Origin of the sequence: Paracraurococcus ruber (genome assembly GCF_004353985.1) — a bacterium.
Lineage (GTDB): Bacteria > Pseudomonadota > Alphaproteobacteria > Acetobacterales > Acetobacteraceae > Paracraurococcus > Paracraurococcus ruber.
Window position 1 is genome coordinate 1 of record NZ_SMOA01000031.1, and the last position, 42,576, is coordinate 42,576.

The 42,576-nt window shown below is 69.9% G+C and carries 26 protein-coding genes, 1 tRNA gene and 1 pseudogene; 21 read left to right on the forward strand and 7 right to left on the reverse strand.

The window, feature by feature from the left end:
* Nucleotides 1-114: pseudogene (locus tag E2C05_RS08585) on the forward strand (IS5/IS1182 family transposase); the annotation flags it as partial.
* Between the two features lie 20 nt (nt 115-134).
* Here E2C05_RS08585 and E2C05_RS08590 read toward each other — a convergent pair.
* The 4 genes from E2C05_RS08590 to E2C05_RS08605 all read right to left on the reverse strand — a co-directional run bounded on the left by E2C05_RS08590 (nt 135) and on the right by E2C05_RS08605 (nt 11,318).
* Complete coding sequence (locus tag E2C05_RS08590; protein ID WP_133219202.1) at nt 135-7,718, reverse strand: SdrD B-like domain-containing protein; 7,584 nt, start codon at nt 7,716-7,718, stop codon at nt 135-137.
* A 164-nt stretch (nt 7,719-7,882) separates the two neighbouring features.
* Nucleotides 7,883-8,536 carry a PEP-CTERM sorting domain-containing protein gene (locus tag E2C05_RS08595; RefSeq protein WP_200305327.1) on the reverse strand — a complete coding sequence of 218 codons (654 nt, stop codon included), beginning with the start codon at nt 8,534-8,536 and terminating at the stop codon, nt 7,883-7,885.
* A 475-nt stretch (nt 8,537-9,011) separates the two neighbouring features.
* Complete coding sequence (locus tag E2C05_RS08600) at nt 9,012-9,971, reverse strand: glycosyltransferase family A protein (RefSeq protein ID WP_158292019.1); 960 nt, start codon at nt 9,969-9,971, stop codon at nt 9,012-9,014.
* 138 nt (nt 9,972-10,109) lie between these two features.
* The gene (locus tag E2C05_RS08605; RefSeq protein ID WP_133219205.1) at nt 10,110-11,318 is read right to left on the reverse strand and encodes a glycosyltransferase family 4 protein; all 1,209 of its coding nucleotides are present in this window, start codon (nt 11,316-11,318) and stop codon (nt 10,110-10,112) included.
* A gap of 212 nt (nt 11,319-11,530) precedes the next feature.
* Between E2C05_RS08605 and E2C05_RS08610 the strand changes: the two genes are divergently transcribed.
* The 3 genes from E2C05_RS08610 to E2C05_RS08620 all read left to right on the forward strand — a co-directional run bounded on the left by E2C05_RS08610 (nt 11,531) and on the right by E2C05_RS08620 (nt 15,204).
* Entirely contained in the window at nt 11,531-13,381 is a 1,851-nt protein-coding gene (locus E2C05_RS08610; protein WP_133219206.1) for a hypothetical protein, read from the forward strand.
* A 132-nt stretch (nt 13,382-13,513) separates the two neighbouring features.
* On the forward strand, nt 13,514-13,981 hold the full coding sequence (locus E2C05_RS08615; protein WP_133219207.1) for a hypothetical protein: 468 nt from the start codon (nt 13,514-13,516) through the stop codon (nt 13,979-13,981).
* A 152-nt stretch (nt 13,982-14,133) separates the two neighbouring features.
* The gene (locus E2C05_RS08620; RefSeq protein WP_133219208.1) at nt 14,134-15,204 is read left to right on the forward strand and encodes a GNAT family N-acetyltransferase; all 1,071 of its coding nucleotides are present in this window, start codon (nt 14,134-14,136) and stop codon (nt 15,202-15,204) included.
* A 216-nt stretch (nt 15,205-15,420) separates the two neighbouring features.
* On the opposite strand, the gene E2C05_RS32890 is transcribed toward E2C05_RS08620, so the two are convergent.
* A complete protein-coding gene (locus E2C05_RS32890; protein WP_158292020.1) occupies nt 15,421-15,594 on the reverse strand; it encodes a hypothetical protein in 174 nt (57 codons plus the stop codon).
* 289 nt (nt 15,595-15,883) lie between these two features.
* On the opposite strand from E2C05_RS32890, the gene E2C05_RS08625 reads away from it, so the two are divergent.
* Nucleotides 15,884-16,795 carry a glycosyltransferase gene (locus E2C05_RS08625; protein ID WP_158292021.1) on the forward strand — a complete coding sequence of 304 codons (912 nt, stop codon included), beginning with the start codon at nt 15,884-15,886 and terminating at the stop codon, nt 16,793-16,795.
* A gap of 175 nt (nt 16,796-16,970) precedes the next feature.
* On the opposite strand, the gene E2C05_RS08630 is transcribed toward E2C05_RS08625, so the two are convergent.
* Nucleotides 16,971-19,235 (reverse strand): glycosyltransferase, encoded by a 2,265-nt coding sequence (locus E2C05_RS08630; protein ID WP_133219210.1) that lies wholly within the window; start codon nt 19,233-19,235, stop codon nt 16,971-16,973.
* Nucleotides 19,236-19,611: 376 nt separating this feature from the next.
* Here E2C05_RS08630 and E2C05_RS08635 point away from each other — a divergent pair, with 376 nt between their 5' ends.
* The 16 genes from E2C05_RS08635 to E2C05_RS08710 all read left to right on the forward strand — a co-directional run bounded on the left by E2C05_RS08635 (nt 19,612) and on the right by E2C05_RS08710 (nt 42,299).
* Nucleotides 19,612-20,388: a PEP-CTERM sorting domain-containing protein gene (locus E2C05_RS08635; RefSeq protein WP_133219211.1), complete on the forward strand. Its 777-nt coding sequence runs from the start codon at nt 19,612-19,614 to the stop codon at nt 20,386-20,388.
* 269 nt (nt 20,389-20,657) lie between these two features.
* Nucleotides 20,658-21,839: a glycosyltransferase family 4 protein gene (locus E2C05_RS08640; RefSeq protein ID WP_133219212.1), complete on the forward strand. Its 1,182-nt coding sequence runs from the start codon at nt 20,658-20,660 to the stop codon at nt 21,837-21,839.
* Between the two features lie 7 nt (nt 21,840-21,846).
* On the forward strand, nt 21,847-23,025 hold the full coding sequence (locus E2C05_RS08645) for a glycosyltransferase (protein WP_133219213.1): 1,179 nt from the start codon (nt 21,847-21,849) through the stop codon (nt 23,023-23,025).
* Between the two features lie 140 nt (nt 23,026-23,165).
* On the forward strand, nt 23,166-27,794 hold the full coding sequence (locus tag E2C05_RS08650) for a beta strand repeat-containing protein (RefSeq protein ID WP_158292022.1): 4,629 nt from the start codon (nt 23,166-23,168) through the stop codon (nt 27,792-27,794).
* 398 nt (nt 27,795-28,192) lie between these two features.
* Nucleotides 28,193-28,822 carry an XrtA/PEP-CTERM system exopolysaccharide export protein gene (locus E2C05_RS08655; RefSeq protein ID WP_133219215.1) on the forward strand — a complete coding sequence of 210 codons (630 nt, stop codon included), beginning with the start codon at nt 28,193-28,195 and terminating at the stop codon, nt 28,820-28,822.
* A 4-nt stretch (nt 28,823-28,826) separates the two neighbouring features.
* Nucleotides 28,827-30,368, forward strand: a complete 1,542-nt coding sequence (locus E2C05_RS08660; protein WP_133219216.1) for an XrtA system polysaccharide chain length determinant — start codon at nt 28,827-28,829, stop codon at nt 30,366-30,368.
* Entirely contained in the window at nt 30,365-31,366 is a 1,002-nt protein-coding gene (locus E2C05_RS08665; RefSeq protein ID WP_133219217.1) for a P-loop NTPase family protein, read from the forward strand. The genes E2C05_RS08660 and E2C05_RS08665 overlap by 4 nt, the downstream gene beginning before the upstream one ends.
* A complete protein-coding gene (locus E2C05_RS08670; RefSeq protein ID WP_158292023.1) occupies nt 31,359-33,107 on the forward strand; it encodes a TIGR03016 family PEP-CTERM system-associated outer membrane protein in 1,749 nt (582 codons plus the stop codon). The genes E2C05_RS08665 and E2C05_RS08670 overlap by 8 nt, the downstream gene beginning before the upstream one ends.
* Nucleotides 33,108-33,120: 13 nt before the next feature.
* The gene (locus E2C05_RS08675) at nt 33,121-34,113 is read left to right on the forward strand and encodes an AAA family ATPase (protein WP_133219219.1); all 993 of its coding nucleotides are present in this window, start codon (nt 33,121-33,123) and stop codon (nt 34,111-34,113) included.
* Nucleotides 34,110-35,003 carry an XrtA system polysaccharide deacetylase gene (locus E2C05_RS08680; RefSeq protein ID WP_240046655.1) on the forward strand — a complete coding sequence of 298 codons (894 nt, stop codon included), beginning with the start codon at nt 34,110-34,112 and terminating at the stop codon, nt 35,001-35,003. Before E2C05_RS08675 ends, E2C05_RS08680 begins: the two co-directional genes overlap by 4 nt.
* A gap of 117 nt (nt 35,004-35,120) precedes the next feature.
* Complete coding sequence (locus E2C05_RS08685) at nt 35,121-36,167, forward strand: FemAB family XrtA/PEP-CTERM system-associated protein (protein WP_133219220.1); 1,047 nt, start codon at nt 35,121-35,123, stop codon at nt 36,165-36,167.
* Complete coding sequence (locus E2C05_RS08690) at nt 36,167-37,480, forward strand: TIGR03087 family PEP-CTERM/XrtA system glycosyltransferase (RefSeq protein WP_133219221.1); 1,314 nt, start codon at nt 36,167-36,169, stop codon at nt 37,478-37,480. The genes E2C05_RS08685 and E2C05_RS08690 overlap by 1 nt, the downstream gene beginning before the upstream one ends.
* Before the next feature lie 233 nt (nt 37,481-37,713).
* The gene (locus tag E2C05_RS08695) at nt 37,714-39,159 is read left to right on the forward strand and encodes a B12-binding domain-containing radical SAM protein (RefSeq protein ID WP_133219222.1); all 1,446 of its coding nucleotides are present in this window, start codon (nt 37,714-37,716) and stop codon (nt 39,157-39,159) included.
* Nucleotides 39,156-40,277 (forward strand): glycosyltransferase family 4 protein, encoded by a 1,122-nt coding sequence (locus E2C05_RS08700; protein ID WP_133219223.1) that lies wholly within the window; start codon nt 39,156-39,158, stop codon nt 40,275-40,277. The genes E2C05_RS08695 and E2C05_RS08700 overlap by 4 nt, the downstream gene beginning before the upstream one ends.
* The gene (locus E2C05_RS08705) at nt 40,274-41,176 is read left to right on the forward strand and encodes a glycosyltransferase family 2 protein (protein ID WP_133219224.1); all 903 of its coding nucleotides are present in this window, start codon (nt 40,274-40,276) and stop codon (nt 41,174-41,176) included. The genes E2C05_RS08700 and E2C05_RS08705 overlap by 4 nt, the downstream gene beginning before the upstream one ends.
* Before the next feature lie 13 nt (nt 41,177-41,189).
* Nucleotides 41,190-42,299 carry an acyltransferase family protein gene (locus E2C05_RS08710; RefSeq protein ID WP_133219225.1) on the forward strand — a complete coding sequence of 370 codons (1,110 nt, stop codon included), beginning with the start codon at nt 41,190-41,192 and terminating at the stop codon, nt 42,297-42,299.
* Between the two features lie 162 nt (nt 42,300-42,461).
* Here the strand turns inward: E2C05_RS08710 and E2C05_RS08715 are convergent.
* Nucleotides 42,462-42,538, reverse strand: a tRNA-Met gene (locus E2C05_RS08715).
* Nucleotides 42,539-42,576 lie beyond the last annotated feature (38 nt).

The window sequence follows — 42,576 nt, forward strand, 5'->3', positions numbered from 1 at the left end:
CGCTGCCGTCGGCTCGCCAAGGACTGGGAGTGCCTGAACCGGTCAGGCCTGTGCTTCCTGCGCTGGGCCTCCGTCCGCCTCATGCTGCGAAGGCTCTGCCAAACCAGAACATGATCCCGGACGGACTCTAAGCCTCACATCAGGTCGCCGTCCCAAGCGATGGTCGTCTTGACCCCATTATAGGTGATGGTCCCGCCGTTGTTGTACTCGTCCAGCCAGTTCTTGATGGTGTTGCCGGCGGTGAGGCCGCTCACGGTGCTGGTCCAGGCGGTGGCGCTGGACGGCACCTTGAAGGTGTTGGCGTTGAGCGTGACGCTGCCGTCGCCGAAGCCGTCGCCGGTCTCGTCCGGCGTGTAGCGGCGCAGCCAGTCGATGCCCTGGTCCACCGCGTCGCGGGCATCGAACACCGCAGCGTTGTTCGCCTGGTCACGCACCGGGTTGCCGGCCAGGAAGTTCAGCCAAGTGGCCACCAGCGCGCGGTCGAGGATCAGCCGGGCATCCTGCCCGCCAGCGTTGTCGGAGGAACTGAGGATCGAGAGCGCCTCCGACACCGAGTAGAAGAAGGTCTTCTCCCCGCCATCGGTGATGCCGTTCTTGTTCCAGTCGCCGACCAGCAGGCCGGTCTTCTTGGCCCCGCCGACCGGGTCGGTCACCCCGCCGCCGCCATAGGTGGTGAACAGGATGTCGCCGCTGGCGAAGCCCTTGGTGCCGGCCTGCGACGGGGCGCCGGCGTCGCCATCCCAGAAGTCCTGCCACTTGCTGTTGATCCAGAAGCCCGGCGTGCGCACGCCGGGGCCGCCGATCGGCGTCATGCCAGTGTAGTTGGCCGCATCGCTGTCGGTGACCACCTGGGTGTTGCCGAAGCTGTCGCCATAGACCGCCCGCACCGTCCCGATATTGGTCTGCAGGCCGGAGCCCCAGGTGCCGGTGACGTTGAAGGCGTAGGTCTTGCCGGCGGCGAGGCTGCTGATCGCGATCGTCGTGCCGTCCTCGGACCCGTTCAGGTCCAGCCGGTCGTCCGAGACGATCAGGTTGTAGAGCGTGACGTCGCCGGTGTTGGTGACCACGAAGCGGAAGATCGGGTCGGTGCCCTGGTTCAGGCTGGGGCCCGGCGCGCTGTCAGCATCGGCGAAGGTGACGCCGCAATCGACCGAGACCAGCTTCTCGATATCCACCTTCGGGGCCGCGACCGGCGCACTGGTCTTGTAGAAACTGGCATCGCTGTCGCTGGTGGCGTTGGGCGCCGAGACGGTGGCGATGTTGCCGTAGAGACCGCCCTTCGACAGCGCCTGCACCGTCAGCTGGTCGATCTTGAAGTTGTCCTCCGGCGACATGTCGTCGACCCGGGCGGCGATCACCAGCACATTGCCGGCGATGCCGGCGGCGTTGATGTCGGCCAGGCGGGCCGAGGTCAGCGTGGTGGCGTTCAGCTCGGTGTAGCCGAGGCCGCTGAGCACCGCATCGCTGAGGGTCAGCGTGTCGCTCAGCGCGACATTGGTATTGCCGATCCAGACGGTCAGGTCGCTGTCGTTGACGACGTAGCCGAGATAGGCGCTGTCGACGATCACCTTCTCGCTGAACTGGAACAGCACGTAGTTGTTGCGGCCGATATTGTCGACCGTGTGGGTGTTGCCGCCGCCGTCGCCCTCGCTGCTGTCGGTGACACCGAGGCCGCTGCCATACTGGCCGAGCCACGCGGTGGACCAGGCGCCGCTCGACTTGTCGCGGCTGAAGGCGCTTGCCTCCACGGTCAAGCCGTTGGTGGAGAAGCTCCGCACATTGCCGTCCTGGCCGTCCAGGGCGCTGCTGCCGGAGAAGTCGAAGATGGTGCGGGCACCCGCCACCGTCAGGTCCTTGACGGTGCCGGTGGCCCTGTAGGTCCAGGTCTCCGTCAGGTCGAGGAAGTTGTTGTTGTTCGTGTCGCCGCTGACATGGGTGATCTTGCCGTTGGCGATCGTCATGTCGTCGCCGGGATTGCCCGGCGTGCCATTGTCGTCGACGATGCTGATCTGATTCTTGGCGATGGCGACATTGCCGGTGTTCTTGACCTGATAGGTCCAGGTCACGTCCGAGCCCGGCTTGAGCACCGGCACGCCGGCGCCGCTCGCCGTATCCTCGTTGTCGAAGGTCGGCGCCGTCGTGTTGCTGTTGCTGGAGCCGTTTGTGGTCTTCTCAATATCGAGCTTGGCGACCGTCGGCGGCGCCACCGGGTTGCGGTAGAAGCTGGCATCGCTGTCGCCGATGACGTTGGGCGCCGAGACGGTGGCGATGTTGCCGTAGATTCCCGGTCCGGCCGCCTGAACGGTCAGGTTCTGGATCTTGAAATAGTCATTTGGCGTCAGCTCGCCGGTATTGGCGGCAATGACCAGCACGTTGCCGGTGACTTTGCCGGCGTTGAAGTCGGCCGTTCGCGCGCTGCTGGAGGTGGTCTCATTCAGCTCGGTGAAGCCGAGGCTGGTCAGTACCGCATCGGTCAGCTTCGTGGTCGTGCTGAACGCGTTGCCGATGTTGCCGATCCAGATCTTCAGGTCGCTGTCGTTGACCACGTAGCCGAGGGCGGCCTTGTCGACGACAACATTCTGGTCGAAGCGGAACAGCACGTAGTTGTCGCGGCCGACATTGTCCACGGTATGGCTGTTGTTGCCACCCGTGCCCTCGCCGCTGTCGGTGACGCCCACGCCGCCGCCATAGCGGCCGACATAGGCATCCGCCCAGCTGCCGGTGGACTTGTCCCGGCTGAAGCCGGTGACCTTCATCGAAATGCCGCCGCTGGTCAGCAGGTATTCGTTGCCGGCGGTGCCGGAGAGTGCCGTGCTGCCCTGAAGGTCGAAGGTGGTGGCAGTGCCCAGCGCGGTCAGGGTCTGAACCGTGCCGGTGGCCTGATAGGTCCAGGTCTCCGTCAGGTCGAGGAAGTTGTTGTTGTTGGTGTCGCCGCCGACATAGGTGATCTTGTTGGTCAGCGTCATGTCGTCGCCGGTGTTGCCCGGCGTGCCGTTGTCGTCGACGATGCTGATCTGGTTGCGGGCGATGGCGACATTGCCGGTGTTCCGGACCTGATAGGTCCAGGTCACGTCCGATCCAGGGGTGAGGATCGGCACGCCGGCGCCATTCGCCGTGTCCTCGTTATCGTAGGTCGGCGCGGTCGTGTTGCTGTTGCTCGACCCGGTAGTGATCTTCTCGATGTCGAGCCGGGAAACCGGTGCGGCCGTCAGTGTCAGCGCGTAGTCCTCGACCTCGCCGTCCAGCGCCAGGCCGGTCGGGTTCTGCGCCGCCGTGTCGGTGCTCAGCCGGAAGCGGGCATAGGTGGTGCCGAGGGTGACCGTGGTCGGCACGGTGACGGTGAAGGTGTTGTCGCCGTTGACGACCGCTTGGTTGAAGATGATCCGCTCACCGGCATCGAGGAAGTCGCCGTCGCGATTGTAGTCGATCCAGGCATTCAACCGGCCATCCACCCCGGCCGCCTCGGCGACGCGGACAGTGATCTGGTAAGTCTGGCCGGCCTGCGGCGTGCCCGGCAGGCTGACGCCGTCCTCGTCATCCGGCGAGCCGATGGGATTCAGGTCGTCGCCATTGGCGCCGATGCTGGGCTGGCCGTTCAGCTCGGCATCCACCAGGCTGCCGAGGTACAGGATCGGCGTCGCCACGGTCTGGCCGGTGCTCAGCACATGCCGCGGCCCATTGGCCGCCAGCGTGGTGCCGTAGGTGTCCGGCGCATCGCCGAAGTCGAAGGCGCGGTAGCCGAAATCCTGCGCCAGGTTGCTCTGGCCGGTCGCCAGGGTGACGGTCGAGCGGCTGTTGGCGCCACCATCCGGGTCGGTGGTGTTCTGGTAGCCGGAAGGCGCGACACCGCCATTGACCACCACGCCATAGGTGCCGGCGGCCAGATTGTCGAAGAGGTACTTGCCGGTGCTGTCGGTGAAGACCTCGCGGTCGATGCTGCCGTCATTGCCGATGTCGAGACCGACCTTGACCCCCGCCAGGCCCTCGCCGGCATCCCGCACACCGTTGTTGTTCCGGTCGAAGAAGACCTCGTCGCCGATCGAGCCGAGGGCGCCGATGCTCAGCCGGTAGTCCTCGACCTCGCCATCCAGCGCCAGGCCGGTCGGGTTCTGCGCCGCCGCGTCGGTGCTCAGCCGGAAGCGGGCATAGGTGGTGCCGAGGGTGACCGTATCCGCCGCGGTGAAGCTGAGCGTGTTGAGTCCATTCACCACCGCGGTGTCAAAAAGGATCCGCTCGTTGACGTTGTCGAAGTCGCCATCGCCGTTGAAGTCGATCCAGGCATTCAGCCGGCCATCCACCCCGGATGCCTCGGTGACGCGGACGGTGATCTGGTAGGTCTGGCCGGCCTGGATGACGGTCGGCAAGGTGATGCCGTCCTCGTCATCCGGAGTGCCATTCAGATCGTCGCCATCGGCGCCGATGCTAGGTTGGCCGTTCAGCTCGGCATCCACCAGGCTGCCGAGATAGAGAACGGGCGTCGCCACGGTCTGGCCCGTGCTCAGCAGGTGCCGGGCACCATTGTCAGTCAGCGTGGTGCCGTATGTGTCCGGCGCATCGCCGAAGTCATAGGCGCGGTAGCCGAAGTCCTGTCCCAGGCTGTTCTCGCCAACCGCCAGGGTGACGGTCGAACGGCTGTTGGCGCCGCCATCCGGGTCGGTGGTGTTCTGGTAGCCGGAAGGCGCGACACCGCCATTGACCACCACGCCATAGGTGCCGGCGGCCAGATTGTCGAAGAGGTACTTGCCGGTGCTGTCGGTGAAGACCTCGCGGTCGATGCTGCCGTCATTGCCGATGTCGAGACCGACCTTGACCCCCGCCAGGCCCTCGCCGGCATCCCGCACACCGTTGTTGTTCCGGTCGAAGAAGACCTCGTCGCCGATCGAGCCGAGGGCGCCGATGCTCAGCCGGTAGTCCTCGACCTCGCCATCCAGCGCCAGGCCGGTCGGGTTCTGCGCCGCCGTGTCGGTGCTCAGCCGGAAGCGGGCATAGGTGTCGCCGAGGGTGACCGCGGTCGGCACGGTAATGGTGAAGGTGTTGTCGCCGTTGACGACCGCCTGGTTGAGAAGGATCTGCTCACCGGCATCGAGGAAGTCGCCGTCGTCATTGAAGTCGATCCAGCCGGTGAGGCGGCCATCCACCCCGGCTGCCTCGGCGACACGGACGGTGATCTGGTAGCTCGGGCCGGCCTGGATGACGGTCGGCAGGGTAACGCCGTCCTCGTCATTCGGCACGCCGTTCAGGTCATCGCCATCGGCGCCGATGCTGGGCTGGCCGTTCAGCTCGGCATCCACCAGGCTGCCGAGGTACAGGATCGGTGTCGCCACGGTCTGGCCGGTGCTCAGCACATGGCGCGGCCCATTGGCCGCCAGCGTGGTGCCGTAGGTGTCCGGCGCATCGCCGAAGTCGAAGGCGCGATAGCCGAAATCCTGCGCCAGGTTGCTCTGGCTGAGGCCGAGCGTGACCGTCGAGCGGCTGTTGGCACCGCCATCCGGGTCGGTGGTGTTCTGGTAGCCGGAAGGCGCGACGCCGCCATTGACCACCACGCCGTAGCTGCCGGCGGCCAGATTGTCGAAGAGGTACTTGCCGGTGCTGTCGGTGAAGACCTCGCGGTCGATGCTGCCGTCATTGCCGATGTCGAGACCGACCTTGACCCCCGCCAGGCCCTCGCCGGCATCCCGCACACCGTTGTTGTTCCGGTCGAAGAAGACCTCGTCGCCGATCGAGCCGAGGGTGAAGGTGACGTAGCTGCTGGGGTCCTGGGCGTTGACGGTCTTGGTGTTGTTGAAGCCGTCGGTGGCCTTGGCGCTGACCGAGCCGATATTGCCGTAGCTGGCGGCGGAGGCGATGCCGGCCTTGCTGTAGGTCCAGGTCTCGTCGATATCGAGGGCGCCGTTGCTGTTGGCATCGCCGCCGGTGAAGTTGGTGACCGCGCCTTCCTTGTCGTCGCTCACGGCGACATTGGTCAGGGCGATGCCGCCGGTGTTGCGGACCGCATAGGTCCAGGTCACCGCGCTGCCCTGCAGCAGCACCGCGCCATCGACGCCGTTGGTCAGCTTCTCGATGCTGATCGAGGGCGTGACCGTGCTGTAGCTGCTGGGATCCTGGGCGTTGACGGTCTTGGTGTTGTTGAAGCCGTCGGTGGCCTTGGCGCTGACCGAGCCGATATTGCCGTAGCTGGCGGCGGAGGCGATGCCGGCCTTGCTGTAGGTCCAGGTCTCGCCGATATCGAGGACGCCGTTGCTGTTGGCATCGCCACCGGTGAAGTTGGTGACCGCGCCTTCCTTGTCGTCGCTCACGGCGACATTGGTCAGGGCGATGCCGCCGGTGTTGCGGACCGCATAGGTCCAGGTCACCGCACTGCCCTGCAGCAGCACCGCGCCATCGACGCCGTTGGTCAGCTTCTCGATGCTGATCGAGGGCGTGACCGTGACGTAGCTGCTGGGGTCAGTCGCCGTCGGTGTGCGGGTCTTGCCGAGGCCGTCGATATAGATGCCGCTGGCGGTGGCGATGTTGCTATAGCTGTCGGCGGTCGCCGTGCCGCTGTAGCTGAAGCGCCAGATCTCGCCGACATCGAGCAGGCTGTTGCTGTTGCTGTCGCCGCTGATATAGCTGGCGCTGAAATCGTCGATGGTGTCGACCGGGGTGCCGTTGTCGTCCTTGACCGTGACGTTCGACAGTGGCGTCTCGCCGGTGTTGCGGACGTCATAGGTCCAGGTGACGGCACCGCCCTGCAGGATGGTGACGCCATCGCCGCCATTGGTCTTCTTGTCGACCGAGAGCGAGGTCCGCTGCTCCACCAGGCCGGCATCCACCGTGCTGTTGTACTGCCCGGCCACGAGCGTGTAGGGCCCAGTGCGATTGTTAGCCGCCAGGAAGTCGCTGTCGGTCGCGTCGGAGGTGTTGTTGAGGACGTTCGTCGTTGTCAGCGCATAGCCCGCGGGGGCGCTGATCTGCATCGAATAGGTGCCGGCCGCCAGCTGGCCGAAGACATACTTGCCATCCGCATCGGTCGTCGTCGTGCGGCCCGTCGAAGAACCAGTTGAATCCAGTAGGGTCAGGGTCACGCCCGCGACGCCGGTATTGCCGTCGTCCTGCAAGCCGTTACCGTTGGCGTCCAGCCAAACATAGTCGCCCAGCGCGGCGAAGGTGCTCGGCGCGGTGAAGGCCTGCTGCATGATGCTGAAGCTGACCGGCGTGGTCACGGCGGCCGTGGTGGTCACGTCAATGGTCAGCTTGACGTGAACATTTCCGAGCGCCGGGCTGAAGGTACCGAGATCGCCGGATTCGAAGGTTGGATCACCGATATCGTTGGTCGTCGAAGTCTTGGTCAGCAGGCTGCGCCCAACCAGCGTGCCGGCCGTGTTGAAGACCTCCTCCAGCAGCGTCAGCGTCGCGCCTGCCGGCACAACGGTGTCGGGGGTGAAGGTGTTGAGCAGGATCCCGGTCAGTCCGGTGGTCGGGGTGAGGACGGAAATGTCATACTGGACCACCAGCGACATGCGGGAATTCGCACCGGTGGTGCCGGCGACGAAGCCCATCCAGAGCAGCCCCGGCACCGGCGACGTGACGCCGAACAGCGTCGTGTCCGGCGCCTCGGTGAGCATGATATTGTCGGTGATGAACTGGTTGACCGAGCCGGTATCGGTCTCCGCCACGCGGATGTTTCTGAACAGCAGGCCGTTGTCGGTGATGTCACCGAAAGTCCTGGTGCCGCTCATCGGGGTTCATCCCTGTCGAATGGCCGGTGGCGCGCCCTGGCTGGGGAGACCGGCGTGGCGTTGCAGACGGTTCCGCGCGCAGTCCGGCGGGCTGCGCGTGGGAAGGCGGCATGGGGTGGAGGTGGGGCGTCCCGTCCGCCGGATGCGGACGGGACGCGCGCGGCTCAGCCCTGGCGGGCGCGGCGGCGCAGGCCAGCCAGGCCCAGCAGGCCGGCGCCCAGCAGCGCCAGGCTGGCGGGCTCCGGCACGGCCACGGTGAAGCTCTGAATCACGAAATCCACCTGGCCGCCGGTGCCGTTGATGTCTTTCAGGATCGACAGGAACGGAACGCCGACGGGGAAGATCACGCTGTCCGAGCCAGGGCCGGAGATGCTGAAGCCGGTGGTAAAGACCGGTCCGGGGTTGGGGGCCGTGGGAGGAATCTGGCCGACGATGGTTTCGCCCAGACTTGCACCAGCCGCGCCGGCCAGCGTGCCGGAAGCGCCGAGGATCGGGAAAGCGAAGGGCACGAAGCCCGGACCAGGCGGGCTGTTGATACTCGTCGGGGCCGGACCACGGAAGGTGGCGACAAAGAACGATACCCCGAGATCATCGCCGGCGGCGACGAGCGGGTTGGTACCCAGGCCGGTGATCTTGAAGCCGTTCTTGCCCTCCGGGACGATGTCGAAATCCGGGCCGCTGGCACCGTTCACGACCAGGAGCAGGTTGCCGGAATTCGACACCACGAAAGCGGGGGCGGCCTGGGCGCCCTGGCCGAGGAAGGCGGCGCCCAGCAAGACGGTGCAGCCGGTGAGGCAACGGCGGAGAAAGCGGGTCATCGGAACTCCCATCGGATGGAGGCGGCATGCCGCCCCGCGGCAGTGGCCGCTTCGGTCGTCCCGATCTGCAAGCGTGGTGCCAAAAACCAGACGCGTTTCTGATCAAGCAGTTATCATTAGTAACTCAAGCATTTGATTGAACTCTGTAAAGCATCCCGACAAATTTCATTGGCCCGGGGAGTGTCTCGGCAAATGCGATGGTCCGGCGATGATGGGGCCGCCCCTGCAACAAGACGTTGTTTTCAAAATGAAATCGCGATCGCGTGAGGCCTGGCCGTCTGGCGTGGTGCCAAGTGGGGGCGGCAGGCATGGGCCGCTCCGCCTCGCCCGGACATCCTGGCCGGTCCCAGAACAGGCAGAAGTGTAAAGTTTTCCGACAAAAGGCAGCCCTTCGGCCGGCCCATGCCATCCGGGGCGCGGCCTTCGGCCCGTCGGCGCCGGATGCGCCCCAGGGCTTGGCAAGGATCCGGGTCTGTCAGCCCAGCCGCGGCAGCACCCGGTGCAACGCCGTTCGCAGCAGGTGCCGTGGCCGTGCCGCCATGGCGCCGTGGCCGCTCCGCAGCGCCAGCCTTGCCGCCCGCCAATAGGCAGCCGGCCCGCTGCGGGACGCATGGTAGAGATAGCCGGACAGGGCCTGCGGCAGCATCCGCTGCACCGCCGCGCGCTGGGCCGGCGACAGTACCTCCTCCCCCGCCGCCAGCCGCGCCAGGGTTTCCGATGTGCCGCGGCAGAAGCGCAGCGCGTTGCGCGCCTGCGACAGGTTGGTCTCGTGCACCCGCTTGCGGGTCACCACCGCCGGGCTGAAGACGAAGCGGCCCTGCAGCGCCAGGCGCAGGAAGAAGTCCTGGTCCTCGCTGTACATCATCGCCTCGTCGAACAGCCCCGCCGCCAGCGCCGCGTCGCGCCGGAACAGGCAGGCAGAGGTGCAGAAAACCCCTGTGCGCGTCAGCTCGGCGAACATCCGCTCGCCGAGGGTGAGGCAGCCCGGCGCCAGTTCCTCGGCCGGCAGGGCGGCGACGCCGCTTTCCGCCAGCAGGCTGGGCACCAGCGTCTCCGCGCCGCGGAACAGGGTGTTGTCGCCGAAGGCCAGCACCGCGTCGGGCGCCGCTTCCAGCAGGCCGGCGAGCCGGGCATGGTGGTCCGGCACGAAGAGATCGTCGGAATCGAGCAGCGCGATCCAGGTCGCGCCACTGCTGCGGATAGCGGTGTTGCGGCCGCCGGAAGGGCCCTGCGGGCCAGCATTGCGCAGCACCCGGATGGCGATGCGGTCCCGCAGCGCCGCCGCTGCGGCCTCGGCCACCGCCACCGTGCCATCCGTGCTGCGGTCGTCCACCACCGTCACCAGCGCCGGCGGCCTGGTCTGCGCCGCGACGCTCTCCAGCGTCTCGCGCAGGAAGGGCGCGGCGTTGTGGGCGGGAATGACGACCTCGATCATCGCGCGGTCCGCTGGCGTCGGCCCCGCATAGAGCAAATCGCCGCCCGGCGGAACCGCGGCCGCAGCCGCCCCGGTGCCTGCGCCCGGCCATCGATCCGCCCACCCCATGCCGGGGTCACCGCCTGCCCGCCCTTCTGCTCACCCCCCCTTGCGGGGCGACGCGGCGCAAAGGGCAAGGAAGGCGGCCGTCCGGGCCGGCCAGCCGGCCGTCCGGGCCGCGGCCAGCGCCCCCGTCGCCAGCCGCCCGGCCAGGGCCTGGTCCTGCAACACCCGCAGCACGGAAGCGGCGATCGCCGCCGGATCCTTGCCATCGACCAGCAGGCCGTTCCGGCCATCCTCCACGGCCTCTGCCGTGCCGCCGGCGCGGCCTCCGATGACCGGACGGCCGCAGGCATTGGCCTCGAGGAAGACCAGCGGCGTGCCATCGCTCTCGCCCGGCTCAAAACGGTTTGGAAGAGCTACTAATTCCGTTATCGAATATAAAGTAGACATCTCCTGTGTCGGGACGGCACCGAGAAAAAGTACATCGCTGGCGCTGCCCGTAGCCATCGCCAGCGCCTCCAGCGCCGGGCGCTGCGGACCGTCGCCGGCCACCAGCAGCAGCGCCTCCGGACAGCCGGCACGGATGGCCGGCATGGCTTCGATCAGCCGGTCCACCCCCTTGCGCGGGACGAGGCGGGTCGGCGCCAGGATCACCCGCCGCCCGTCGAGGCCAAGTGCGGCCCGCCGCACCGGGTCCGGCGGCCGCGGTCGGAAGCGGTCGAGATCCACGCCATTCGGCAGCACCGCCACATGCTCCGGCGCCACGCCATAAAGGTCGATGAGCTGTCGTCCGGGGAAGCTGCCGGCGGCGATGACCAGATCGGCCTGATCGAAGCGCCGCCGCCGGCGCTGGCGGGCCGCCGGGTCCGGCTGCACCAGGTCGTCGCCATGACAATAGATGAGGACACGGCGGCGGAGGACGTGGCGGACGAAGGGCACCAGCCAGCCCACCGTCTCATCGTCGCAGAGGCAGACGGCATCGGCCCGGTGGTGCCGCGCCATGGCAGCCACCGCGGCAGCGAGCCGCAGGGCGCGCGCGGCCCAGATGGCGTGGCGCAGCAGCGGGTTGCGGACGGCACCGCCCGGCAGGGGCGGCCGTACCAGGCCAATACGGCGGAGCGGATAGGCAACGGCGGCATCGTGCTCCCGCCAGCCGGGCCGGTCCCGCCCGGTCGCGGGATCGAGGCGGGAGGTGAGCACGGCGACCGCGCCGCCGGCATGCCGAGCCAGGGCCTCGTACACGCCGGCGGAGCCGCCGATCAGCGGCGGGAAGGTGTGGCAGACCAGCAGGCAGCGGGCAGTCATGGCGCCGCAGGAAGACCAAGACGGCCGGTCAAATCAATCATCGAAAATCAAACATAGTCTCATAATATCAATCATTATCATGAAATTGCATTGCATAAAGGGTTGATCAATCTCGGCCGTCTGGTTAAGCTGTCGCAACAGTTATGACCGTATATCGGTCGCCGAGCACAGCCCCGCTTCCTGTGTTGCGACCCATCCTGAGGAGACCCGTCATGCCTGTAGCAACCCCCGTCCAGATCTGGTTCGGCACGCGCGCCGTCGACTTCACCGGTGCGGTGAGCGGCACCGGGCAGCAGGTCGACTCCATCGCCAGCAACGACGATTTCGCCACCCGCCTTCTGTCCGGCGGCACCTATGACTATACCGGCAGCGAATGGCAGCAGTTGCTCGCCTTCTACGGCACCGCCACGCAGCAGGCCGCTCTCGGCATCAACCTGGCGAATGGCGTGGATACCGGCGACCTGAATGCGGTGAACACCACGGGCGACCTGCGGGTCGGCAGCGGCGTGCTGGCGCAGAACCTGGCGGATCTGATCGGCGGCGGCCGCATCGGCGACATCAGCAACCTGAACCAAGCGAACGACATCACGGCGATCAGCGGCTACGGCCGCACCGGCACGACCGCGGTGGGCAACGCGCTGTTCGACAACCTGGTCCCGGGCCAGACGGGCGGCGCCTTCGTCACCTTCTCGAACGACCTCGGCTTCGGGCTGATCAACCGCAGCGGCTGGGACATCGGCGGCAACGCCACCCGGCTGAATGACGGCGACAGCGTGAACTTCAACGTCGCCGGCCCGACCAGCGACAAGATGCTGGTCAGCGCCGCCTTCACCGTGCGGGTGCTGAATGGTGGCAGCGCCGAGGTCTTCCTCGACAGCGACGGCCGGACGATCAAATACGCCTCCGGCGCCTTCTCGCAGGACGGCTCGGCGGGCGAGCTCAGCCTCGGCGTGCTGGCCGACGGCGCCAAGGTGGCGATCGACTACGACCTGCAGACCATCACCATCAATAACATCGCCTTCAACGGCCCCGGCCAGGCGGCCTTCTTCAGCCAGTTCGTGATCAACGGCATGGACGACGTCACCTTCGGCTCGAAGGTGGTGAACGCGTCCGGCACCGGCACCACGGCGACCGTCGGCTGGTCGGTGGACGACCTGGTGCTGGGCACCGTGACGAAGGTGACGCCGCCGCCCACGCCCGGCCTCGGCGTGCTGTCCTTCGACTGGTTCGACAGCAACGCGCCCTTCCTCGACCCGGCGCCGTCGACGCTGCTCGACAAGCGCTTCTATGCGTATTTCGACGCGAACGGGAACAACAAGATCGACGCGCCGACGGAAACCGCGACCGCGCAGAACATGGGCCAGATGCGCACCGGCAACGCCGCGACCGACGATCCGGGCGATCCTGGCGACGACAACCCGATCCAGGGCGCCGGCACGGTGAAGTGGCTGGAGATGTACGCGCTCGGCGCCAAGAACCCGGCGATGGCGAATGGCCAGCCGATTCCGTCCGGCTACCAGTATGGCGAGCATATCGGCGGCGACGTGACGAAGACGATCGCCGACTCGAGCGGCGCGCGCTTCGAGCTTTCGGTGAACAGCGCCCGCAACCCGGCCGAGATCACCCCGGATGGCACGGATGGCGGCCCGCTCGACGTGGATCCAGGCCAGACCGGCACGCTGCGCGACCTCGGCCCCGGCTTCATCAACAACGGTGAGATCCTCGGCTTCTCGCTGGTCAAGAATGCCGTCGGCGCCGCCAGCTTCGCCAGCCAGGCGGTCATCACCTATGGCAAGGGCGTGGACCTGACGCCCGGCAGCGATGCCGACATCATTGTCCGCCTCTACAACAACTCGACGCTGATCGAGACCATCACCAAGAACATCGTCAACACGGTCGATGCCGCTGGCAGCTATGAAAGCGACACCTTCACCGTGGCCGACAATCTCCTGCAGACCTTCAACCGCATCGAGATAGAGGCGGCCGGCAGCATGAACGGCATTGTCGCCGCCGATGCCGGCGCGAAATTCGTCATCACCGATCTCGACTTCTTCCTGGTGTGAGGAACCGGCCGGGCGACGCCCGGCCGGATGCGCAAGGGGGCGGGTCCCGCGGGGCCCGCCCCTTTTGCATGGCAGCATCCCCAAGGCTTCCTTAACCCTCCCCCGCCACCCTGCGGCGATGCGGGGGTCGGGATGCGGCTGAAATACCTGGAACGCCATCCGGCCGCGCGTGAGGCGCTGCGGCTGCTCTCGCCCGCCTTCCGGGCGGAGGAACGGGATGGCCAGCTTGTCCTGGTGGCACGCGCCGGCCAAGCCCTGCTCCGGCCCCGGACGGTCGAGGAGTTGCTGGACCTGGCCAGCATGCATGCTGGTGGCCGGACCAGCCTGTCCTGGCGCCAGCGGGCCAGGCCGGCGCAGCCCATGGGCGGATCCGAGGCGGACCTGCTCCGTGCGCTGGACGCCTGGCGGCGCCGCGCCGTGCTGGCGGAGGCGGCGCTGCGCAGCCGCGCAGCGCCGGCGGATACCGGCGCGATCCGCCGCGTGATCGCCCGCACCCTGCATCCGGACGCCGGCCCCGCCTCGGAGGCCGAGCGGGCCTTGCGCACCGAGCTCTTCCAACGCGTCTGGTCGGCGCTGGATACGGTGGAGGCACAGGCCTGAGGCGTCCCGCCCGGCTCCCTCGATCCGCCCTCTGCGGGCCCGGCACCCCCCTGCGGCCGGCCAGGGCGGCATCCGAAGCGCCCGGGCAGTCACCGGCACCGTCATCGCGGCGCCGGGCTTGACCCGCCTGCCCCGATCGCCGACGCGGCGCCATGCCCGCCCGCCCCAATGCCCGCCTGCTACCCGTCACACCCAATGGCTTGCCCGGCTGGTGCGACCGCTTCCTCGATGACCCCGTGGCGGGCGAGTTCTTCGCCAGCCGCGCCTGGTACGACACGCTGCTGACCGGTGCCCTGCCGGTGGATGCCGCGCCGGTACTCGCCCTGGCGGAGGATACCGCGCTGCTGCCGCTGCTGCGCCAGGGGCGGCGGCTCTCGGCGCTCGTCTCGCCCTACACGCTGGACTGGCGCCCCCTGCCCGCCCCCGGCGCCGATGCGGCGGCGCTGCGCACGGCCGGCCGCGCCCTCGGCGGCAAGCTGCGGCTGCGCCCGCCCACCCGGCTGGACACGCTGGACCCGGAGGCGCCGGGCTTTGCCCGGTTGCTGGAGGGGATCTCGGCCGCCGGGCTGCGGCCGCTCCGCTTCCTGCATACTGGCAACTGGCATGAACCGCTGGTGCCCGGCGCGGGCTGGGACGGCTATCTCGCCACCCGGCCGCCGGCGCTGCGCAACACCATCGGCCGCAAGCTGCGCGCCGCCCGTGGCGCGACCTTCGAATGGCTGGCGGCGCCGGGCCCGGCGCTCGAGGCTGGGATCGCGGCCTATGCCGATGTCCGCGCCCGCAGCTGGAAGCCGCATGAGCCCTTCCCCGACTTCGACGCGGCGCTGATGCGGGTCGCGGCCGGCCTCGGCCTGCTGCGGCTGGGCGTGCTGCGGGATGCCGCCGGCCGGGCGATGGCGGCGCAATACTGGATCCTCGATCGCGGCGGCCGGCGGGCCACGGTGCTCAAGCTCGCGCATGCCGAGGACAGCCGGGCGGCCTCCCCCGGCACGGTGCTGACCGCGCGGATGATCCAGGGATTGCTGGCGGAGGGCGTCGCCGAGCTGGATTTCGGCCGGGGCGACGACGACTACAAGCGGCTCTGGGCCGGGGCGCGGCGGCAGCGGATCGGGTTGCTGCTGGCGGACCCGCTGCACCCGGCGGGTCTGCTGGCCCTGGCGCGGCAGGCCGGCGGGGCGCTGCGCCGGCGGCTGCGGCCAGCGGCGGAGGCCAGGCCGGCCTGACCGGGCGCGCGGCCAACCATCGCCGCAGCGGCCTGCGTTCGAGACTGAACGCTGCGCCACCGGCGCTCATGGATGGTCGAGTGGATCCGGGCGTCGCGGCATTCCCGCCGCTCCGCGCCCTGCCCTGGCCCATGCGGGCGCCGGCGCCGCACCAGACGGCCCCTGCAGGGGAAGGCCTTGGCCTGCGGCCCGGGACCGGGCCGGCCAGCATTCCCTTCAGCGGAACAGCAGCGCGACGCCCCCGCCGATGGCGATCCAGGAGACGAGCGAGAGCAGGGCGATGACCAGGACCGCGCTCGGCCAGGGCAGGCGCTGCCGCGGCTCCATCTCCAGCAGGTCGGGATGCAGGGCCACCCCGTCCAGACGTCCTTCGAGTTGCGGCCCGCTCATCGCTGTCCTCCAGCCCTCATGCCCCGTATCGGCCGGCCTGCCGCCCCCGACTGCCTGGGACGGATTCATGCATCCGGGAGAGGTGGCCGGTACGGGGCAGCCGATCCGGGCTTCGAGCCGGTCGGCGATCGGAGGCCAGGATGGCGCGGCTGGCCTGAAGGATGCCTTAACGAGCCGACGGCACCTCCCGCACTGGTTGTGGTTGGCGGCCACTCCATGAACTTATATGATCGCATCGAACGGCTGCCGGGACATCCCGGCGGCGTCCCCGCCGCCCGAAGGCCCATGCATGAGCCCGCCGCTCGTTTCGGTTGCTGTGTTTGCCTATAACGAGGAGGAAGGGATCACCGCCGCGCTCGAGCGGCTGGATGCCTGCGGGACGGGGGCCGAGCTTCGCATCCATGTCCTGATCAACGGCTGCACCGACCAGACCGAGGCGGTGGTGCGCGCCTTCCAGCCGCGGCAGAGCACGGTGGTGCCGGTCGTCATCGTCAAGGGCGACAAAGCGAATGCCTGGAACCACTACGTGCATGAGGTCGCGCCGGAGGCGGCCGCGATCCATGTCTTCACCGACGGGGACATGCTGATCAGCCCGGGCTCCGTCACCGCCTTCCTCGATGCCTTCGCGGCCGAGCCGCAGGCGGATGGCTGCGCCGGCCTGCCGGTGACCGGCCGCTCGCTGGCGGCCTTCCGGGCCAAGCTGGCCTCGCGGCGGGAGATGGCGGGCAATCTCTATGCGCTGCGCGGCCGCTGCGTGCAGGAATTCCGCCGGCGCGGCGTGCGGCTGCCCTTCGGCATCTTCGGCGAGGACGGGCTGGTGACCGCGCTGGTCAAGTATGGCCTCGACATGCGCGGCAGGCAGGACGACCGCCGCGTGGCGGTGGCCGAGGGCGCCGGTTTCGCCTTCCCGCCGCTCTCGCCCTGGCGGCCGCGGGACTGGCGCATCTACCGCAACCGCAAGATGCGCTACGCGGTGCGCCGGCAGCAGGCCCGCATGCTCTATGGCCTGCTGAAGGAACGCGGGACGGAGGCGATGCCCGCGCATGTCGTGGATCTCTACCGGCTGCGCGGCCCGGCCCTGAAGCTGACCTGGAACGGGACGGACACGCCCTTCGATTGGGTGGCGATCCGCCGCATCCGGCGCGACATCGCGGCGGATGAGAGCGTGAAGCTCGAGGATCGGGCGCACCTGTACAGCTGAGGGCGGCGCGCTCCGCCCGGGACGGGGCGCCGCCAGGCGGATTGCCCGCAGGCAAGGCTGGCCCGCCCTTGCCCGGAGCGGATCGCGGAGCAGCGCGAACGTGGCAGAGCGTGAAGCCGCCCGGCGATCGACGGCCTGGCCGCCCCCAGGCCGCAGCCGGCGCGATGCCTCGGCGTCAGCCTGCCTCGGCTGGCTCCGGCGCCCGCGCGGCGACCGCCTGCGGGCCGAAGCGCACTTCCTGCCAGGTGGCGGGCCGGCCGCCCACCTCCTCGCGGAAGAAGGCGTAGAACTCGTCCAGCCAGTCGAGGAAGCGGCGCACATCCTCGGCCGTGCGGGTATAGGGCGTATTGCCCGGCGCCAGGGACGGTGAGTGGTAGGTCACCACGAAGACCCGGTGGCCCTCGGCCAGCATGGACCGCACCAGGCGCTTCGCCTCCTCGATCGTCATGCCTTCGGGGCTGAGGCGGATGCGCTCCAGCAGGCCGAGATGCGACAGCGCGGCGCTGATCGCGACGCGCTGCGCCAGCGGGTGGAAGACCAGCGGCGCCAGGCGCTGGCCGTGGCGGAAGGCCAGCCTGCCGACCAGCCCGGCCGAGGCCGGCACTTCCAGCAATGTCCGCTCGCGGTCGATCCAGTGCGGCTGGGCGGAGACGGTCCAGCGGCCGCGCTGCCAGTCGGCGCCCTCGGGCGGCCAGCAGACCGAGACGCTGCTGTCGACGAGGTAGCCGAGCCGCTTGAGGATGTCGGCGGTCCGCCGCCCGGCGCCGAAGCGGCCGGTGCGGTAGATGCGCGGCGTCACGCCGAAGGCCTCGCCGATCGCCTCGGTCAGCCGGCGCGCCTTCTCGTATTCCAGCGCCGCCGGCAGGTTGCCGACATAGCTGGCATGGGCGCTGACCTCCTCGAGGAAGGGCGGGTTCACCCAGGGATGCAGCTGCGTGCCGACATCGCACAGCCCGTCGCGCAGCAACTCGCGCAGCGGGGCGCGGCCATTGTCCTGCGACACCACCGGCCAGTCCGCCAGGTAGACCGGCACCACCCCGTGCCGCTCGAACACCCGGTGCGCCAGGTGCTGCGCCGCCATGGCGCGGACATCCACGGCATCGCGCGAGAAGGGGCGGCCCCAGTCGAAGGATTCCTCGGCATCCACCGTGGTCAGCAGCAGCGGCTGGCCGGCGGGCGGCGGGGCCGGGGCATGGAAGCGCGCATCGAGCACCGAGGCGGTGCAGCCGAGGCCGGTCTCCGGCAGCCCGACGAAGGGCGGGCCGAGCATGCGGTCGGCCAGGCCATAGACGCCGAGATAGCGGGCGGCGATGCCGCGCATGCCGAAATTCGCCTGTGCGAAATCGCGCGCCGCGGCGCCGATGCGCCGCCGCAGCTCCGCGTCATCCAGCAGCCGCAGGGCGGCAGCGGCGAAGCTCTCCTCATCCTGGAACAGGAAACCGGTGCGGCCCTCATGCACGAAGCTGTCGTTCACCCCGGGCAGGTGGCGGACGACAACCGGCAGGCCATGCGCCATCCCTTCCGGCACCACCGTCCCGAAGCCTTCGAGCCGGGACGCGAAGACCAGCATGTCGGCGGCGGCGAACCAGGGATGCGGGTTGCGCTGCTCGCCGGCGAAGACCACGGCCTCGGCCAGGCCGAGCCGCGCCGCGGTCTCGCGCAGCCCGTCCGCATAGTCGGGCTCGACCGCCGGGCCGACCAGGACCAGTTTGAGGCGCGGGTGGCGGGCCCGCAGCCGCGGCAGCGCCTCGATCAGGAAGAGCGGGTCCTTGCGCTCGCACAGGCCGCCGACGAAGAGTAGCACCGGATCCTCCGGTGCGGCGCCGATGGCGGCACGGATGCGGGCGCGCTCGGCCGGCGGCTGCGGCGGGGCGGTGATGCCGCAGGGAATGAGGTGGCAGCGCCCGGCCGGCGCCATGCCCCGGGTTTCCGTATCGAGCTTGGGGCTGATGCCGACATAGGCCTGGAACAGGCCGAAGCCACGCCGCGCCAGGCCGCGCAGGCCCGGCCGATAGCGGGAGACGAGGACCGGCAGGCTGTCGTCGAGCGTTGCCGAGAGCACCAGCCGGCGGCCGGAGAGACGGGCCAGCAGGTAGCTCAGGAAATACCAGTCGGCATGGGTACGGACATGCACGGTGCGATAGCGGTGGAGGTTCCGCAGCATCCACCAGACCAGTCGGCCATGCAGCGCGACGGAGCCGAGCGGGCGGGGCGAGAGATAGCTGACCCGGGCCAGGGTGGAGCAGGCGGCCGCCTCCGCCGGGTCGGCCGGTGCGGGCGTATGGGTGACCAGCAGCTCGTGCTCCACGCCTGGAGCGAGTTCCTGCATCACCGCGCTTGAGCGCTCCAGGAAGACGCCCTCCCCGGTGAAGGCGGGGCGGTAGTATTTCAGGATGTGCAGGACCCGGTCGCGCCGCCGTGCCGTTGCTTCGCCACCCATGGCCGGTCCTTCAATTCGGGCCGCCGGTCGCGGCGTCACCTGCGACCGGGCTGTGCCCGATGGCGCATGTCGGGTTTCTTTACAGCGCTGGTCTCAAGGTTTGGTTTAATCGCTTCCACCCAGGATGTCTAATGGTTGCATTGTCTGATGAAGGGTGCACGGCTCCAGTTTCGTCGACCGCCCAGGCGGTCGGATGGCGGCCTGCGGCAGCAGGTTGTTCTGTAATTGGAGCAAATGATCAGAAAATTTTACACTTGCCCTGGAAGTCTGTCCAATTTTTCAAAAAAATCAGTTGGTTTTAGGCTGGTATGGAGCTTGCTGCAGGGGCGGAAACGACGCCCTGCTGTTTTCGGGGTGACATGACCGGAGCGTTACCATGTCCCTTCGCCTGCTTGCCGGCGCAACCCTTCTGACCGTGGCCATCGCCCAGGCCGCCCAGGCCGGCATCGTGACGAGCACGACCTCGCAGACCGTGACCCTGCCCGCCACCTTCCTGGGCAGCGACACCAGGGCCGGCTCGACCTTCAAGATCCCGGCCATGCCGAAGCAGGAGACCGGCACGCTGGGTGGCCTGTCGCTGAATGTCGCCGCCACGACGGCGCCGCAGGGCGCCACGCTGCAGAGCGTCGACATCTCGCTCACCGGCACGGCCATCCTGGACTACGACGTGAAGCATACCGGCTTCGCCCGGCCGAGCCTGGCCGATGCCTATGTCCTGTCCTATGTCGCCACCGTCAGCTTCGGCCTCGGTGGCCTGAGTCTCGCGCCGGCGGCCGTCGCCATCTCCGCCAGCGGCACCACCACGGTCACGCTGAACAGCCGCGAGGCCGCCGCGGCCAGCAGCACGGCCAGCAGCACCCTGTCCATCACGGGGATCACCGGCAGCGCCGCGCTGAACACGATCCTCTCCGGCTTCCTGCTGCCGGTCAGCATCACCTACAGCGCCTCGGTCAGCCAGCAGAAGAACCTGGTGAATACCTCCAGCATCGCCTTGTCCGGCGGGGCCGAAGCGACCCTGACCTATAATTGGGTGACCGTGATCCCCGACCCGACCCCGGTCGGGGTGCCGGAGCCGATGAGCCTCGCTTTGCTCGGCGGCGGCGTGCTGGGCATTGCCGCCGCCGGCAGGCGGCGTCGCGCCAAGCCCTGCTGATCCAGCCAGCCCCATCGATCAACGAATACAATAAGTACGTATTTTCTATGAAAACCCTGGTATTGCCAGGCAACTCCAGGATGCTGCCGGCACCGGGGCGCATTTGATTACTTGCCATTCACTAACCTTTGACGTACCGCGCGCATAGAGGTTAATGCTGACACAAGGCATTCAACCGTGCATTGCAGCAAGGGGCGGCGCGTGGACAGGCAGGGCGGCAGGAACCGCGGGCGTGGCATGGCCCCGCATGCGGGCGGCGGGCTGGGCGCATGAGGATCCTCTACAGCCATCGCATCCAATCGCGCGACGGCCAGGGGGTGCATCTGCAGGCGCTGGTGGATGCGTTGCGCACCCAGGGCCACGAGGTCCGGGTGGTCGGGCCGTCCGGCTTCGAGAAGGCCGAGCTCGGCGGCGAGAGCCGCCTGGTCGCCCTGCTCCGCCGCTGGCTGCCGCCCGCCGCGGCCGAACTCGCGGAACTCGCCTACAGCCTGCCGGCCACGCTCCGCCTTGCCCGCGCCGCCGCCGAGTTCCGGCCGGACGCGGTCTATGAGCGCTACAATCTCTTCTACCTGGCCGGCGCCCTGGTGGCGCGGCGCCGCAAGCTGCCCTTCCTGGTCGAGGTGAACGCCCCGCTGGCCGAGGAGCGGCAGAAGCACGGCAATCTCCGCCTCCGCCGCCTCGCCCGCTGGACCGAAGCCTTCGTCTGGCGCCGCGCCGACCGCGTCCTGCCTGTGACCGAGGTGCTGGCCGACCATGTCGCCGCCGCCGGCGTGGCGCGGGAGCGCATCAGCGTCATCCCGAACGGCATCCACCCCGAGGAATTCGCCACCCCCTCCCCGCCACCGACCGAACCGAAGGCCGAGCTGGTGCTCGGCTTCGTCGGCTTCGTCCGCGACTGGCACGGGCTGGATGCGGTGGTGCGCGCCATCGCCGCCTGGCAGGGCACGCCCCGCCTCTCCCTGCTGGTGGTGGGGGAAGGCCCGGCGCGGCCAGGGCTCGAGGCGCTGGCCGCCGAGCTCGGCATCGCCGACCGGGTGCGCTTCACCGGCCTCGCGCCGCGGGAGGCGGTGCCGGGCCTGGTGGCCGGCTTCGACATCGCGCTGCAGCCGGCCGCCGTCGCCTATGCCTCGCCGCTCAAGGTCTTCGAGTACATGGCGGCCGGCCGCGCCATCGTGGCGCCGGACCAGCCCAACCTGCGGGAGGTGCTGGCGGATGGCCGCACCGCCCTGCTCTTCGATCCCGCCCGTCCTGGCGCGCTGTGGGACGCCATCCTGCGGCTTGCCACCGATTCCGGGCTGCGTGCCCGGCTCGGCGCCGCGGCGCGGGAAGAGGTGCAGCAGCGTGACCTGACCTGGGACGGCAATGCCCGCCGCGTCGTCGCCATGGCGGAAGCCGAGTGCCGCCGCCGCGCCGGGCAAGTCGCGGTGCTCGGCCAGCCCGTGACCGGCTGACGCCGGCATGCCCGAGCCTGACGGTATCGCGGTGCCGCCCGGCACCGCCCCGCTGGTCCTGCACGTTTTCCCGACCTTCGCGGTCGGCGGCGCGCAGGTGCGTTTCTGTGCACTTGCCAATCGCTTCGGGCCGCGCTGGCGGCATGTGATCGCCTCGCTCGACGGCCGGACGGACTGCGCCGAGCGGCTGCGGCCCGGGGTGCCCTTCACCCTGCTGCCGGCGCCGGTGCCGCGCGGGCTCGACCCGTTGCGCGCCGCCTGGCGCATCCGCGGCCTGCTGCGCCGGCTGCGGCCGGCGGTCCTGGTGACCAGCAACTGGGGCAGCATCGAATGGGCGATCGCCAACCTGGCGCCGCCCCGCATCCACCACCTGCACACCGAGGACGGCTTCGGCCCGGACGAGGCGGCCGGGCAGAAGCCGCGGCGGATGCTGGCACGGCGCCTTGCCCTGCGCCGGAGCGAGGTGGCGCTGCCCTCGACCGTGCTGCTGCGGGCGGCGCGGGAAGCCTGGCGGCTGCCGGAGGCGCGGCTGCACCACATCCCGAACGGCCTCGACCTCGACCGCTTCCGGCCGGACGGCCCGCCGGCCGGCATCGCCGTGCCGGGCGAGGGGCCGGTCATCGGCACCGTCGCGGCGCTCCGGGCCGAGAAGAACCTGGCGCGGCTGCTGCGCGCCGCCGCCCTGCTGCGGGCGGAGGGCCTGGCGCTGCGGCTGCTCGTCATCGGCGACGGGCCGGAGCGGCCGATGCTGGAGGCGCTGGCGGCCGAACTCGGCCTCGGCGGCGACACGCTGTTTGCCGGGCATGTGCCGGACCCGGCCGCGGCCTATCGCAGCATGGACCTCTTCGCCCTCTCCTCGGACACCGAGCAGATGCCCTTCTCGGTCATGGAGGCGATGGCGAGCGGCCTCGCGGTCGCCGCCACCGATGTGGGCGATGTGCGGGTGATGCTGGGACCCGCGCATGCCGCGCAGGTCGCGGCGCTCGACCCCGCGGCGCTGGCCGCGGCGCTGCGGCCGCTGCTGGCGGATGCCGGGCTTCGGGCCCGCCAGGGCGCGGCAAACCGGCTGCGGGCGGAACAAGCCTATGACCAGGAAAGAATGTTCCAGGCCTATGCGGCGCTGCTGGACAGCAAATACCCCCCCCTGCCCGCAGGAATGATCCAATCTATTGCCCGAAAAATATAATAACTCAGAATAAATTATCAGTAACACAGGGATACCGAAAAGTAAGAAACGCATTAAGTTTTAGTTCAAATATATGAACTACTAACGGTTGCAGGACATCAGTTCAAAACCGCGCACAGGAGGATCTTTTGTCCGGCACCGTGACCGCGCCTTCCCTGGCACCACTTGGCGCCAGCGACCTCGCCAGCCTGGCCTTCCAGAATGCCGGCGCGGCGACGCTGGCCGGGGGCGTCACCACCTTCGGACAGAGCTTCCTGCAGGGCGAGCTTCCCCCGGGTGCGGGGCTAGTGGCGCGGATCGGCGGCCAGCTGGTTCCCGTGCAGATGGACGTGAAGACCACCTGGCCGGACGGGTCGGCGAAGATGGCGGTGCTGTCGGTGGCGCGGCCCGACATCGCCGCCGCCGATACGCTGGACGTGGTGCTCGCCCGGGCTGGCGCCGATGCGCCGGCGGCCGGGCCGGCGATGGACCTGGCCCAGGCCATCAAGGCGCACAGCTTCAGCGTGGACATCACGCCGGCCGGCAAGCCGACCGTCACGGTGGATGTGCTGGACGCCCTGCAGAAGGCGCTCGATGCCGGCACCGCCTCCTTCTGGCAGCAGGGCGCGCTGGCGACCCAGGCACGGATCGAGATCCCGCTCGAGGGCTCGCAGCGCATGGTCTTCGACGTCACCGTCTTCCAGGGCGGCGGCATCGAGGTGGAGGCGCAGTTCAACAACGACCGCGCCATGGAGCTGGTGGGCGGGCGGGTGAACTACACCGTCGCCGCGCGGCTCGACGGCCAGCAGGTGCTGAGCGAGACGGTGAACCAGGGCCAGTACCAGAACTGGCACCATACCTTCACGAACGGCCTGGATGGCGGCCAGGGCCTCGGCAGCCCGGCCGGCGGCTGGCTGAACATCCAGCAGGACATCGCCCGGCTGGAGAAGACCGGCGCCATCGCCGACTACGACCTGACGATCGGCGCGCCCGAGGCGAAGCTGGACGCCTGGTACGCCACCACCCAGGGCGCCGACTGGGGCACGCCGCTGGCGGCGAACGGCGTGACGCGCGACATGGGCACCGCCGGCTCGCGCCCCGATATCGGCATCGTCACCCAGGCCAACACGGTCTGGCTGACCACCCAGGATGCCCGCGCCGCCGCCTATGCCATGGGCCAGGCCGAGGCAGCCAGCGCCGTCCCGTGGAATTTCTACGACCGCGCCAACGGCACCTGGCTGAACCCGACCGACTACGCGAAGCTCTGGATGGATGTGCGGGGCGGCGTCGGCAGGCCGGGCGATCCCAACGCCACCGGGCCAACCCAGCTTGGCGACAGCCTGACCGGCTGGGGCCCGGACCGCGCCCACCAGCCCGAGCTGTCCTTCGTTCCTTATGTCCTGACCGGCGAGCGCTGGATCCTCGACAACCTGCAGGCCCAGGCGGCCTTCAACCTCACCTCCGTCTGGCCGACGCAGCGCGGCGCGGACGGCATGGTGGTGGTCAACAACCAGCAGGTCCGCAGCATGGCCTGGGGCCTGCGCGAGATCGAGAATGCGCTCTGGGCCACGCCGGACGACGCGCCGGAAAAGGCCTGGCTGCAGGCGGCTTCGGACGCCAACTGGAAGTTCCTGGTTTCCAACATCCCGGCCTGGACCGCCCAGCAGGGCGAGCTCTATGGCTACCTGCCGACCACCGCCAGCCCGAACATCGCGCCCTGGCAGCAGGACTTCTTCGCCACCACGGTCATCGCCGCCGCATCCCGCGGCAATGCCGATGCGATGACCTACCTGAACTGGGCGAAGAACTTCCTGATCGGCCGCTTCGAGCAGGCCGACAAGGGCTTCTCCCTGAACGACGGCGTCGCCTACCGCCTGCTGGCCACCAACGAGGCGACCGGCCTGAAATACCAGACCTGGGCCGAGGTCGGCGCGGCGATGCAGGCGGCCGGCCAGTCGAACGGCGATGGCTGGGCCACCAGCGAAGGCTATTTCGGCCGCCTGGCCCTGACCAACCTCGCCGGCATCTACCTGCTGACCGGCGACGAGCGCGCCGCCAAGGCCTACTACGCCCTGGCCGAGCAGAGCCCGCCCTTCACCAGCGCCTCGGCGATCGCCAACGACCCGCAATTCTCGGTCATGCTCGAGGGGATCTATGGCGGCACCGTCCTCGGCAGCATCGGCGACGACGCCAAGGTCCTGAAGAGCCCGGCCGCCAACCTCAAGGCCGATCTCGGCCCCGGCCAGGACAGCCTGACGCTGTCGGATGGCGACAACATCGGCACCGCCGCCAATACCGAGACGATCACCGCCGGGAACGGCAGCGACCGGCTCACGCTGCTGACGCCGCTCTTCGGCGGCAAGGTCGACCTCGGCGCCGGCATCGACACCCTGACCCTCGCCGATGGCGGCAACAACCTGCAGGCCCTGAACGTCGAGACCATCACCGGCGGCGCCGGCAACGATACCGTCACGCTCGGCAATGGCGGCAACACCGTCACGGCCAGCAATGTCGAGCTGCTGGTCAGCGGCGCGGGCGACGACGTGGTGACCCTGGCCGGCACCATCCTCGACGCGACCGTGGATCTTGGCGGCGGCAACGACCGGCTGGTCATCGCCACCGGCAGCAACACCAGCCTGACGGTCCGCAACACCGAGACCATCCTCGGCAACAACGGCGCCGACATCGTGGTGCTGGGGACGCCGGTCACCAACGGCGTGGTGGACCTGGGCGGCGCCCGCGACCAGCTGACGCTGTCCTCGGCCGGCCCGAACAGCCTCACGGCCAGCAATGTCGAGACGATCATCGGCGGCGCGGCGGCCGACAACGTCACGCTCGGCACCGCCATGCGGGCCGCCGTGGTCGACCTTGGCGGCGGCGCCGACCGGCTGGTCCTGGCCAACGGCACGAATGAGCTGCTCGTCTCGAATGTCGAAACCGTCACCGGCGGCACCGGCGCCGATACCGTCACCTTCGGCGCGCCGATCCTCGGCGCCGTGGTGGATCTCGGCGGGGGGGCGGACCGGCTGGTGCTCGCCTCCGGCGGGCCGAACCGCGTCCGCGTCAGCAATGTCGAGACCATCATCGGCGGCGACGGCGACGACGATATCACCCTGCTGACCGCGCTGGTCGGCGGCACGGTCAGCCTCAACCCTGGCAATGACCGGCTGGCCCTGTCCTCGGCCGGGTCGAACACCGTCAGCGTCGGCGGGGTCAGCACGCTGGTCGGCGGCAGCCTGGCGGACACCATCACCTTCAGCACCGGCATCACGGACGGGCTGGTCGATCTCGGCCTGGGCAATGACAGCCTCATCCTGGCCGGGGCGCCGAACAGCCTGACGGTGCGCGGGGTCGAGACGCTGACCGGCGGCAGCGGCGGCGACATCGTGACGCTGGGCAACGCCGGGTCGATGCTGGTGGATCTCCGCAGCGGCGCCGACCGGCTGGTCCTCTCCGACCTCGGCGCGAACACGATCCGGGCCGCCGGAGTCGAGACGATCATCGGCGGCGCCGCGAACGACGCCGTCACCCTGACCACGCCGCTGAGCGGCGGCCTGATCGACCTGGGCGACGGCAGGGACCGGCTGGTGCTGTCCAGCACCGGGTCGAACATCCTCACCATCAGCAATGTCGAGGCCGTCACTGGCGGTTCGGGCAACGACAGCATCACCTTCGGTGCGCCGATCCTCGGCGCCACCGTCAACCTCGGCACCGGGACGGACCGGCTGCTGCTCGCCTCCGGCGGGCCGAACAGCGTCACCGTCAGCAACGTCCAGACCATCACCGGCGGCGACGGCGCCGACACCGTCACCCTCGGCACCGCCGGAACCGGCTACGTCATCGACCTCGGCGGCGGCGCCGACCGGCTGGTGCTGTCCTCGGCCGGCGCCAACGGCATCACCGCCCGCAATGTCGAGAGCGTCACGGGCGGCAGCGCCAACGACACGGTCATGCTGGGCACCGCGGTGACCGGCGGCCTCGTCGACCTCGGCGGCGGCCAGGACGCGCTGACGCTAAGCGGCGCCGGTACTACCCTGACGGTGCGCAACGTCGAGACCATCACCGGCAGCAGCGGCAACGATACCGTCACGCTGGGCACGCCGATCACCGGCGGGGTGATCAATCTCGGCAACGGGGCGGACAAGCTGGTGCTCTCCGGCAGCGGGCCGAACACGCTCTCGGTCGGCGGCACGGAGACGATCATCGGCGGCGCGGCGGCCGACACCGTGACCCTGACCACAGTGCTCAGCAGCGGCGTGATCGACCTCGGCGGCGGCATCGACCGGCTGACCCTGTCCACCGCCGGGTCGAACAGCGTCAGCGTCACCAACACGGAGTTCGTGACCGGCACCGCCGTCCCGAACCGCATCACCATCACCGGGTCGGTGGCGGCGCGGGTGGATGCCGGGGCGGGAAACGACACCCTGGTGGGCAGCAATGGCGCCGATACGCTGATCGGCGGCGGCGGCGCCGATCTGATGACCGGCGGCAAGGGAGCCGACCAGTTCGTCTTCCTGGCGGTGGGCGACAGCACGGTGGCGGCGCCCAGCTGGATCCAGGATTTCCAGGTCGGGGTGGACAAGCTGGTCTTCCAGGGGCTGCTCACCGGCAGCTTCGCCTGGCTGGGCGGCGGCGCCTTCACCGCCGGCGGCAACACCCAGGCGCGGCTGGCGACCACGACCCAGACGCTGCAACTGGACCTCGACGGCGACGGGGCGGCGGACATGGCCGTCCGCCTCGGCGGCAGCACGCTGACCGGCCTGTCGGCCAGCGACTTCATCTGGAGCTAACGCCCCGGCGTCATCCCCAGGGCTGCATGGCGTAACCCGCAGCCGGCCCGGCCGGCCAGGGCCGCAGGCCATTGGCGACCCGGCCGGCGCCCGCGGGGCGACGGAACCCGGGCCAACGGGCACCGGGCGGGGCCGGAAACGGCCCCCCGTGCCTTTCGCCACACGGATCAGCAATAATTTGCCGCTACGCAGGCCTGGGAGACCCAATGGCGGGTGGGACTGGCGACGCGCCCGGCGTTGCTGGAAGCGTCCGGCGCGACAGTCGCTTTTGGTTGCGAATATCGCTCTGTGCAACTACCAACGCGACATGAAATGAGCTAAAGGGCCGTCGACATTCAACCCCAGGGCGCATTTGGTCGGCACGCCGCCCATCCATAGATACCGACAGGAGGCAGGGCATGGCGCCCAATCCGTTCCGCACCAGGTTTGCCTGCGCCGTTCTCCTCCCCCTGCTCGCCGGCGCCTGTTCCACCGGCCAGCCTGCGGCGACCGGGCCCTCCGCCAGCTCGACCCCCTCGTCCAACTACCTGATCGGCCCCGGCGACAACCTGCAGGTCTTCGTCTACCGGGCCCCCGAGCTGAGCGTGGAAGTGCCGGTCCGGCCGGACGGGCGGATCTCCATCCCGCTGGTCACCGACATCGACGCGGTGGGCCGCACCCCGGTCGAACTCGGCAAGCAGATCGAGCAGCGGCTGCGGCAATACGTGCGGGAGCCGAACGTCACCGTCATCGTCCGGTCCTTCGTCGGCCCGACCAGCCGGCAGATCCGCATCGTGGGGGAGGCGGCGACGCCCCGCAGCATCCCCTACCGGGACGGGTTGACCGTGCTCGACGTCATCATCGAGGGCGGCGGGCTGACCCGCTACGCCTCCGGCAACCGCGCCCGCATCGTCCGGCGGGAGCGCGAGAACGACCCGCAGCAGATCATCCCGGTGCGGCTGTCGGACCTGTTGCGCGACGGCGACGTCACCCAGGACGTCGCGTTGCGGCCTGGCGACACGCTGGTGATCCCGCAGGGCTGGTTCTGACGCCATGCAGATCCTCGGAGAGATCCGGCGCTACGCCGCCGCGGGCTGGCAGCACCGCTGGAAGGCCCTGATCCTCGCCTGGATCATCTGCCTCGGCGGCTGGGCCTGGGTGCATTCCCTGCCGAACCAGTACCGCTCCAGCACCCGCATCTACGCCGATGCGGACGCCATCCTGGGCCAGCTGCTGCGCAACCTGGCGGTGGACCCCGCCCCGGCCAACCAGGTGGAGCTGCTGGCCCGCACCCTGCTGAGCCGCCCGAACCTGGAGCGCATCGCGGCCCGGACCGGGCTCGACCTCCGGGCCAACAGCGCGACCTCGCGCGACCGGATGCTGGAGCAGCTCGGCCGCGACATCAAGATCGGCGCCCAGTCGCGCAACCTCTTCACCTTCTCCTACACCGACCCGAATGCGCGCATGGCGCGCGACGTGGTGCAGGCGCTGCTGACCCTGTTCATGGAACAGGCGACCGCGAACGACCGGCAGCAGATGGAGAATGCCCGGAATTTCGTGAACCAGCAGATCGCCGCCTACGAGACCCAGCTGCGCGAGGCCGAGCAGCGCCGGGCGGAGTTCCGCACCCGCTACCTCGACCTGCTGCCGAACGACGCCGCCGGCGGCCTCTCGAAGCTGGAGCAGAGCCGGGCGCGGCTGCAGTCGCTGCGCGGCGACCTGACCGACGCCACCGCCCGGCGCGACGCGCTGCGCCAACAGCTGGAGCAGACGCCGGCCACCCTGACCGAAGCAGCGGTCGGGGGCGGGGGCGGGGGCGGCGATCCCCGGATCCTCGAGGCGCAGCAGCAGCTGCGCGAGCTGCAGCTGACCTATACCGACCAGCACCCGGCGGTGATGGCCGCGCAGCGCCGCCTGGCCGAGCTGCGGGCCTCCCCGCTGCCGAGCGCCGGCCGGCCGACGGCCGCCGCCCCTGGGCGCCCCGCCGGGACCGGTCGCTCCAACCCGCTCCACGAGCAGATCCGCACCCGGCTGCTGGACACCGAGTCCAGCGTCGCCTCCCTCGACCGCCAGGTGCGGGAGGAACAGGTTTCGGTCGAGCGGCTGGAAGCGCTGGCCCGCAGCGTCCCGCAGCTGCAGGCGCAGTTCCAGAACCTCGACCGCGACTACAGCGTGCTGCGCAAGTCCTACGAGGAACTGCTGGAGCGGCGGGAATCCGTGCAGATCGCCGGTGCCGCCCGCAGCGGCGCCGAGCGGGTGCGGCTGGAAGTGGTCGACCCGCCAATCATGCCGACCGAGCCGGTGGGGCCGAACCGCCTGCTCTTCTCCTCCATGGTGCTGGCGGCGGGCCTCGGCGCGGGCGCGCTGGTCGCCTTCCTGCTGGTCCAGCTCGACCGGGGCTTCTACACCGTGCACGACCTGCGCAAGCTTGGGCTGCCGGTCATCGGCAGCATCTCCTCGACCATTCCGGCAAAGGGCCAGGGGACGGCCGCGGCCGTCTTCGTCAGCAGCCTGGCGCTGCTTTTCGTCGCCTATGGCGCGGTCACCGCCGGCTTCCCGGCGCTGCGCAGCCTGGTCTCGAGGTTCGTGGCATGAGCGCGGCGCCCTCCTCACGCCATCTGGTCGAGCGCGCCATGGAAGCGCTCGGCGGCCTGCCGGCGCCGCCCCCGCCCCCCGCGGCGGCCCCGGCCGAGCCGGTGGCGGCACCGGCCAAGGCCTCGCTCGTCGAGCGCGCCATGGAAGCCGCGGGCGGCCCGCCGCTGGGCGGCGCCACCGTCGGCGCGCCACCGCCACCGCCTCCGTCACCCCCGCCTGCAGCCCCGGCGCCGCAGGCTGCCGCCGCGCCACCGCGCACCCTGGCGCGACCGGCGCCCATCGGGCTCGAGACACTGCGTGCCGCCGGCTTCTTCGGCAAGGCCGTGGGCGAGCGCAGCCGGGTCACCGAGGAGCTGAAGGTGCTGCAGCAGCAGGTGCTGCGCACCATCCAGACCGCCGAGCCGGCGGAAGGCCGCATCGCCCGCCTGGTCATGATCACCAGCGCCAAGCCGGGCGAGGGCAAGAGCTTCTGCGCCCTCAACATCGCCGCCTATCTCGCTCTTGGCGTGGCCGAGCAGGTGATCCTGGTGGATGCCGACGGCAAGCCGAACGGCACGATCAGCCACCGGCTCGGGCAGCAGGACACGCCCGGGCTCCGGCTGCTGGCGACCGACCTGATGCAGCGGCCGGAGCGCCTGGTGCTCCCGACCGCGATCGACCGGCTGTCCTTCCTGCCCTATGGCCCGCCCGCGGCGGGCGCCGGCGAATTGCCGTCCGGCAACATGCTGGCAGAGGCGCTCGGGCGGCTGGCGGCGTCCATGCCGGGCCGCATCATCGTGCTCGACACGCCGCCCTGCCTGTCGACCAGCGAACCCGGCGCCCTCGCGCCGGTGGCCGGCCAGGTGGTCGTGGTGGTGGAGGCCGAGCGGACCCAGCGCAACGAGGTGGAGGCGGCACTCGACATGGTCGAGAGCTGCCCGACCCTGCAGCTCCTGCTGAACCGGACGCGCGTGACCGCCAGTGATACCTTCGGCGCCTACGGCTACTACGGTGGCTGATCAGCGCCGGCCGCGCCGCCGCCGGGCGGCACGGCCGCGGCGCAAGGCCCAGACCTGCGGGCTGTTCCTTCGCCTGCCGCTCAGCCTGTCCCTCGGCCTGTCCTTCGGTGCGTCTCTCCTAAGCCTGCCGCTGCTCGCAGGCGCCGCACGGGCGCAGGACCTGGTGTCGCCGGGCGGGATCGACCAGCTGGCCGTGCCCGGCCCGGATGCACCCTTCGGCACCGGCCGGCTGCTGCAGGGCACCGGCCCCGGCCCCTGGATCGACAGCTTCGACCTGTTCGACCTGCCGGCCGGCGGGCGGGCGCCTGCCGGCGCGCCGCGCAGCGGCTGGACGCTGACGCCGAGCCTCGCGGTGCAGCTCGGCGCCACCGACAATGTTCGCAACAGCCGGACCGACCGGCAGGCGGATGTCTATGCCCGCATCAACCCGACCATCGCCGTCTCGGCCGATACCGAGGAGGTGACGGGGCGGCTGGTCTATCGGCCGGTGGCGCGCTTCAACGTCAACACCAGCGACCAGAACCGGGTCGACCAAATCTTCAGCGGCCAGGCGCTGGTGACCCTGGTGCCCGACCTGCTCTATTTCGACGCCCGCGGCTCGGGCGACGTGCGGTCCCTGGTCAGCGATATCGGCCTGACGGACGAGTTCGGCAGCCGGCAGGATCGCGTCCAGGGCCTGCGCTACCAGCTCTCGCCCTACCTCGTGCACCGCTTCGGCGAATTCGCCACCACCCGCATCGGCTATGTCTACCGCGGCTCCTCCGAGAGCGGCCGCAACGTGTCCCGCCCCGGCGAGACCCTGCCCTTCTTCAACGGCCAGGGCTTCACCGCCAACGAGGGCTACGGCATCCTCCGCTCGGGCGAGAATTGGGGCCGCGCCGCCTGGGAGCTGCGCACCGTCAACACCGTCTTCGACGGCAACGGCGTGTACAGCGGCGCCTACCGCTACATCCACACGCTGCAGGTCCGCTACGGCCTGACGCGGGAGATCGCGGTGCTGGGCGAGGGCGGCTGGCAGGACCAGCGCTTCAACGGCCGCACGCCCTTCGAGGTGCATGATGCGGTCTGGAGCGCGGGGGTCCGCCTTTCGCCCGACCCGGACAGCGTGCTGATCATCCGCTACGGCCGGCGGGACGGCTACAACGCGGTCAACGGCAACGGCAGCATCAATATCGGCGTCCGGACGCGGATCTTCGGCGCCTATAGCGACCGGATCGGCACTGCCGCCCTGCAGGCGAGCGATCTGCTCTCCTCCACCGTGCTGGACGAATTCGGCAACCAGGTGGATTCCAGCTCCGGCATCCCGGCGCCGCTGGCCTATCGAACGCCCTTCTCCACCAGCCAGAGCAACGTCTTCCGCATCAAGCGGGCGATCGCCGGCATCGGCCAGACCTGGCGGCGCGACAGCGTCTCGCTCTTCTACGTCAACGAACGGCGCGATCCGGTGGCCATCGCCGAGGGCACCACGGCCTTCAGCACCAGGACCAATTCGGCCGGCCTGTCCTGGACCCACAGCCTCACCCCCTCGACGACGCTGAGCGGGCTCGGCCGCATCGGCTTCACCGAGCAGCAGGCCGGGCGGGACGGCGTCAACTACACGCTGCAGGCGGTGCTGTCGCAGCGCTTCACGCCGACGCTCTTCGGCTCCGTCCTGCTGCGGCACACCAGCCGCGAGACGACGGGTACCAGCGGCGCGACCACCCAGAACACCATCCTCTTTTCTCTGCGCCAATTCTTCTGAGGGAGCCGGTCCGATGCAGATCGACATCTACGGCTTCCGCGAGCCGCCTTTCCTGATGACGCCGGATGCCCGGCTGTTCTTCCCCAGCACGGTGCACAGCCGGGCCTATGCCCACCTGATGTACGGGCTGGCGCAGGGCGAAGGCTTCGTCGTCGTCACCGGGGAGGTGGGCGCGGGCAAGACCACGCTGATCGAGCGGCTCTGCGCCGAGCTCGACCCCGCCACCTATGTCGTCGCGCGCATCGCCACGACCCAGGTGCAGGGCGACGACCTGCTGCGCCTGGTGGCGGACGCCTTCGGCGCCCAGCCGGACGGCGACAAGGCGGCCGTGCTGCGCAGCATCATGGCGGCGCTGCGCAACAGCCCGCGCAAGCATGTGCTCATCGTCGATGAGGCGCAGGCGCTCAACCACTCGGCGCTCGAGGAGCTGCGCATGCTCTCGAACGTCACCGACGGCAAGCGGGCGCTGCTGCAGACCATCCTGCTGGGCCAGCCGCAACTGCGGAAGCTGATCGCCAGCCCCGATCTCGACCAGCTCCGCCAGCGCATCCTCGCTTCCTTCCATCTCGGCGGGCTGTCGGAGCCGGAGGTGCGGTCCTATGTCGAGCACCGCATGCGGGCGGTGGGCTGGGCCGGCAATCCGTCCTGGGACGACCAGGCCTTCGGCGTGCTGCACCGGCATACCGGCGGCATCCCGCGCCGGATCAACCGGCTCTGCTCCCGCGTGCTGCTGGCCGGCGCGCTGGAGCATGCGCCGCACCTCACGGCTGCGCTGGTGGAGGCGACCGCCTCCGAGCTGGACGAGGACCTCGGCGCCGGGGCGGAGGAGATGCCGGCCGTCGCGGCGCCGCGGGGGCTGGCCGTCGGGCTGCCCATGGGGGCGGCGGCGCAGCTCGAGGACCTGGCGCAGCGCGTCGAGGCGCTGGAGCAGAACGCCGCCCGGCGCGAGCGCGTGCTGAACCGGCTGATGGACCTGTTCGCCGAGACGAGCGGGGACCGGCGGTGACCGCCCCCGCCCCGGCGAACGCGATGAGCGTGGATGTCGAGGACTGGTTCCAGGTCCAGGCCTATGCCGGCACCATCCGGCGGGAGGACTGGGAGGGCCTGGACCGCCGGGTGGAGGCGAATACCGACCGCATCCTCGGGCTCTTCGAACGCGCCGGGGTGACGGCGACCTTCTTCACCCTCGGCTGGGTCGCCGAGCGGCATCCGGCGCTGATCCGCCGCATCGTCGCCGCTGGGCATGAGCTCGCCAGCCACGGCCATGGGCATGAGCTGGTGCGCGAGATCGGCGCGGCGCGGTTCCGCGCCGATATCCGTCGCGCCAAGGCGGTGCTGGAAGATGCCGGCGGCGTGCCGGTGCGCGGCTACCGCGCCCCCACCTTCTCGATCGGCCCCCGCATCACGCCCTGGGCGCATGCGGTGCTGGCCGAGGAAGGGCATGACTACAGCTCCTCGCTCTTTCCCGTGCGGCATGACCTGTATGGCGACGAAGCGGCGCCGCGCGGCCCGCACCGGCCGGACCCGTCCGGCGTGACGGAACTGCCGATGACCACGCTCCGGCTTGGCGGCCGCAACCTGCCCTGCGCCGGCGGCGGCTGGTTCCGCCTGACCCCCTATGCCGCCTTCCGCACGGCCTTGCGCCGCGTGAACCAAGCCGAGCGGACGCCGGGCATCTTCTACTTCCATCCCTGGGAGATCGATCCGGACCAGCCGGAGGTGCCGGCGGCCAGGCCGCTGGCGCGCTTCCGCCACCGGGTCGGCCTGCGGCGCATGGAGCACCGGCTGGAGCGGTTGCTGCGCGATTTCCGCTGGGACCGCATGGACCGGGTCTTCCCGGATGCGATCGCCGGCGCGGCCACCCAATTGGCGGCACCGCAGCCCGCCGCGGCCTGATGGCTTGTGGGAGAATGGCCGCCAGGCGGGACACGGGCCGGACGACGCCGGCCGTCCCGGCAGGCCGCCTGCCGCCCATGCGATTTCTTCACCCACCCTGAGTCACACGAGGCATCCATGCCGGTGAGGATCCGCGACCTCGACGCCGCCTCGGCGGGCGCCTGGGACGCCTTCGTGCGGGCGACGCCGGAGGCGACCTTCTTCCACCTCGCCCCTTGGGCGGAGGTGATCCGCCGCGCCTTCGGGCACCGCACCTACTACGCCTTCGCCGAGCAGGATGGCGCCATCGTCGGCGTGCTGCCGCTGGCGCGCATGCGCACGCGGCTGTTCGGCGATCTGCTCGCCTCCACCCCCTTCTGCGTCTATGGCGGCGCGGTGGCGGCGACGCCGGAGGCAGCCGCGGCGCTGGAAGCGCATGCGATGGACCTGCGCCGCCGGCTGGGCGCGCCGGCGCTGGAATTCCGCCGGCTGGCGGCGCCCGATCCGGGCTGGACCGAGCGCCCGCCGCTGTATTTCACCTTCCGCAAGCCGATCACCGCCTTCACCGATGACGTGAAGGGGCAGGAGAAGAACATCCCCCGCAAGCAGCGGGCGGAGGTGCGCAAGGCGATCAACCGCTTCAACCTGACCAGCGTGTCGGACAGCGACACCGACCGGCTGCACCGGATCTATGCCGAGAGCGTGCGCAACCTCGGCAGTCCGGTCTTCCCGCGGCGCTATTTCCGCCTGCTGGCGGCGGCCTTCCCGGGCGAGCACGACGTGACGACGGTGCTGCATGGCGACAGGCCGGTGGCGGCGGTGCTGAACTTCCACTTCCGGCAGGAGGTGCTGCCCTATTACGGCGGCGGCACGCGGGAGGCGCGCGGCGTCTCGGCCAACGATTTCATGTACTGGGAGGTGATGCGCCGCGCCCACCGCGAGCGCGGCGCCACCAGCTTCGACTTCGGCCGCAGCAAGCTCGACACCGGCGCCTTCGACTACAAGCGGAACTGGGGGTTCGAGCCGACGCCGCTGCACTACTGCTACCAGCTGGCCGAGGGCGCCCGGATCCCGGAGAACAACCCGAACAACCCGAAATACCGGCTGTTCATCCAGGCCTGGAAGCGGATGCCGGTGCAGCTTGCCAACCTGCTCGGCCCACCGCTGGTGCGGGGGCTGGGATGATGGAAGCCCAACTCCTGGGTTCCAAGGGCCTTTCGGCCTTTGGCGGGGGGTCGAGGGGGGCAGCGCCCCCCTCGCCTCGCCTGCTCTTCCTCGCCCACCGCATCCCCTATCCGCCCGACAAGGGCGAGAAGATCCGTGCCTGGCACATCCTCGACCACCTGGCCGACCGCTTCGCGGTGGAGGCCGGCTTCCTGGTGGACGACCCGGCCGACCTGCAGCACCTGCCGGTGCTGGAGCGGCGCTGCGCCAAGGTGGTCTGGCGCCCTGCCCTGTCGCGCAGGCAGGTCGCGGCGCGGGCGCTGCTGCGGGCGCGGCCGGGCCGGCCGCTGACCCTCGGCTGGTTCCACGACCCGGCGCTGTTCGCCTGGGCGCAGCAGGGCCTCGCCGCCGGGCGCTACGACGCGGTCTTCGTCTATTCCTCCGCCATGGCGCCCTATGCCATGGGCCCGGCGGCGCGCCGCCCCGGCCTGGTCCGCGTGCTGGACATGGTGGACGTCGATTCCGAGAAGTGGCGCGCCTATGCCGCCGCGGCACGGCCGCCCATGGCCTGGGTCTATGCACGGGAAGCCCGCACGCTGCTGGCATTCGAGCGGCGGACGGCGGCCGAATTCGACCGCACCGTCTTCGTCTCGGCCGAGGAGGCGCGGCATTTCGCCGCGCTCGCGCCCGAGAGCGCCGATCGCCTCGGCTTCCTCGACAACGGCGTGGACCTGGCGCGCTTCGACCCGGCCGGCGGCTACCCGAACCCCTATGCAGAGCCGGGCCGCAGCGGCGCACCGGCGATCGTCTTCACCGGCACCATGGGCTACCGGCCGAATGTGGACGCGGTGGCCTGGTTCGCCGAGGCGGTGCTGCCGCTGCTGCGCGCCGCGCCGCCGGCCGGGCTGGCGCCGCCGGAATTCTGGATCGTCGGCGCCAACCCCGCCCCCGCCGTGCAGGCCCTGGCGGCACAGCCGGGCGTGCATGTGACCGGCGCCGTGCCGGATGTGCGACCCTATGTGGCGCATGCCGCGGTCTCGGTGGCGCCGCTGCGCATCGCCCGCGGCATCCAGAACAAGGTGCTGGAGGCGATGGCGCTGGCCCGGCCGGTGGTCGCCACCCCGCAGGCCTTCGAGGGCGTGCGGGCACAGCCCGGGCGCGACCTGCTGGTGGCGGAGGGAGCCGCGGAGATGGCGGCGCAGGTCGCGGCAGTCCTGGCAGGCCAGCATCCCGGCCTGGGCGCCGCAGCGCGTGCGGCGGTGGTCGCGGGCCATGACTGGGCGGCGACGCTCGGTGGCCTGGATGTCATGCTGGGGCAGGCGGCGACCCGCTAGCGCTGCTTGGCCGAGGCCGGACAAGTCAGCGCCACCTTCGCATCGGTCCGGTATCGCGGATACCGGCCCAGGCCCCATTCCCTGCTTCCAAGGCATTGACGCAGAACGTCTTTGCAGCCGATGGCTGGTTCAGGCGCCGCGGAGCCAGACGCTCGATACGAAACCGTCTTGCACACCTAAGGATAACCAGCGATAAAATGAATCAACTTTAAGTTTAAATTTCCGGAGCCTCCATGGCGGCTGTCTATCTGATGCAGTTGCCCAGCCCTCCGCGGCGCAACGTGTTCCGGGAATGGGCAGGCGGCATGGGCACCTCGCTGGCCAGCGAACGGACGGTCGCCGGCCACGATCAGGGCTATTACGATATACCTTTCTCCACCTTGCTCTATGTCGCCCGCGTCCTGGAGCAGGAGGGCGTCGACTACCGCTACGTGGATGGCCAAGCGCGGGCAGCCTTCGACGAGACGGGTTTCCTGACGCAGCTCGCGGAAGACCGGCCGGCGGTGCTGGCAACGGTGGTGAACATCCCCTCGCTCGGGCCCGATCTCGCGCTGCTGGGCAAGGCGCGCGCCGCGGTGCCCGGGCTGCGCATCATCCTGCTCGGCCCCACCGCCAAATGGTTCAAGGACCGGCTGCTGCGCGAAGGGCACGCCGACTTCGTCATGGAGGAAGGCGAGGAGCTGCTGACCGGGCGCAACCTCGCCCGCCTTGCCGCCGGCGAGACCCTGGCGGCGCTGGAAGGCGGCAGCGCCTGGAACGGCGCCGCGGCGCGCAAGCAGCCGGCCAGGACGCCGATGACGTCGCTCGACTTCGTGGATTTCCCGGCCTACGGCCTGCTCGACTTCAGCCGCTACGAGAGCGACTACTATTTCGGCGAGCGGATGCGCTACGCCACGGTCTTCACGACCAAGGGCTGCCCGTACAAGTGCGGCTACTGCCCCTACCCCTTCGGCTTCGGCAACCGGCTGATCTACCGCAATCCGAAGAAGGTCGGCGACGACATTGAAAGGCTGCACCGGGAGTTCGGCGTCGTCCAGATCCTGTTCCGCGACCAGGTCTTCACCATCAACCGCAAGCATGCCGCGGCGGTGTGCGAGGAGCTGATCCGCCGCGCCCTGCCGATCCGCTGGGTCTGCGAGACGCGCTACGACGTGGTGGACGAGGCGATGCTCGACCTGATGTACCGGGCCGGCTGCCGGGAGATCCATTACGGGCTGGAATCCGGCGACCCCGAGATGTTCGGCGCCATCGCCAAGTCGGACGGCCCGCAATCGCTCGACCTGTTCGAGAAGGTGGTGGGCTGGACCAAGGCGCGCGGCATGCGCTGCCACACCCACCTGATCGTCGGCATGCCGGACGAGAGCTGGGAGACGGTGCGCAACACCGGCCGCTGGCTGCGCAAGGTGAAGCCGGATTCCATCCAGCTCGCCTACTTCATGCCCTATCCGGGCACGCCGATGTACCAGGAGCTGAAGGCGAGCCAGGCGCTCGGTGACCCGGACGCGATCGACTGGGAGGATTTCGGGTCCTTCACCCGCCCCGTCATGCCGACGAAGCACATGACGAAGGACGAGGTGAAGCGCGCGAAGGAGCTGCTCTCCTGGGATCTGCGCTACAGCCTGATGGAGCGGCTGGGCATGCGGGTGCGGCGCATGCTGCGGCTGCGCGAGGCGGCGTGAGCGCGCGGCGCGTCCTGTTCCTGAACAACCAGGGGCTCGCCGCGGTCGGCGGCGGCGTGAGCATCCTGCGTGCCCTGACGGCCAACCTGGCGCAGGATCACGAGATCACGCTGGCGACCGACGACCCGCCGAGCGGCGCCGGGTTCGCCGAGCACCAGTTGCCGCGCTTCGCACCGCCGCATGGCCTGTTCTGGCGCTTCAAGCCCTGGCTGAAGGCCCGCCATCTGGCACGCACGCTGGACCCGGCGCTGGTGCGGCATGCCGATGTGGTGGTGGCGCTCGACCCGCATTTCGCCCCGGCGCTGGCGGCGGCCCGGCCGCGCCGGGTGATCCATCTCTCGCTCTCCTGCGTCACGCGGCAGGAATGGTTCGGCAATCCCGGCAGCACCGCTTGGTGGTATGCGGCGCAGTATGCGCTGCTGGAACGCCGCCTGGCGCGCCAAGCCAGCGCCGTGGTGGTCGCCAGCACGCTGCATGCGCGGGAGATGGCGCGCTTCGCTGGCCTGCGGGACCGGCCGGTGCAGGTCTTCTCGCCGGTCTTCCCGGTGACTGCCGCGAGCACGCCGCCGAACCGGCGGACGGAGCTGGTGGCGATCGGCCGCATCACGCCGGTGAAGAACCTGCCGGCGCTGATCCCGCTGCTGCGCCGTCTGCCGGAGGCAAGGCTGGCGCTGCTGGGCGAAGGCGACGACCCGGCGCCGCTGCAGCGCCTGGCGCAGGAGGCTGGCGTCGCCGACCGCATCGACTGGGTGGGCGCGGTGGATGACCCGACGCCCTGGATCGACCGCGCGGCGCTGCTGCTGCACCCATCCCGCTACGAAAGCTTCGGCATGGTGGTGCAGGAGGCGATGCGCCGCGGCACCGTGCCGGTGGTCTTCGCCCAGGGCCGCGGCCGGCGCAACGCCGCGGCCGAGCTGGTAACGCATGGCGAGAGCGGCCTGCTGGTGGATTACGATGATCCGGACGCCACGGCCGCCGCCATCCGCGCGCTGCTGGACGACCCGGCGCGGCTTGCCGCCATGTCCGGCCAGGCGCGGGAGGCGGCGGCCCGGCGTGACCGCTTCGATTATGCCGCCAGCTTCCGCGACCTGCTGACGCAGGTGGGCCAGGCGGCATGAGCGCCCGGCGAGACCAGTTCAACCCGGTGCTGTTCCAGCATGTGCCGGGGACGGCCTATCCCTGGCAGGTCTTCGATCGCGTGACGATCGCCGTGCTGTCCTGGAACCGGCGGGAGATGACCGAGCGCGCGATCGAAGCGCTGTATCGCCATGCCGGCATGCCCTTCGACCTGCTGGTGCTGGACAATGCCAGCACCGACGGGACGGCGGAGATGCTGGCCGCCATGGCGGCGGCGCAACCCAACATGCGCCTCGTGCAGAATCCGGAGAATGTCGGCCAGAACCGCGGCATGCTGCAGCTGCAGGGGCTGGTGCCGGAGGACGGGCTGCTCCTCTACATCGACAACGACATCGAATTCCTCTCGGCCTGCTTCCTGGTCCACCTGCAAAAAGCCTTCCATGCGGTGCGGCTGGCGACCGGCCGGCCGGATGCCGTGCTGGGGATGCGGGTGATCAATGGCGAGGAATATGGCTTCCGCCATGCCGCCGAGGTGCAGCGCCTGCGCATCCCGTCCGACCGCAACGGGCCGCCACGCACCAGCTTCGCGGCGGTGAACAAGGACCGCGCGCCGCCGGAGCGGCTGCACGAGGAGCAGGTGCTGATCGGCAGCAGCGACTTCATCATCAACCAGTGCTGGGCCTGCCCGGCGCCGCTCTTCCGCTCCATCCCCTACCAGGAGCTCTACCCCACCTATATCGGCGGCGACGATGCGCTCGCCTCGACCCACTGGGCCTCGCTCGGCATCCCCATGGGGATTCTGGAGAACGGGCCGGTCGCGCGCCACCTCGACTGGCCCTACAGCGAGGAGAAGATCCAGCTCTATGAGCAGCTGACGCAGGAACGCGCCGTGACCGACCGGAGCTACCTGCTGTGGAAGCTGCGGCGCTTCTTCCGCTGAGGCGGCCGGCGGCATGACCGGATCGGCGCCGGCGCGCATCGCCGCCATCGAGGGGCTGCGCGGCATCCTCGCTCACTGGGTCCTGTTCAGCCATGTGGTCAGCGCCGCCGGCCTGGGCGAAGGCTGGCGCGGGCCGTTCCGCGTGCTCTATGTCGGCACCCATGCCGTCGACGCCTTCATCATCGTCAGTGGCTTCGTCATCACCTATCTGCTGGACACGGCGCGAGAAGGCTATGGCCGCTTCCTCTGGCGGCGCCTGCTGCGGCTCTATCCGGTCTACCTGATCTGCCTGCTGGTCTCGGCCGCGCTGCTGCCCATGCAGATCCGCGTCTATGCCGAAGCACCCTGGCCGCACCCGCACAACGACTATCTCGTGAAGATCGCACAGGCGAGCCTGGACCAGCTGCCGGCGCAGATCGCGGCGCATCTGGCTATGGCCCACTCGGCTGTGCCGGGCTGGCTGCTGAAGCACTCCAACTATGCGGTCCTGAGCCAGGGCTGGAGCCTGTCGCTGGAATGGCAGTTCTACCTGCTGGCGCCCCTGCTCCTCCGGCTGCTGCTGGGCGGCACAGTGCCGGCGCTGGCGGCGATCGGCCTGGCCTGCCTGGCGCATTTCCTGGTGGCGGGGCAGCAGGGCTTCCTGCCGCGGCACGTGCCGGAATTCGCCTTCGGCATCACCTGCTACCTCGTGTGGCGCGCGCGGGGGAAAATGATCTGGCCAGCGGGCGGAGCAAGGCTGCTGCTACCGGCCGGCTTGGCGCTGACCTATCTCACTACCCATGATCCGGCCGTGGTGGTCTGGATGGCGGTCTTCCTGGCCACGCTGCAGCCGGCATCCGTCGGCGCCGGGTTGGTGAACGGGGTGCTGCGATCGGCGCCGTTGCTGGCGCTCGGGCGCTGGTCCTATTCGGTCTACCTGTCGCACACCATCGTGCTGCTGCTGGCAATGGATGGGTTGCGGCTGGCAGGAGCACCGGCGCTTGGGCAATGGCCCTATTTCGGCATCCTGCTGGGGACGACCTTCGCCGGCACATTGGTGGTGTCGGCGCTGCTGTATCGATGGGTCGAAGCGCCCTGCATCGCCCTTGGCCAATCTGGCCGGCATCGCGCCCTGGCCGGTTGACGATCACCCGCGCCGCATTGCGGCGGCTGGCTGAGTGCCGCGATCTGCATCCGAAATCCGACGCTGCGTCGTTGCAGCAACCGGATGGAGCGTCGCTTACCGCTGCGCCCCCCTGTGCACGAAAAAGGCGCCGTCCCTGGTGATGGGTCGGCGCCTTGTATTTGGATGCGGGGACAGGATTTGAACCTGTGACCTTCAGGTTATGAGCCTGACGAGCTACCGGGCTGCTCCACCCCGCGTGGGTTGGATTGGTGTGTTGTGGTCCTGGGATCCGGCT

Excerpts from the sequence above, each read along its gene's own strand:
- E2C05_RS08660 (WP_133219216.1), top strand. The coding sequence starts at position 28,827 with ATGCAGATCCTCGGAGAGATCCGGCGCTACGCCGCCGCGGGCTGGCAG.
- E2C05_RS08690 (WP_133219221.1), top strand. The coding sequence starts at position 36,167 with ATGGAAGCCCAACTCCTGGGTTCCAAGGGCCTTTCGGCCTTTGGCGGG.
- E2C05_RS08600 (WP_158292019.1), bottom strand. The coding sequence starts at position 9,971 with ATGATCGAGGTCGTCATTCCCGCCCACAACGCCGCGCCCTTCCTGCGC.
- E2C05_RS08645 (WP_133219213.1), top strand. The coding sequence starts at position 21,847 with ATGCCCGAGCCTGACGGTATCGCGGTGCCGCCCGGCACCGCCCCGCTG.
- E2C05_RS32890 (WP_158292020.1), bottom strand. The coding sequence starts at position 15,594 with ATGAGCGGGCCGCAACTCGAAGGACGTCTGGACGGGGTGGCCCTGCAT.
- E2C05_RS08695 (WP_133219222.1), top strand. The coding sequence starts at position 37,714 with ATGGCGGCTGTCTATCTGATGCAGTTGCCCAGCCCTCCGCGGCGCAAC.
- E2C05_RS08615 (WP_133219207.1), top strand. The coding sequence starts at position 13,514 with ATGCGGCTGAAATACCTGGAACGCCATCCGGCCGCGCGTGAGGCGCTG.
- E2C05_RS08620 (WP_133219208.1), top strand. The coding sequence starts at position 14,134 with ATGCCCGCCCGCCCCAATGCCCGCCTGCTACCCGTCACACCCAATGGC.
- E2C05_RS08630 (WP_133219210.1), bottom strand. The coding sequence starts at position 19,235 with ATGGGTGGCGAAGCAACGGCACGGCGGCGCGACCGGGTCCTGCACATC.
- E2C05_RS08685 (WP_133219220.1), top strand. The coding sequence starts at position 35,121 with ATGCCGGTGAGGATCCGCGACCTCGACGCCGCCTCGGCGGGCGCCTGG.
- E2C05_RS08665 (WP_133219217.1), top strand. The coding sequence starts at position 30,365 with ATGAGCGCGGCGCCCTCCTCACGCCATCTGGTCGAGCGCGCCATGGAA.
- E2C05_RS08640 (WP_133219212.1), top strand. The coding sequence starts at position 20,658 with ATGAGGATCCTCTACAGCCATCGCATCCAATCGCGCGACGGCCAGGGG.
- E2C05_RS08675 (WP_133219219.1), top strand. The coding sequence starts at position 33,121 with ATGCAGATCGACATCTACGGCTTCCGCGAGCCGCCTTTCCTGATGACG.
- E2C05_RS08610 (WP_133219206.1), top strand. The coding sequence starts at position 11,531 with ATGCCTGTAGCAACCCCCGTCCAGATCTGGTTCGGCACGCGCGCCGTC.
- E2C05_RS08635 (WP_133219211.1), top strand. The coding sequence starts at position 19,612 with ATGTCCCTTCGCCTGCTTGCCGGCGCAACCCTTCTGACCGTGGCCATC.
- E2C05_RS08625 (WP_158292021.1), top strand. The coding sequence starts at position 15,884 with ATGAGCCCGCCGCTCGTTTCGGTTGCTGTGTTTGCCTATAACGAGGAG.
- E2C05_RS08655 (WP_133219215.1), top strand. The coding sequence starts at position 28,193 with ATGGCGCCCAATCCGTTCCGCACCAGGTTTGCCTGCGCCGTTCTCCTC.
- E2C05_RS08710 (WP_133219225.1), top strand. The coding sequence starts at position 41,190 with ATGACCGGATCGGCGCCGGCGCGCATCGCCGCCATCGAGGGGCTGCGC.
- E2C05_RS08595 (WP_200305327.1), bottom strand. The coding sequence starts at position 8,536 with ATGACCCGCTTTCTCCGCCGTTGCCTCACCGGCTGCACCGTCTTGCTG.
- E2C05_RS08590 (WP_133219202.1), bottom strand. The coding sequence starts at position 7,718 with ATGAGCGGCACCAGGACTTTCGGTGACATCACCGACAACGGCCTGCTG.
- E2C05_RS08605 (WP_133219205.1), bottom strand. The coding sequence starts at position 11,318 with ATGACTGCCCGCTGCCTGCTGGTCTGCCACACCTTCCCGCCGCTGATC.
- E2C05_RS08705 (WP_133219224.1), top strand. The coding sequence starts at position 40,274 with ATGAGCGCCCGGCGAGACCAGTTCAACCCGGTGCTGTTCCAGCATGTG.